The sequence below is a fragment of the Pseudomonas sp. AM4(2022) genome (assembly GCF_036346515.1).
Taxonomy (GTDB): Bacteria; Pseudomonadota; Gammaproteobacteria; order Pseudomonadales; family Pseudomonadaceae; genus Aquipseudomonas; species Aquipseudomonas paracarnis.
The window spans coordinates 1-55,544 of record NZ_JAOTNW010000021.1; the positions used below are offsets into that span (position 1 = coordinate 1).

At 60.7% G+C, this 55,544-nt stretch carries 58 protein-coding genes; 34 read left to right on the forward strand and 24 right to left on the reverse strand.

Annotated features, from left to right (window positions below):
• The 3 genes from ODQ19_RS22780 to ODQ19_RS22790 form a co-directional block, all read right to left on the reverse strand.
• Positions 1-1,815, reverse strand: a 1,815-nt coding sequence (locus ODQ19_RS22780; RefSeq protein ID WP_330211286.1) for a DUF6531 domain-containing protein, incomplete at its 3' end; no start/stop codon positions are given.
• A gap of 135 nt (positions 1,816-1,950) precedes the next feature.
• Positions 1,951-2,331 (reverse strand): MerR family transcriptional regulator, encoded by a 381-nt coding sequence (locus ODQ19_RS22785; RefSeq protein WP_330211287.1) that lies wholly within the window; start codon positions 2,329-2,331, stop codon positions 1,951-1,953.
• Entirely contained in the window at positions 2,270-2,914 is a 645-nt protein-coding gene (locus ODQ19_RS22790; protein ID WP_330211288.1) for an NAD(P)H-dependent oxidoreductase, read from the reverse strand. Before ODQ19_RS22790 ends, ODQ19_RS22785 begins: the two co-directional genes overlap by 62 nt.
• Positions 2,915-3,087: 173 nt before the next feature.
• Between ODQ19_RS22790 and ODQ19_RS22795 the strand changes: the two genes are divergently transcribed.
• From ODQ19_RS22795 to ODQ19_RS22835, 9 genes are all read left to right on the forward strand, one after another.
• On the forward strand, positions 3,088-4,119 hold the full coding sequence (locus tag ODQ19_RS22795) for a PDDEXK nuclease domain-containing protein (RefSeq protein WP_330211289.1): 1,032 nt from the start codon (positions 3,088-3,090) through the stop codon (positions 4,117-4,119).
• A 228-nt stretch (positions 4,120-4,347) separates the two neighbouring features.
• Entirely contained in the window at positions 4,348-4,929 is a 582-nt protein-coding gene (locus ODQ19_RS22800; RefSeq protein ID WP_116665030.1) for a YjfI family protein, read from the forward strand.
• A gap of 17 nt (positions 4,930-4,946) precedes the next feature.
• Complete coding sequence (locus ODQ19_RS22805; RefSeq protein ID WP_014720114.1) at positions 4,947-5,645, forward strand: PspA/IM30 family protein; 699 nt, start codon at positions 4,947-4,949, stop codon at positions 5,643-5,645.
• A gap of 156 nt (positions 5,646-5,801) precedes the next feature.
• Positions 5,802-6,362: a rhomboid family intramembrane serine protease gene (locus ODQ19_RS22810; RefSeq protein ID WP_330211290.1), complete on the forward strand. Its 561-nt coding sequence runs from the start codon at positions 5,802-5,804 to the stop codon at positions 6,360-6,362.
• Positions 6,363-6,434: 72 nt separating this feature from the next.
• Entirely contained in the window at positions 6,435-7,469 is a 1,035-nt protein-coding gene (locus ODQ19_RS22815; protein ID WP_330211291.1) for an ion channel, read from the forward strand.
• Positions 7,456-8,130, forward strand: coding sequence for a DUF2491 family protein (locus ODQ19_RS22820; RefSeq protein WP_330211292.1), 675 nt, complete (start codon positions 7,456-7,458; stop codon positions 8,128-8,130). Before ODQ19_RS22815 ends, ODQ19_RS22820 begins: the two co-directional genes overlap by 14 nt.
• Before the next feature lie 15 nt (positions 8,131-8,145).
• Positions 8,146-8,574: a DUF350 domain-containing protein gene (locus ODQ19_RS22825; RefSeq protein ID WP_116665026.1), complete on the forward strand. Its 429-nt coding sequence runs from the start codon at positions 8,146-8,148 to the stop codon at positions 8,572-8,574.
• Between the two features lie 18 nt (positions 8,575-8,592).
• Positions 8,593-9,303 (forward strand): DUF1190 domain-containing protein, encoded by a 711-nt coding sequence (locus tag ODQ19_RS22830; protein WP_034126869.1) that lies wholly within the window; start codon positions 8,593-8,595, stop codon positions 9,301-9,303.
• A gap of 11 nt (positions 9,304-9,314) precedes the next feature.
• Positions 9,315-10,472 carry a glutathionylspermidine synthase family protein gene (locus ODQ19_RS22835; protein WP_330211293.1) on the forward strand — a complete coding sequence of 386 codons (1,158 nt, stop codon included), beginning with the start codon at positions 9,315-9,317 and terminating at the stop codon, positions 10,470-10,472.
• A 97-nt stretch (positions 10,473-10,569) separates the two neighbouring features.
• Here ODQ19_RS22835 and ycaC read toward each other — a convergent pair whose 3' ends face one another.
• Complete coding sequence (gene ycaC, locus ODQ19_RS22840; RefSeq protein WP_034100941.1) at positions 10,570-11,202, reverse strand: isochorismate family cysteine hydrolase YcaC; 633 nt, start codon at positions 11,200-11,202, stop codon at positions 10,570-10,572.
• A gap of 505 nt (positions 11,203-11,707) precedes the next feature.
• On the opposite strand from ycaC, the gene ODQ19_RS22845 reads away from it, so the two are divergent.
• Positions 11,708-11,944 (forward strand): hypothetical protein, encoded by a 237-nt coding sequence (locus tag ODQ19_RS22845; RefSeq protein WP_330211294.1) that lies wholly within the window; start codon positions 11,708-11,710, stop codon positions 11,942-11,944.
• Positions 11,945-12,241: 297 nt separating this feature from the next.
• Here ODQ19_RS22845 and ODQ19_RS22850 read toward each other — a convergent pair whose 3' ends face one another.
• From ODQ19_RS22850 to exaC, 9 genes are all read right to left on the reverse strand, one after another.
• Positions 12,242-13,012: a LexA family transcriptional regulator gene (locus tag ODQ19_RS22850; protein ID WP_116665023.1), complete on the reverse strand. Its 771-nt coding sequence runs from the start codon at positions 13,010-13,012 to the stop codon at positions 12,242-12,244.
• A gap of 211 nt (positions 13,013-13,223) precedes the next feature.
• Positions 13,224-13,751: an inorganic diphosphatase gene (gene ppa, locus ODQ19_RS22855; RefSeq protein ID WP_003176323.1), complete on the reverse strand. Its 528-nt coding sequence runs from the start codon at positions 13,749-13,751 to the stop codon at positions 13,224-13,226.
• A 109-nt stretch (positions 13,752-13,860) separates the two neighbouring features.
• Positions 13,861-14,676, reverse strand: a complete 816-nt coding sequence (locus ODQ19_RS22860; protein WP_330211295.1) for a zinc-dependent peptidase — start codon at positions 14,674-14,676, stop codon at positions 13,861-13,863.
• 6 nt (positions 14,677-14,682) lie between these two features.
• Positions 14,683-15,339 carry a DedA family protein gene (locus ODQ19_RS22865; protein ID WP_116665021.1) on the reverse strand — a complete coding sequence of 219 codons (657 nt, stop codon included), beginning with the start codon at positions 15,337-15,339 and terminating at the stop codon, positions 14,683-14,685.
• A 321-nt stretch (positions 15,340-15,660) separates the two neighbouring features.
• A complete protein-coding gene (locus tag ODQ19_RS22870; RefSeq protein WP_014720105.1) occupies positions 15,661-16,119 on the reverse strand; it encodes a GNAT family N-acetyltransferase in 459 nt (152 codons plus the stop codon).
• A gap of 89 nt (positions 16,120-16,208) precedes the next feature.
• On the reverse strand, positions 16,209-17,045 hold the full coding sequence (gene eutC, locus ODQ19_RS22875; protein ID WP_034126894.1) for an ethanolamine ammonia-lyase subunit EutC: 837 nt from the start codon (positions 17,043-17,045) through the stop codon (positions 16,209-16,211).
• Complete coding sequence (locus ODQ19_RS22880) at positions 17,042-18,436, reverse strand: ethanolamine ammonia-lyase subunit EutB (RefSeq protein ID WP_330211296.1); 1,395 nt, start codon at positions 18,434-18,436, stop codon at positions 17,042-17,044. The genes eutC and ODQ19_RS22880 overlap by 4 nt, the downstream gene beginning before the upstream one ends.
• Positions 18,437-18,499: 63 nt before the next feature.
• Complete coding sequence (gene eat / locus ODQ19_RS22885) at positions 18,500-19,933, reverse strand: ethanolamine permease (protein ID WP_054896913.1); 1,434 nt, start codon at positions 19,931-19,933, stop codon at positions 18,500-18,502.
• A gap of 216 nt (positions 19,934-20,149) precedes the next feature.
• Positions 20,150-21,670, reverse strand: coding sequence for an acetaldehyde dehydrogenase ExaC (gene exaC / locus ODQ19_RS22890; protein ID WP_116665019.1), 1,521 nt, complete (start codon positions 21,668-21,670; stop codon positions 20,150-20,152).
• A gap of 272 nt (positions 21,671-21,942) precedes the next feature.
• On the opposite strand from exaC, the gene ODQ19_RS22895 reads away from it, so the two are divergent.
• Entirely contained in the window at positions 21,943-23,853 is a 1,911-nt protein-coding gene (locus ODQ19_RS22895) for a sigma-54-dependent Fis family transcriptional regulator (protein ID WP_330211297.1), read from the forward strand.
• Between the two features lie 357 nt (positions 23,854-24,210).
• Here ODQ19_RS22895 and ODQ19_RS22900 read toward each other — a convergent pair whose 3' ends face one another.
• On the reverse strand, positions 24,211-24,450 hold the full coding sequence (locus ODQ19_RS22900; RefSeq protein ID WP_330211298.1) for a hypothetical protein: 240 nt from the start codon (positions 24,448-24,450) through the stop codon (positions 24,211-24,213).
• A gap of 53 nt (positions 24,451-24,503) precedes the next feature.
• Between ODQ19_RS22900 and ODQ19_RS22905 the strand changes: the two genes are divergently transcribed.
• The 4 genes from ODQ19_RS22905 (at position 24,504) to ODQ19_RS22920 (ending at position 27,561) form a co-directional block, all read left to right on the forward strand.
• Entirely contained in the window at positions 24,504-25,199 is a 696-nt protein-coding gene (locus tag ODQ19_RS22905) for a hypothetical protein (protein WP_330211299.1), read from the forward strand.
• Between the two features lie 109 nt (positions 25,200-25,308).
• A complete protein-coding gene (gene mpl, locus ODQ19_RS22910) occupies positions 25,309-26,658 on the forward strand; it encodes a UDP-N-acetylmuramate:L-alanyl-gamma-D-glutamyl-meso-diaminopimelate ligase (protein WP_330211300.1) in 1,350 nt (449 codons plus the stop codon).
• Positions 26,655-27,284: a flavin prenyltransferase UbiX gene (gene ubiX, locus ODQ19_RS22915; RefSeq protein WP_003194503.1), complete on the forward strand. Its 630-nt coding sequence runs from the start codon at positions 26,655-26,657 to the stop codon at positions 27,282-27,284. Before mpl ends, ubiX begins: the two co-directional genes overlap by 4 nt.
• Positions 27,277-27,561 carry a YceK/YidQ family lipoprotein gene (locus tag ODQ19_RS22920; protein WP_116665160.1) on the forward strand — a complete coding sequence of 95 codons (285 nt, stop codon included), beginning with the start codon at positions 27,277-27,279 and terminating at the stop codon, positions 27,559-27,561. The genes ubiX and ODQ19_RS22920 overlap by 8 nt, the downstream gene beginning before the upstream one ends.
• A gap of 247 nt (positions 27,562-27,808) precedes the next feature.
• On the opposite strand, the gene ODQ19_RS22925 is transcribed toward ODQ19_RS22920, so the two are convergent.
• The 3 genes from ODQ19_RS22925 to ODQ19_RS22935 form a co-directional block, all read right to left on the reverse strand.
• Positions 27,809-28,450, reverse strand: coding sequence for an oxidoreductase (locus ODQ19_RS22925; protein WP_116665014.1), 642 nt, complete (start codon positions 28,448-28,450; stop codon positions 27,809-27,811).
• A gap of 29 nt (positions 28,451-28,479) precedes the next feature.
• Positions 28,480-30,198 carry a C13 family peptidase gene (locus tag ODQ19_RS22930; protein ID WP_330211301.1) on the reverse strand — a complete coding sequence of 573 codons (1,719 nt, stop codon included), beginning with the start codon at positions 30,196-30,198 and terminating at the stop codon, positions 28,480-28,482.
• Between the two features lie 196 nt (positions 30,199-30,394).
• Positions 30,395-30,850 carry a MaoC family dehydratase gene (locus tag ODQ19_RS22935; RefSeq protein WP_003194496.1) on the reverse strand — a complete coding sequence of 152 codons (456 nt, stop codon included), beginning with the start codon at positions 30,848-30,850 and terminating at the stop codon, positions 30,395-30,397.
• A 183-nt stretch (positions 30,851-31,033) separates the two neighbouring features.
• Here ODQ19_RS22935 and ODQ19_RS22940 point away from each other — a divergent pair, with 183 nt between their 5' ends.
• From ODQ19_RS22940 to ODQ19_RS22955, 4 genes are all read left to right on the forward strand, one after another.
• Positions 31,034-31,387: a CidA/LrgA family protein gene (locus ODQ19_RS22940; protein WP_003194494.1), complete on the forward strand. Its 354-nt coding sequence runs from the start codon at positions 31,034-31,036 to the stop codon at positions 31,385-31,387.
• The gene (locus ODQ19_RS22945; RefSeq protein ID WP_116665012.1) at positions 31,384-32,100 is read left to right on the forward strand and encodes an LrgB family protein; all 717 of its coding nucleotides are present in this window, start codon (positions 31,384-31,386) and stop codon (positions 32,098-32,100) included. The genes ODQ19_RS22940 and ODQ19_RS22945 overlap by 4 nt, the downstream gene beginning before the upstream one ends.
• Positions 32,101-32,121: 21 nt before the next feature.
• A complete protein-coding gene (locus ODQ19_RS22950; RefSeq protein WP_116665011.1) occupies positions 32,122-32,712 on the forward strand; it encodes an LON peptidase substrate-binding domain-containing protein in 591 nt (196 codons plus the stop codon).
• Positions 32,713-32,812: 100 nt separating this feature from the next.
• Complete coding sequence (locus ODQ19_RS22955) at positions 32,813-33,028, forward strand: hypothetical protein (RefSeq protein ID WP_019818751.1); 216 nt, start codon at positions 32,813-32,815, stop codon at positions 33,026-33,028.
• Here ODQ19_RS22955 and ODQ19_RS22960 read toward each other — a convergent pair.
• Complete coding sequence (locus ODQ19_RS22960) at positions 33,022-34,338, reverse strand: bifunctional DedA family/phosphatase PAP2 family protein (protein WP_330211302.1); 1,317 nt, start codon at positions 34,336-34,338, stop codon at positions 33,022-33,024. The two genes, ODQ19_RS22955 and ODQ19_RS22960, sit on opposite strands and share 7 nt — an antisense overlap.
• 162 nt (positions 34,339-34,500) lie before the next feature.
• Positions 34,501-35,184, reverse strand: a complete 684-nt coding sequence (locus ODQ19_RS22965) for a DNA-3-methyladenine glycosylase (protein WP_330211303.1) — start codon at positions 35,182-35,184, stop codon at positions 34,501-34,503.
• Positions 35,185-35,359: 175 nt separating this feature from the next.
• Here ODQ19_RS22965 and ODQ19_RS22970 point away from each other — a divergent pair, with 175 nt between their 5' ends.
• The 13 genes from ODQ19_RS22970 (at position 35,360) to ODQ19_RS23030 (ending at position 47,841) form a co-directional block, all read left to right on the forward strand.
• Entirely contained in the window at positions 35,360-36,625 is a 1,266-nt protein-coding gene (locus ODQ19_RS22970) for a glutamate-5-semialdehyde dehydrogenase (RefSeq protein ID WP_330211304.1), read from the forward strand.
• Entirely contained in the window at positions 36,625-37,269 is a 645-nt protein-coding gene (gene nadD, locus ODQ19_RS22975; protein ID WP_003194480.1) for a nicotinate-nucleotide adenylyltransferase, read from the forward strand. Before ODQ19_RS22970 ends, nadD begins: the two co-directional genes overlap by 1 nt.
• A 66-nt stretch (positions 37,270-37,335) precedes the next feature.
• A complete protein-coding gene (rsfS, locus tag ODQ19_RS22980; RefSeq protein WP_003176298.1) occupies positions 37,336-37,830 on the forward strand; it encodes a ribosome silencing factor in 495 nt (164 codons plus the stop codon).
• Between the two features lie 9 nt (positions 37,831-37,839).
• Positions 37,840-38,307 (forward strand): 23S rRNA (pseudouridine(1915)-N(3))-methyltransferase RlmH, encoded by a 468-nt coding sequence (rlmH, locus tag ODQ19_RS22985; RefSeq protein ID WP_003176297.1) that lies wholly within the window; start codon positions 37,840-37,842, stop codon positions 38,305-38,307.
• Between the two features lie 15 nt (positions 38,308-38,322).
• Positions 38,323-40,221, forward strand: coding sequence for a penicillin-binding protein 2 (mrdA, locus tag ODQ19_RS22990; RefSeq protein WP_330211305.1), 1,899 nt, complete (start codon positions 38,323-38,325; stop codon positions 40,219-40,221).
• Positions 40,222-40,252: 31 nt separating this feature from the next.
• A complete protein-coding gene (rodA, locus tag ODQ19_RS22995; protein WP_044268991.1) occupies positions 40,253-41,356 on the forward strand; it encodes a rod shape-determining protein RodA in 1,104 nt (367 codons plus the stop codon).
• Positions 41,357-41,373: 17 nt separating this feature from the next.
• Positions 41,374-42,384, forward strand: coding sequence for a lytic murein transglycosylase B (gene mltB / locus ODQ19_RS23000; protein WP_014720085.1), 1,011 nt, complete (start codon positions 41,374-41,376; stop codon positions 42,382-42,384).
• Positions 42,384-43,388: a septal ring lytic transglycosylase RlpA family protein gene (locus tag ODQ19_RS23005; RefSeq protein ID WP_032895156.1), complete on the forward strand. Its 1,005-nt coding sequence runs from the start codon at positions 42,384-42,386 to the stop codon at positions 43,386-43,388. Before mltB ends, ODQ19_RS23005 begins: the two co-directional genes overlap by 1 nt.
• A gap of 183 nt (positions 43,389-43,571) precedes the next feature.
• On the forward strand, positions 43,572-44,729 hold the full coding sequence (locus ODQ19_RS23010; RefSeq protein WP_014720083.1) for a D-alanyl-D-alanine carboxypeptidase family protein: 1,158 nt from the start codon (positions 43,572-43,574) through the stop codon (positions 44,727-44,729).
• 85 nt (positions 44,730-44,814) lie between these two features.
• Positions 44,815-45,096 (forward strand): DUF493 domain-containing protein, encoded by a 282-nt coding sequence (locus tag ODQ19_RS23015; protein WP_005791752.1) that lies wholly within the window; start codon positions 44,815-44,817, stop codon positions 45,094-45,096.
• A complete protein-coding gene (lipB, locus tag ODQ19_RS23020) occupies positions 45,096-45,743 on the forward strand; it encodes a lipoyl(octanoyl) transferase LipB (RefSeq protein ID WP_330211306.1) in 648 nt (215 codons plus the stop codon). The genes ODQ19_RS23015 and lipB overlap by 1 nt, the downstream gene beginning before the upstream one ends.
• A gap of 25 nt (positions 45,744-45,768) precedes the next feature.
• Positions 45,769-46,770 carry a lipoyl synthase gene (lipA, locus tag ODQ19_RS23025; RefSeq protein WP_161794304.1) on the forward strand — a complete coding sequence of 334 codons (1,002 nt, stop codon included), beginning with the start codon at positions 45,769-45,771 and terminating at the stop codon, positions 46,768-46,770.
• 153 nt (positions 46,771-46,923) lie between these two features.
• A complete protein-coding gene (locus ODQ19_RS23030) occupies positions 46,924-47,841 on the forward strand; it encodes a S66 peptidase family protein (protein ID WP_330211307.1) in 918 nt (305 codons plus the stop codon).
• Positions 47,842-47,951: 110 nt separating this feature from the next.
• On the opposite strand, the gene ODQ19_RS23035 is transcribed toward ODQ19_RS23030, so the two are convergent.
• The 5 genes from ODQ19_RS23035 to leuS all read right to left on the reverse strand — a co-directional run bounded on the left by ODQ19_RS23035 (position 47,952) and on the right by leuS (position 54,082).
• Positions 47,952-49,277: a lytic murein transglycosylase gene (locus ODQ19_RS23035; RefSeq protein ID WP_330211308.1), complete on the reverse strand. Its 1,326-nt coding sequence runs from the start codon at positions 49,275-49,277 to the stop codon at positions 47,952-47,954.
• A 61-nt stretch (positions 49,278-49,338) separates the two neighbouring features.
• Positions 49,339-49,503 (reverse strand): alternative ribosome rescue factor ArfA, encoded by a 165-nt coding sequence (gene arfA, locus ODQ19_RS23040; RefSeq protein WP_003176285.1) that lies wholly within the window; start codon positions 49,501-49,503, stop codon positions 49,339-49,341.
• A gap of 201 nt (positions 49,504-49,704) precedes the next feature.
• Positions 49,705-50,742 (reverse strand): DNA polymerase III subunit delta, encoded by a 1,038-nt coding sequence (gene holA, locus ODQ19_RS23045; protein WP_330211309.1) that lies wholly within the window; start codon positions 50,740-50,742, stop codon positions 49,705-49,707.
• 39 nt (positions 50,743-50,781) lie between these two features.
• Positions 50,782-51,387, reverse strand: coding sequence for an LPS-assembly lipoprotein LptE (locus ODQ19_RS23050; RefSeq protein WP_330211310.1), 606 nt, complete (start codon positions 51,385-51,387; stop codon positions 50,782-50,784).
• 88 nt (positions 51,388-51,475) lie between these two features.
• Positions 51,476-54,082: a leucine--tRNA ligase gene (gene leuS / locus ODQ19_RS23055; RefSeq protein ID WP_330211311.1), complete on the reverse strand. Its 2,607-nt coding sequence runs from the start codon at positions 54,080-54,082 to the stop codon at positions 51,476-51,478.
• A 261-nt stretch (positions 54,083-54,343) separates the two neighbouring features.
• On the opposite strand from leuS, the gene ODQ19_RS23060 reads away from it, so the two are divergent.
• Entirely contained in the window at positions 54,344-54,649 is a 306-nt protein-coding gene (locus ODQ19_RS23060) for a hypothetical protein (RefSeq protein WP_020301951.1), read from the forward strand.
• Between the two features lie 97 nt (positions 54,650-54,746).
• Positions 54,747-55,508 (forward strand): YdcF family protein, encoded by a 762-nt coding sequence (locus ODQ19_RS23065; RefSeq protein WP_034126912.1) that lies wholly within the window; start codon positions 54,747-54,749, stop codon positions 55,506-55,508.
• Positions 55,509-55,544 lie beyond the last annotated feature (36 nt).

The window sequence follows — 55,544 nt, forward strand, 5'->3', positions numbered from 1 at the left end:
GCGATAACGCTCGCTTTCCCCGACAGCATTGGTCGCGCAAACCAGTCGTCCGTCTTCGTCATAGGCGTAGGAAACAACGTTCTGCTCGGTCTCCCACACGTAGGGCTCACGCCCTTTGGCGCGATGCACCTGGTAGTCCACCGCGACGATTCGATCCAGCTCATAACGCAGCAGCAGCGAGCGACCAGCACCGTTATCCAACCGCTCAATTCGCCCGGAACGATCTCGGCAAATGCGTAGACGGTTGTCATACGTATCGCTGATCGCAGCCAGCACACCGTCGCGAAAGTGATAGAACCGCGACGCCTGGGCCAGCACCAGTTCATCAGGAGCCGAGCCCAAGTAGATCGCCGCTTCCGCCAGGCTGTTGGTAATCGCGGGTCGAGCAGAAGTCGGCAAGGGCAGGGTGGTCGAGCGGTTTTCATGGTCAGTCCACACCACCGAATCACCCGACACACAAACCCTGTGCGCCAGCGCATGACTCCAGCCAAACCCCAACCCGCAATCCACATCCACCGCACTGGTGCGATACAGCCGCGCCCACTCAAACGGCAAGATCCCGTCCAGCGCACCATCGGTAAGGGTCAGCAATTCTTCCCCGGTGACCATCGACACCGGGCAGCCGTTAGTGACCGTCTTGTCCGCTGGCGCCGCCGCATCTCCCTTCGGATTCGACGCCATGACCGGCACATCATCCACACGCTCTTTCTGCGTCAGCACCGCGTTCTGCCGCGCCCGCCAGCGCATCTGCATCGTGCCTTGTTTCACCCAGCCGACCACGCCGCGAACCGCCACCGCTTTATAACGGTCGACCGCCTGCATGAACTTGGTGAGAATCGCCAGCACCCCCTTCACGAAGCCCACGGCAGCCTTAAGAATTTGTGCGCCATGCTTGACCAGGCGAACGCTCAAATACGCCACGCCCGCTGCCGGCAAAGCGATGTTCAACACCGCGCCAATCACCAGGTCAATCAGCAACGACACCATAAAACCTGCGGCCGCTTGCGCGACTTCACTGGGCGGTAACGCGTCCAGCCAGATCATGGCGGCGCGCAGTAACAGGTACAGCGCCGCTTCATCACTGGCGAGCAACATCGCCTGTTCCATGACCTTGGGCGCATCGGTGGCGATCTGCGCCAACTTGGCCGCTTCGTTACCCAGTTGCTCAACGTACTTCAGCGGGTCTTCAAGAATCGCCTGCACCAGCTTGATGCTGTCCCACACATCTGTGATCGCCGCCCAGCTGCCCGCCAGCACGCCGCTGCCAATCGCGCTGGCAGTAGAGCGTTCCCAGTGGGGTTTGAAGTCTTTCCACTGTGACCGAAGCCACTGTTCCAAGTCCGCCGTCAGCCCTGCATAGGAGGCAAACAAGGCCTCCACGTGCTGCGCCGAAACACCGCCCTGAACCCGCACCTCATAGCGCCCGCCAGCGGCGCAGTAGTGCGAGCCCTTGCCGTGCTCATCGAGCATCACCACCGTGGAGCTGCCGTCATCCAGGCCGATCACCTCAACCGGGATATCGCCAATTGGTACGTCATGCGCTGATTCGAATTTGCTCTCGATCTCCAGCACGCCACCCACCGGGCAACGGGCCACGGTGGAAAAATCCGCGTCAGAAAGACTTACCAAACGCTGCGAATCCCCTGCCCGCAACACCCGGTCCATGCCCAGCAACGACGGTAAATCCGCTGCATGGCTGACCGAATCCAGTGCACGGGAATACCAGGTGCCCATCTGCTGGCGGTACTCCACCAGGCTCTGATGGAAGCCATCCAGCTCATGTTCGATAGAGGCGATGTGGGAGGCGTGGGTCATCCATGACGTCTCGGCAGAAGGCAAGGCGTCGGAGTCTGCCGCAGCGAAAAGCGGCTGGATGAACGGTTTGGAAAATCAGATTGCCCTTACGAGGGGCCCGTAAAAATCAGCGCCAACTCATGCGTAAGGGCTACTTCAAATGGCGACACTACTGATTGACGAGCAGTGCCCTTGGGCGTCTTTCAGTTGGGTTTCAAACTCAATCAAGCCATCCTGCATCCGTTGCAACATGGCGATCTGCGCGGCCAGCGTATGCTTCTTGTCGGCGATGGCTTGTTCAGCCCGGTCCCAAGGAAGCGCATCACCCTCGTACCCCAGCAAAATCTCCTGCAACTCCTTGAGCTTGAACCCCAGCTGTTGCGCGCACTTTATAAACATCAGCCGCTCGACACTCTGCGCGGTATAAACGCGATAACCGCCCTGACGCGCAGGTGCGGGCATCAACCCGATCGCCTCATAGTGACGAATCGCCTTGATGGTCGTGCCGGACAACTGCGCGGCTTTGCCGATGTACATGAAAACTCCCTTTCTCAAATAGTGCGCCGGCTTGTTTCAGCCATCGGGCCCGCTGCGTCAGCGTAGAGCCCAGCACCGGCCCCAACAGCAGCGTCTTGCTCGTCGCGATGCCGCACAGCGTCAGCGTGGTGCGCCGCATTTGGTGGATGGCCGGCATGCGATAAACCCAGCGGTAATACCACGGCGGCGTGTCGAGGGTCACTAACAAGTGCGCGGTTCGGCCCTTTAGCAGCTTGTCTGGGAATGCCTTGCCTGCACGATATTTGAAGGCAAAGCCGGGTAGGAAAACGCGGTCGATAAAGCCCTTCATCAATGCTGGGACACCTCCCCACCAAACAGGGAAAACCCACGCCAGGTGCTCGGCCCAAAGAATCTCGGACTGGGCGCTGAGCAAGTCGGGCTCTAGCGTCTGTGCCTGGGTATAGCCGTGATTAAGGATGGGGTCGAACCTGAGATCACCCAGGCGCAGGACGCGGACTTCGTGACCGGCCGTTTTAGCGGCATGGATATAAGTGTGCGCGAGAGCGGAACAAAAACTATCGGCGGACGGGTGGCCGAGAATGACCAGAATGCGCTGACTCATGGTGATAAGTTCTGAGAAAAGGGCATTCAGGGTAGGGGCTGCCGTATAGGGGAGAGTCAAGTGCCAGCAGGACCTTTCTGTGAGGTACGCAGGACCCCTCCTGAACTGTTCACGAACGCTTGTGACGGTACTGTGGGCTGGCTAGCCTGCCGAAAACACCAGAGTAAAAAGGCATGAGTGAAACTTCTATCGGGTTGATCGCGCCTCCTGAGGGCTACGGCGATTGGCTGACAGACCTCAAGGGCCGCATCCATCAGGCGCAACAACGCGCATCAATCGCCGTTAATCGTGAACTGGTGCTGCTCTACTGGCAGCTCGGTCACGATATTTTGATGCGTCAGCACGCTCAAGGTTGGGGTAGCAAAGTGATCGACCGCCTTGCGCAAGATCTGCGGGCGGCCTTTCCTGACATCAAGGGCTTTTCGCCGCGAAATCTGAAGTACATGCGTGCTTTTGCCGAGGCGTGGCCGGATTCGGAATTTGTGCAAGAGGTGCTTGCACAATTGCCTTGGTACCATCAAATCGCGCTTCTGGACAAACTTCCCGGCCCTGAAACGCGACGTTGGTACGCCATCCAGACGATCAAACATAGTTGGTCGCGCAACACCTTGGTGATGCACATTGAAAACCGCCTGTTGGAACGCAGTGGCAAGGCAGTGAGCAACTTCGAAAGCCATCTGCCCAAAGCGCAATCCGACCTGGCGCGCGAATCCCTCAAAGACCCGTACCGCTTTGATTTCCTCAGCCTGGGCCAGAATGCACAAGAGCGCGAAATCGAAAATGCCCTGATCAAGCATGTCACGGACTTTTTGTTGGAGTTGGGCGCAGGTTTTGCTTTCGTTGGCCGGCAAGTGCTGCTGAATGTAGGTGGCGATGAGTTCTTCATCGACCTGTTGTTCTATCACCTGAAGCTACGTTGCTATGTGGTGATCGAGCTCAAGGCAGGTAAGTTCAAACCCGAGCACCTGGGCAAATTGGGCTTCTATCTCGCGGCGGTGAATGCCGAGATAAAGCACCCACAGGATGGCCCGACTATCGGCCTCTTGTTATGCAAGGGCAAAAATAAAGTGGTGGCTGAATATGCACTGCGCGATAACAACCGACCTATTGGTGTGGCGGAATATCAACTGATGGAGTCTTTGCCAGCTGAACTGCAATCGAGCTTGCCTAGCATCGAGCAAATCGAGCGAGAGTTGGCGGGGTAGGCTGGGCCTTTTCGGTGGCTGAAAAATGTAAGGAAAAATCTCACGCGTGAGCTATTGAGTACATTGAAGATTGCCTGTAGATTTTCTCACGCGTGAGTTTTTCACAGCGAGGTCAGTACCATGAACAGCAGCTCTCCATCGAGCCCATCAACTGGGCCTGATACCGATTCAGCAAGCCTCAAGGGAGAGCGCTTGAAGCCGTCCGCAAAAAAGCCGTCGAGCTTTTACATGAAGCAGATGCGTGCGGGGCTGGCGGCGGCCGGTTATGTGAAACACGAGACTTGGGTGCTTCCCGAAAACCGAAGCCTGCTCAAGCAAATGGAGAAACAGCTACGCCAACCGATCCTGGCTGGCTCATTCATGTCGGAGAATTTCATGAGCGCAGGTACTAACTGGAATATCGATCGCCTCTACAGTGCCCTTCAGGCGCTGGATGACGTGACGTCCAATGACATTACGCTTTCTCTCGTCCAAGGCTCTGAGTCCAGCATCAAGCTGGAGATGAACGACTTTGGTGGCTTGCCGATTTACATCGCGGTGGTGGGCGAGCAAATCATCGTGGATACCGTCCTGGTCGACGCCGAGTCCATCAACGATGTCGCGAAATTCAACGACGCCGTGCTGCGCAGTCGGGAGATGTTCCCGTTGTCGTCCATCGGTATCGAATCCATGCCGAACGGGCAGGTGGTTTACAACATGTTCGGTGCGCTCAGCTCCGACTCCAGCCTGACCAACATCGTGACCGAGGTGAAAACCCTGGTTGATAACGTGCAGCGCGCCAGCGAAGCCTTCGAACGTTTCTTCATTTAATTATTCGGGAAAAACCAATGACTCAGTCCATCTGGAGCAAATTGTTCACCGCGTTGCGTGGCGGTGCCAGCGAAGTCGGCGAATCGATCGTCGACCAACAGGCCCTGCGCATCCTTGATCAGGAAATTCGCGATGCAGACAGCGCCTTGGCCAACGCCAAGCGTGAACTGGTAAGCATCATGGCCAAGCACAAACTGGCGGCTGATCGTGTTGGCGAGTACGACGCCAAGATCAAAGACCTGGAATCCAAGGCGATGGCCGCAATCCAGGCCAACCGTGAAGACCTCGCCCTGGAAGTGGCCGAAGCCATTTCGACCCTGACCAACGAGCGGGACGTGGAGCAAAAGCAGACCACCGAGTTCGGTGGGTACGCTGAAAGCATGCGCAAAGACATCACCAAAGCCGAAAGCCGCATCAAAAGCCTGCGCCAGCAAGTGGACATGGCCAAGGCTCGCGACAGCGTGCAAAAGGCTCAGGTCAGTGCCTCCATTGCCAGCGGCGGTGCCAACGGCAAGCTGGAAACTGCCGTCGGTACGCTCAATCGCTTGCAGGCCAAACAGCAGCAACGCGCCGCTGAGCTGCAAGCCCAGGATGAACTGGCTGAAGCGTCGACGGGGACAGACCTGGAACGCAAGCTGCGCGATGCCGGTATCACGCCGAACGAAGGCAGTGCCAATGCGATTCTGGAACGCCTGAAGCAAAAATCGGCTGAGTAATCAACGCAGGTCAGTTAAGCCTGCAACTCTGTGGCGAGGGAGCTTGCTCCCGCTGGGCTGCGCAGCAGTCCTGTTTTTGGGGCCGCTTCGCGCCCCAGCGGGAGCAAGCTCCCTCGCCACAGTGGCAGTGCCCTTCTTTTGTATGTTGAGGTCAGGATGAACGCCTTGAAGGGTTTCAAGACAATCGCAGGCCTGGCCCTCTTCATGGTCGCGCTGCAACTGCTCAACGTAGCGACCGGTTACAGCCTCATGGCGTTCGGGCTAGTCCCGAGAACGATGCATGGCCTGTTCGGCATCCTCTCATCGCCGTTTTTGCACGCCTCCTTCGCCCACCTGAGCGCCAACCTGATTGCCTTTGTGATCTTGGGCGCTCTGGTCATCATCGACGGGGTCAACCGGTTCATTGCCGTCAGTGCCATCGTCATTCTGCTGGGCGGCTTGTTGGTCTGGCTGTTTGGTTTTTCAGGCGTACACGTCGGCGCCAGCGGCTGGGTGTTCGGGCTATGGGCCTACCTGCTGTCTCGCGCCTGGTTCCACAGAAGCTGGGGCAACCTGCTAACAGCCGCTGTCGTGGCTTTGCTGTATGGCGGGCTGATCGTGGGCTTCCTTCCGCGGCAGGGCGTTTCCTTCGAAGGGCATCTGTTTGGTGCGCTCGCCGGATTTATTGCAGCCAAGGTACTTCTATCCACGCCGCGCAGCGGGTTTAATGCCGGGTGAACGCACTTGAGCATCCAGACGCCGAGGCGATGCTGTCGTCAGGATTCAAGTACCCAGGGAGCCAGGGGCTAAATGTCGATTTTCCTTTTGTTACGCATGTACGCCTCGTCGCTCTTTCATCGCTTCGGTTGGGCAGGCCTGATCGTTGCCTTGGGTGTCCACCTGAGCACCGCTTACCTGGGCCTGGTGTTGCTGGGCGAACAACACCTCACCGCCCTCGCCACGTTTATCTACTTCTATCTCACTACCACACTCACCGTGGGCTACGGCGACCTCGCACCGCAGACCTCGGCAGGGCGAATTTTCGTGGCGGCCTGGGTCATGCTCGGGGGCATTGCGCTGCTCACGGCAGCCATCGGCAAAACCACCAGCAGTGTTATCGATGCATGGAGAAAAGGCATGAAGGGCAAAGGTGATTTCACCGGCAAGGTCGGCCATACCGTGCTGATCGGCTGGGAGGGCGCGTCCAGCGAGCGGGTGATTGAGCTGTTGCTGCAAGACGAAACCTCGAACGACAACCTGATCGTGATCTGCGATTGCAGCCTGGAAGAAAACCCGATGCCGGGTAAAGCAGCGTTCATCCGCGGCGAAAGCCTGTCTTCCACCGCACTGTTGCTGCGTGCCGGTGTGCCCGGTGCCGAGCGTGTGCTGGTGCGAACCCCGTCTGATGACCTGACGCTGGCCACCGTGCTGGCGGTGAACCAACTGAGCCCCGTCGGGCATGTGGTCGCCCACTTCAACGAAAGTGAAATCGCCGCACTCGCCAGTTCCTACGCCCCGCGCCTGGAGTGCACGTCCAGCATGGCGATCGAAATGCTGGTTCGCGCCTCCCAGGATCCGGGCTCGTCCGTGGTCATCAATGAGTTGCTGTGCGTGGGGCAGGGCGCCACCCAGTACCTGATGAAATTGCCCGATGCCTTTGAGGCAACGTTCGGCGAGCTGTACACGCAGATGAAGGCGCGCCACAACGCCACCCTCATCGGCTATCGCGCCAAAGGCGTTCAGCAGCCGTCGATCAATCCGCCCAGTGCCACACAGGTCAAAGGCGGCGAACTCTTCTACATCGCTTCCACTCGACTTAAGGAAATCTCCCATGGGATGGCTTAAACAGTTGATGGGGCTTGAGGCCCCAAAAACCACTACCGACTCGAGCCGAACCGCCAGCCCAAGCCTGCCTGCTACCGGCCCTTTGGGCCTGGCGCCGGGCAAGGGCGTGATGTTCGACACGACCCTGAAATTGCTGCTCGATGAAAAAACCAACGTGGTGATCCCTGGCTCCCAGGAAATCTGGAGCAACGGCACCATCGACCTCGGCCAGTCCACCTGGCTGTCGCGCTATTACATGAACGACGAAGATTATTGGTTGCAGGTGCACACCACCGGCCAGATAGCGGGCCAGGTCGAGTCAGTGATTCTGTTCAACTACCTCAGTTACGTCACCATCAGCAGCGAAGCGGAACTGCGCAGGCTGGCGGGCCCACAGAGTCTGATCGGTCTGCCGACCTACACCCACGACGGCGTCGAGTTCTTCCGGGAGTGGGGCAGCGAGGACGGCCAGACCGAATTGGTGGCGATGAGCGAGCAGGTCACCAGCCCAGAGACCACCTACAGCGTCGAGCACCGTTCGATGCTATACGCCCGCGACACCGGCCTGACCGACCGTCGAGAGTTCCTGCTGTTCTCCGTCGAAGAGGATGCCGAAGGCACCATCAGCCTGAGCACATCGCTGGGCATTTCGCTGTACACCACCGACCTGACTACGCTCTAAAAAAGGAAGCCGTCCATGCTAGAAGCACTCTCCATCTCCCTCAACAAAGCTGCCGTGCTCGGCTTTGTCCTCTACATCCTGGGGGCTGCGGTACTGTTTGTGCTGTTCCAGTTCATTTACACCCGCATCACCCCGCACAAGGAGTTCGAACTGATCCGTGCGGGCAACACTTCCGCAGCGGTCGCCCTGGGCGGTGCCATCGTCGGTTTCGCCATTCCGGCCAGTAACGTGATTGCCTACTCGATCAACGTTCTTGACTTCGTCGTCTGGGCGGTGATCGCCGCCGTCGTCCAGCTGCTGGCGTTCTTGCTGACCAGCCTGGTGCTCAAAGGCACGTCCGAGCGCATCAAGAAGGGCGAACTGGCAGCCGGTATCTACGTGGCCGCGGTGGCCATCAGCGTCGGCATGCTGAATGCCGCGTGCATGACGCCCACCTCGAACTGATTGCCCACGGAGCTCCCGATGAAACGAAGCAAGTACGTCCAGCTTTCGCTGGCAGCGTCGGTCGCCATGGCGATATCCGGCTGTGGCCCAACGGAAAAAACCTACGACCTGCAAAAGAAGTACAACTTTCAGTCGGTACAGCAATGCGCCGATGAAAAGCTTCCGGTGGACGTCTGCTCGGACGCCTACATGACAGCCATGGCCGAGCATCGCCGCATTGCGCCGGTGTACGACAGCCAGGCCGATTGCGACGCCGACTTTGTCGCTGACTGGTGCCAGCAAGACTCCACCGGCAAATTCATCCCGCGCTTGGGCGGTTTCGAACTGACCGCCGAAGGCCAGGTGACCCAATCCCAGGTCGACGCTGCCAATGCGCAAGCGGCCAACGCTCAGGCCAGCGGCGGCGGCTCAGGCTTCTCCACCAGCAGCCTGCTGACTGGCCTGCTGATCGGCAACATGCTGAGCAACAACCGCAACAGCTACCGCTCGGAACCGGTGTACCGCTATCGCGATGATCGCGGCAACTACGGCAATTCGACGCTCAACCAACGCGTGTCCAATGGGGCGACCTTTGGCCGCTCTAACCAGGCACGGTACGGCAGCAGCAATTACACCAACACGCTGCGCTCTTCACCTAAGTCGAGCTCGGTTTCATCGGCCACCTCCCGGGGCGGCTTTGGCAGCAAAGCCAGCGCACGCAGCGGCTGGGGCGGCGGGTCGAGCAGCTAAGGAAACCGGCCATGAAGAAGATTCAATGCGCAGAGCGTCATGACTGGAAACACACCGCCGAGAGTCTTGGCTTCCTGTTCCATACCATCGACGACGAACCCTACTGGGACGAAAGCGCGTACTACCAGTTCACGCTCAAGCAAATTGAGCGCGACCTCGAAGACCCGACCACCGAGCTCCATGACATGTGCATGGACCTCGTCGCCCGCGTGGTCCACAGCGAAGAACTGCTTGAGCGGCTGAGCATCCCCGCGCCTTTCTACGACATGATCCGCACCTCATGGCTCGAAGGTCACCCGCACCTGTACGGGCGCATGGACTTCTCCTACAACGGTAGCGGGCCCGCCAAGTTGCTGGAACTCAACTACGACACCCCCACCAGCCTCTACGAGGCCGCGGCGTTTCAATGGGGCTGGCTGGAACAATGCATCGAACGCGGCCTGCTGCCCAAGCACGCCGACCAGTTCAACAGCATCGACACCAAACTGCACCAGGCCTTTGCCCAACTGCAGGTCAACCAGCCGTTCTACTTCGCTTCGATGAAAGACTCGATCGAAGACAAAGGCACCACCGACTACCTGCGTTTGGTCGCCGAAAAGGTCGGCATCGAATCGCGCCATATCGACATCGAAGACATCGGCCTGACCAGCGAGGGCCGCTTCGTCGACCTTGAAGATCGCTGGATCCCTCACCTGTTCAAACTGCACGCCTGGGAGTTCATCTTCCACGAGCCCTTTGGTGCCGCGATTGCCCAGAGCGACACGCAGTTCTTCGAGCCTGCGTGGAAATCCATCCTCTCCAACAAAGGCATCCTGCCGCTGCTGTGGGAATTCAACCAAGGCCACCCCAACCTGCTTGCGTCCCACCTGGACACCGACCCAGGCAAAGCCGTGCCAAAAGGTTGGGTGCGCAAACCGTTCTTCTCCCGGGAAGGCGCCAACATCGAACTGCAAACCGCCGACGGCCTGATCCTAAAAGAAGACGGGCCCTACACGGACGCACCGTTCATCCTTCAAGAGTTCGCACCGCTGCCAAAATTTGGTGACAGCTACACGCTGATCGGCTCTTGGGTAATTGGCGACCAGGCCGCCGGCATCGGTGTGCGCGAGGACAATAGCTTGATCACCAAGGACTCAAGCCGGTTTTTGCCGCACTTGATCCTGGATTAAGGACGTCTGACGGGGTCCCCTGATTCAGGCTGAACAGAACCATTCGCCCATAAAAAAGCCTGCGCTTAAAGGCAGGCTTTTGTGATGCTCGGCTGGTTTACTTCTGATGAGCAGTCAGCGCCGCATACCCATTCATCAAATTGCGATAGTTAGGAATGCGCTGGGACAACAGATTCCCCAGCCCTTCGATGTCGTTGCGCCAGTCGCGGTGCAACTCACACGCCACCGAGAACCAGTTCATCAACTGCGCACCGGCCTGCGTCATCCGGCTCCACGCCGCCTGCTGCACAGTGGTATTGAACGTGCCCGACGCATCCGTCACCACAAACACCTCAAAGCCTTCTGCCAGCGCCGACAAGGTCGGGAACGCCACACACACATCCGTCACCACGCCGGCAATGATGATCTGCTTACGCCCGGTGGCTTTGATCGCCTTGACGAAATCCTCGTTGTCCCAGGCGTTGATCTGACCAGGGCGAGCGATATACGGCGCGTCCGGGAACATCTCCTTCAGCTCCGGCACCAGCGGGCCGTTAGGGCCTTGCTCGAAACTGGTAGTGAGGATGGTCGGCAAGTTGAAGAACTTGGCCAGGTCAGCCAGGGCCAGCACATTGTTCTTGAACTCGTTGGGGGAGAAGTCCTGCACCAGGGAGATCAGGCCGGTCTGGTGGTCGACCAGCAGAACAATGGCGTCGTCTTTGTTCAAGCGGTTGTAGGTTGCAGTGCTCATGGTTGAATCCTTTTTTGTTTAGGTTGGTTGGGCGTTGCGTTCAACATGGGCACAGATTAATGGGTGGGTAATGTGGGATAAATCGGGTGGGAGGAGTCTTACTGTCAACTTAAAGTGGACAATGGTTTGCGCCCGATTTCAGGCCTCCGGGTTGCTGTGCAGAACAGGAATGAATTGCCTGATTTTGAGTAGCCAGCAGGTCCGATCCCTTTCCTTTGCAGGACGTTTCCGAGAGAATCCCAACCGCTTGCGCCAGTGGAATTGGGTGACTAGGCTGCTGACCGTCACTGCTAATTCAGTGATCGGGTTTAGTCGCCCGGCTTCGATTGGCGCATAAGCAACTCATGAGTCAGGCACCCCATCGCCTGCATCTTATGGTGGCTGTGCGCAGGGCACCTTCGGGTGCGCCGGGTTCCAATCGTCCGGTCGACTAACCTGCGTACAGCTGCCACCTTTCGTTTAGTCGCGTAAATGGCAGCTTCAAATTATCGATTGGAGTTTTGCTATGGATAACGTTGTTTCGGATTTGCCGTCGTCAGGCGCGACCACCCCATTCACGGTCAATGAAGAACTGAGCTTCGAGGATGCCTGGGTGCAGGTGGCTGAGCTGCTGCATTGTGCGCTGGCTACGTCGCAAGTGATCGGCGAGTCAGTGGCTGCACCACAGAGGGCGGTAATGCACTTGGTGGAGATGGCGAAGAGGGTGGCGGATAGGGCTGTGGAGTGTTTGCAGCCTAAATGACGCGTATTGAAGAGTGGGTAGGATACCTGCCCGCCTTTGTTGACGATTCAATTGTCCAGCAGCTGTTGGGCAATTGAACTGCATTCTTACAGGCATTAAAAAGCCGGCTTGTGGCCGGCTTCTCGGGGACTGCCTCAGCTTGTTTTTGACAAACCTCACCAGCCTTCAAATCGCTCAGCCCACATGGCGTCGGGCTGAATAGTAGGGGCATCCGCGGGAACTCCTCCGCTTCGCCGGCAGGGCGCCAGCTAAAAGCGACCCCTGCCAAATGTGCGGCGCATGATACCCACATTCACTTCAGTTGCCCACCTCCGGTTCCGATTTAGAGCCTTCCCAGCCCAGCAGGTGTTCATCCAGGGGCACCGGAGGGCGGCGGTTGTTGAGGGTGGACCACCAGAATACCCAGCCGACAATCTTGAAGCTTTGCTCGAAGCGTTCCTCGTGGTTGAGGTATTCGTCCGGGTGTTCGCTGGCGTTGTGGCTGCGCATGCGCAGACCGCCGCCAGGACGGTTGTAGAGGTATTTGATGCGCAGCATGCCGTCGTGTTCGACGGCGTAGATTTCGCCGTCGATGATTTGGGTGCGGCCTCGGTCGATGGCGAGGGTAGCGCCTTGTTGGATGATGTCGATCATGCTGTTGTCGACCATGTAGGCGCCTATCGCGCGGTCGTGGTTTACGTTGAGCGTTTGGAGGCAGTGCAGGGAGACGCGGATGCGTTCGGTTGAGGTGAAGGTGGGGTGGAGAGGGATCTCCACGTCGGTTTTTTCCGGGCGGCAGGCGGGGCCTGTGAGGTATTTGCCTATGTCTTCGCGGGTGGTTGCAATCCTTGCGGTAGGGCCTTCCAACAGGTAGTTGGCGGGCGGGTGTTTGGGGCCTTTGCCGTCGCTTAACCAGCGACTTGAGACGCACAGCAATTCTGCGATCTCATTGAGTCGGCCCATGGGGACGCCGCGTTTGAACCAGTTGTTCACGTGCTGAGGCGTGACGCCGCGGTTCTTGGCGAAGTCAGAGGCGGAAAGATGAACTTCCCGTAGTAGCGCTTTTAAACGATCACCTGATGTATTCATAAACGCAGAGTTTACTGTCCGGAAAGTCTAATCAAATAAACCATGCGTTGATTTGCGGTTGTAGGATTTGGCTTAGTTGTGGCTGGATCTTTCAGGTGTGCAACTTAGTTAAACGCTGCAAATAAATATTGAACTTGATGTTTAATCAGGCCCATAAAAAAGCCCCGAATTAACGGGGCTTTTTATTTGCCGTGGCAATGAGGCGCGGGTCTCAGCCTTTGTAGGCGGCAACCGACTTCATGATCTCGGCGCGGGCGGCGTCTGCGTTGCCCCAACCGTCGATCTTCACCCATTTGCCTTTTTCGAGGTCTTTGTAGTTCTCGAAGAAGTGCTTGATCTGTTCCAGCAGCAGTGGCGGCAGGTCGGTGTATTCCTTCACGTCCACGTACAGCTGGGACAGCTTGTCGTGTGGCACGGCGATGACTTTGGCATCGCCGCCGCCGTCGTCGGTCATGTTCAGGATGCCGACTGGGCGCGCGCGGATGACCGAGCCTGGGGTGACCGGGTAAGGGGTCACGACCAGCACGTCGAGGGGGTCACCGTCGTCAGCCAGGGTGTTGGGGATGAAACCGTAGTTGGCCGGGTAGAACATCGGGGTGGCCATGAAACGGTCAACGAACAGGCAGTCGCTGTCTTTGTCGATTTCGTATTTGATCGGCGCGTGGTTGGCCGGAATTTCGATGGCGACGTAGATGTCGTTCGGCAGGTCTTTGCCAGCCGGAATCTTGCTGTAGCTCATTGGGCGTTGCCCCCGTTAGTTGGCCATATGACATGGCCGGATTGGCCTAAAAGTGGCGGCGATTATAGGCATATTCTGACGCCGATGCCATGCGCCAAGCGTCGTACGGTCATTCGCCCTGTGGCGAGTAGCGCGGGTCGCTGGCTTGCAGTTGAGTCAGGCGGGCCAGGGGATCCTGGCGATAAAAGCGGCTGAGTTGGGCGTACACCTCTGGATAACTATTGACCAGTAAATCCGGGGCGCTGAAGAAATATTCACTAGTAACGGCAAAGAATTCCGCCGGGTTTTCCGCAGCGTAATGGTCTATCTCGGTCTCGGCGTCCGGGTTGGCGTCCAACTGGCGGTTGAGGTCATCGAAGGCGCCTTGCATGACGCTGGCCCAGTCCTGCACGCGCATGTCGTGGTGCAGCGGTGGCAGGCCATTGGCGTCGCCGTTGAGCATGTCCAGCTTGTGCGCCAGTTCGTGGATGACCAGGTTGTAGCCTTCCCATTGGCCGCTGGCGAGCACGCCGGGCCAGGCGAGGATCACCGGGCCTTGTTGCCAGGCTTCGCCGCTGTGTTCGCCGTCCCACTCATGCTCCACGCCGCTGGCATCGCGATGGCGTTGCGGGCTGAGGAAGTCGTCGGGGTACAGCACGATCTCATGGAAGCCTTGGTACCAGTCGAGGTCGCCCAGGTTCATCAGCGGCAATTGCGCCTGGGCGGCGAGCAGCAGGCGTTGTTCCTGGTGCAGTTCGACGCCGGGCAGGGCGGTGAGGTGTTTTTCGCTGAGGAACACCACGCAGGCTTCGCGCAGCCACTGGTCTTGCTCTGGCGTGAGGCCGTCGAGGAAGGTCAGGTGGTGGCGCACCCGTTGCCAGGTGTCATCGGCAATCGGGTGCTTGGCCAGCAGGCGCCGGCGACGCCAGGCGTTGAGGGACCACATGGGCGGTCAGTGCGGGTTGGCTTCGGAGGACGTGCGGCCAAAGCGGCTGCGCACCACGCCAATAATCATCGGCACCAGGGACAGCAGGATGATGAACACCACCAGCAGCGACAGGTTCTTCTTGATAAAAGGCACGTTGCCGAAGAAGTAACCCAAGGTCACCAGGCCGCCGACCCACAGGATGGTGCCCAGTACGCTGAAGCCGAAGAAGCGCGGATACGGCATCTTGGCCACGCCCGCGACGAACGGCGCGAAGGTGCGCAGGATCGGCAGGAAGCGCGCCAGGGTCACGGTCTTGCCGCCGTGCTTGTCGTAGAAGTCGTGGGTTTTTTGCAGGTAGTCGCGGCGGAAGATCTTGGAGTTCGGGTTGCTGAACAAGCGCTCGCCCGCCGTTCGTCCGATCACGTAGTTGGTGCTGTCGCCGAGGATCGCCGCCAGCATCAATAGGCCGCCCAGCAATACCGGGTCCATACCGCCACCGGCCGCGACGGCGCCGGCGATGAACAGCAAGGAGTCGCCCGGCAGGAAGGGCATGACCACCAGGCCGGTTTCGCAAAAAATCACCAGGAACAGAATGGCGTAGATCCACGGACCGTAATTGGTTACCAGCATGTCGAGGTAGACGTCGAGATGCAGGATAAGGTCGAGCGGGTTGAAATCCATGGATGGCACCTGTGTGAATAGCCCGGCTCAGCGGGCTTGTGCGGAAGCTCAGGCAATAAGGCTACAAGTAATTGTCGCGGTTCTTACAACCCTGAAAGGTCGGCATTATACGGATTGAGAGGTGAAAAGCGTGTGGCTTTTGTAGCGGGGAGTGTCGCGAAATTGTGAAGGGGTTGGGCTTCAAGCCAGTCGCCGGACCCAATGTGGGAGCTGGCTTGCCTGCGATAGCGGTGGGTCAGTATGAGAAATGCTCGCTGACACTCCGTCATCGTAGGCAAGCCAGCTCCCACAAGAGTATTGCGGTGTTTGGCTGACTGGTTTTCAGTCTTCGTTGATCGGCAACACGTAGTTTTTGAATTCGGTGTCTTCGCGAAACCCAATCGACTCGTAGGTCTTCTGCGCCACGTCGTTATCGCTGCTTGTCGATACCCGCAGGCGCACCGCGTGGGTGTCCTTGGCCATTTTCTTGGCCGTGCGCATCAGGTTGTCGGCCACCAGTTGCCGACGCGCATCCTCGGCCACATAGATGTCGTTGAGGATCCACACCCGCTTGAGCGACAGCGAAGAAAAGCTCGGGTACAGCTGGCAAAACCCCAGCAGCCGCTTGTCGTCATCGTCGGCCAGGGCCAGGTAGATCACCGACTCCTTGCGCCGCAGGCGCTTTTCCAAAAAGGCCCGTGACGAATCCGGGAACGGCAGGGCCCCATAGAACTCGCGGTATTTGACGAACAACGGGGTCAACAGGTCCAGGTGTTCCAGGGTCGCTTGAGTAATCCGCATGCCAGGCCTCAACTTCCAAATGGGGTATGACCACACGAGCGGCCGTGACTCGATGCTGCCTAATGACGCCAAAAAGCGCAATCGTGCCGCTATCGGTCATCTGCCGGGCTGAGCAGGAAATTGCCTTTCATCAGGTCCGGGTCGTCGGATTCGAGGGTCTGAACCTGCGCCTCATCCTTGAGATTGACCCCCGACAACTGCCGGCGACACGCCTCGCGCATCAAGTACAGCAGGCGATGGGCCGCCATGCCATAACTCAAGCCCTCCAGCCGCACATTGGAGATGCAGTTGCGATAGGCATCGGTGAGGCCGACCTTGGGGTTGTAGGTGAAATACAGGCCCAGGCTGTCCGGCGAGCTGAGCCCCGGCCGTTCGCCGATCAGGATCACCACCATCTTGGCGCCCAGTAGCTGCCCGATTTCATCGGCCACCGCCACGCGGCCTTGCTCCACCAGGATCACCGGTGACAAGGACCAGCCTTCGGCGTGGGTCTGTTCTTCCAGGCGCGCCAGAAACGGCGCCGTGTGTTTATGCACGGCCAGTGCCGACAGGCCATCGGCCACCACGATGGCCAAGTCCACACCACCGGGCTGAGCCAAGGCGTAGTCGCGCAGCGTTTGCGCCGACTCATCGCTCAGGCGTCGCCCCAGGTCCGGGCGTTGCAGGTAGATGTGCCGGTCCGTGGCGGCGCTGTGCAACAACAGGCTGTCTCGGCCACGTTCGGCCAATTGGTGGCTGAGCCCGGCGTGATCGAAGGGCAGGTGCACCGCGTCCCGCGCCTGGGCGTGGGCAAACTGGAAGTCCAGTTGGGCGCTGGTGGGAAGGCTGGTGCCGGTGCGGCCCAGGGCAATACGCGCCGGGGTCAGGCGGCGCAGTTCCAGCCATGGGTTGTCAGGCAATTCTGGTTGCACAGTCGGCTCCTTCATCCCAATTGCGCCAAGGCGTGACGAAAGGCCGGCGGCAAGCTATTGCCAAAATGCACCTTGCCATCAGCCTGCGTGAAGATGCCCATTTTCGCCAGCCACTGCTCGAACTCCGGCGCCGGTTTTAAACCCAATGTTTGCCGGGCGTACAGGGCGTCGTGGAACGAGGTGGTCTGGTAGTTGAGCATGATGTCGTCGGAGCCGGGGATGCCCATGATGAAGTTGATGCCGGCCACGCCGAGGAGGGTCAGCAGGGTGTCCATGTCGTCCTGGTCGGCTTCGGCGTGGTTGGTGTAGCAGATGTCGCAACCCATGGGTACGCCGAGCAGTTTGCCGCAGAAGTGGTCTTCAAGGCCGGCGCGGATAATCTGCTTGCCGTTGTACAGGTACTCCGGGCCGATAAAGCCGACCACGGTGTTCACCAGAAACGGCTTGAAGTGCCGGGCCACGGCGTAGGCTCGGGTTTCACAGGTTTGCTGGTCGACGCCAAAGTGCGCATTGGCCGACAAGGCGCTGCCCTGGCCGGTTTCGAAGTACATCAGGTTCTGGCCCAGGGTGCCGCGCTTGAGGCTTAAGCCCGCCTCGTAACCTTCCTGCAGCACGTTCAGGTTGATCCCGAAACTGGCATTGGCCGCTTCGGTACCGGCAATCGACTGAAACACCAGGTCCAGCGGTACGCCGCGGTTGATCGCTTCGATGGAGGTGGTGACGTGGGTGAGCACGCAGGCTTGGGTGGGGATCTCGTAGCGCTGGATGATCGCGTCGAGCATCTCCAACATGGCGCAGATCGAGGCGATGCTGTCGGTGGCCGGGTTGATGCCGATCATGGCGTCGCCGTTGCCGTACAGCAGGCCGTCGAGAATGCTCGCAGCGATGCCGGCCGGTTCGTCGGTGGGGTGGTTGGGCTGCAAGCGCGTGGACAAGCGCCCGCGCAGGCCCAGGGTGCCGCGAAACTGAGTGACCACGCGGATCTTCTGCGCCACCAGCACCAGGTCTTGCACGCGCATGATCTTGGACACGGCCGCGGCCATTTCCGGTGTCAGCCCTGGCGCCAATGCACGTAGGGCCTGTTCATCGGCCGCATCGCTGAGCAGCCAGTCGCGCAGGCCGCCGACCGTGAGGTGGCTGACCGCTGCAAACGCCTGTTTATCGTGGGTGTCGATGATCAGCCGGGTGACTTCATCGCTTTCATAAGGAATCAGTGCTTCCTGCAGGAAGTGCTTGAGCGGGATATTCGCCAGCGCCATCTGCGCCGCCACACGTTCGCCGTCATTCTGCGCGGCGACACCGGCGAGGAAGTCCCCGGAGCGTGCCGGGCTGGCTTTGGCCATCACGTCCTTGAGGCTGTCGAAGCGGTAGGTTTGAGCGCCCACCGCGTGGGAAAAGCTTGCCATACAGTGTCTCCTTGATGGCGCGGGCCTGCTGTGGGCAAGGCGCCGCGTCGAGGTTTTCGGCAGTTAGTGCAGGGCGGCCTCTGCGGCCTGGATCGCCGCGAATTCCTCTTCCGGCGTGCCTGCTACCAAGTGATGCCGGCTGTAGAAAGCAAAGTAAGCAATTAATACTCCATAGATGATCGCCGCGCCAATCACCACGCGCGGGTCCACCAGAAAGCCCGCCACCACGGCCACGCAAGCCAGCACCAGCGCCACGCCTGAGGTGAAGATGCCACCCGGCGTGCGGTATGGCCGCTCCATTTTAGGGCGACGGATGCGCAGGGTGATGTGGGCGGCCATCATCAACACGTAGGAAATCGTGGCGCCAAACACCGCCACCAGGATCAGCAAGTCACCCTGGCCGGTCAGCGACAGGCCAAACCCGATAATCCCGGGGATCACCAGCGCCAATACCGGCGCTTTGCTCTTGTTGGTCTCGGACAATTTACGTGGCAGGTAACCGGCACGGGACAAGGCAAAGATCTGCCGCGAATAGGCGTAGATAATCGAGAAAAAGCTCGCGATCAAACCCGCCAGCCCGACCAGGTTGACGAAGCTGCCCATCCAAGTGGAACCGCCGTAGGACAACGCCAGCGCTTCAACCAGCGGGTTGCCGGATTTGATCAGCGCGTAAGTCCCTGCACCGCCCGGCGCGATCACCAGGATCAACAGGGCAAAACTGGTCAGCACCACAATGGCGCCAATCAGCCCGCGCGGCAGGTCGCGCTTGGGATTCTTGGTTTCTTCAGCGGCCAGCGGCACGCCTTCCACCGCCAGGAAAAACCAGATGGCATAAGGGATCGCGGCCCACACGCCGACGTAGCCGAACGGCAGGAAGCTGCTGGCGCCCTTGGCCTCGGTCACGGGTATATCCAGCAGGTTGGCGACGTTGAAGTGCGGCACCATCGACACCAGGAACACGCCCAGGGCAATCGCGGCGATGGCGGTGATCACGAACATCAGCTTCAAGGCTTCACCCACACCAAAAATGTGGATGCCGATAAAGATAATGTAGAACGCCAGGTAGATCATCCAGCCGCCAATGCCGAACAACGACTCGCAATAGGCGCCGATAAACACCGCGATGGCGGCGGGTGCGATGGCGTATTCGATAAGGATGGCAGTGCCGGTGAGGAACCCGCCCCAGGGGCCGAAGGCGCTGCGGGCAAAACCGTAGCCACCGCCAGCAGTGGGGATCATGGAGGACAGCTCAGCCAGGGAAAAGCACATGCACAGGTACATGGTGGCCATCAGCAAAGTGGCGAGGAACATGCCGCCCCAGCCGCCCTGGGCCAGGCCGAAGTTCCAGCCGGCGTAATCGCCGGAAATAACATAGGCGACGCCAAGGCCAACCAGTAGTACCCAGCCGGCGGCGCCTTTTTTCAGTTCGCGTTGTTGAAAATAATCGGTGCCGACTTTTTCGAAGTCGACAGAAGAACCAGTGGGTTCGCTAGGCATGGGAAGTACCTTCCATTTTTATTGTTTTTGACTCGGCGTCTTTGTGCCGAACGAGGTAGCAATTGCTTGTGATATCAAATGTGGGAGCTGGCTTGCCTGCGATAGCGGCCTGTCAGCTACCCCTTATTTGGCTGATACACCGTTATCGCAGGCAAGCCAGCTCCCACACTTGATCGCATTTCAAGTTGGGAGCGGGTTGCTTGCTACAGGGCTAAGTTAGAAAAAGCCCAACGGATTAATGTCGTAGCTCACCAGCAAGTTCTTGGTCTGCTGGTAGTGATCCAACATCATCTTGTGGGTTTCACGGCCCACGCCAGACTTCTTGTAACCGCCAAACGCGGCATGCGCCGGGTACAGGTGGTAGCAGTTGGTCCACACGCGGCCAGCCTTGATCGCCCGGCCCATGCGGTAGGCGCGGTTGATGTCGCGGGTCCACAGGCCAGCGCCCAGGCCGAACTCGGTGTCGTTGGCAATCGCCAGGGCTTCGGCTTCGTCCTTGAAGGTGGTGATGCTCACCACCGGGCCGAAGATTTCTTCCTGGAACACACGCATGTCGTTGGTGCCCTTGAGCAGGGTCGGCTGGATGTAATAACCGGTGGCCAGGTCGCCCGTGAGCTTCTCGACCTTGCCGCCCGTGAGCAGTTGTGCGCCTTCACCCTTGGCGATTTCCAGGTAGGACAGGATCTTGTCGAACTGCTGCTCGGACGCTTGGGCGCCAACCATGGTGTCGGTGTCCAGCGGGTCGCCACGCTTGATCGACTCGACCTTCTTCATCACCACTTTCATGAAGTCGTCGTAGATCGACTCTTCCACCAGAGCGCGGGAAGGGCAGGTGCACACTTCGCCCTGGTTGAAGAACGCCAGCACCAGGCCTTCGGCGGCTTTTTCGATAAATGCAGGTTCCGCTTTCATGATGTCGGCGAAGAAGATGTTCGGCGACTTGCCGCCCAGCTCGACCGTGGACGGAATGATGTTCTCCGCCGCGGCATGCATGATGTGCGAGCCCACAGGCGTTGAGCCGGTGAAGGCGATCTTGGCGATGCGCTTGCTGGTGGCAAGGGCTTCGCCGGCTTCCTTACCGAAACCGTGCACCACGTTCAGCACGCCTGGAGGCAGCAGGTCGCCGATCAGCTCCATCAGCACGCTGATGCCCAGCGGCGTTTGCTCGGCGGGCTTGAGCACTACGCAGTTACCGGCGGCCAGGGCTGGCGCGAGTTTCCACGCGGCCATCAGCAGCGGGAAGTTCCACGGGATGATCTGGCCGACCACGCCCAGCGGTTCGTGGAAGTGGTAGGCGGCGGTGAGTTCGTTGATTTCGGCGCTACTGCCTTCTTGGGCGCGGATGCAGCCGGCGAAGTAGCGGAAGTGGTCGGCGGCCAGGGGGATGTCGGCGTTGAGGGTTTCGCGCACGGCCTTGCCGTTGTCCCAGGTTTCGGTGATGGCCAGCAGTTCGAGGTTTTGCTCGATGCGGTCGGCGATTTTCAGCAGCACCAGCGAACGGTCCTGGGCCGAGGTTTTGCCCCAGGCATCCGCGGCGGCGTGGGCGGCGTCCAACGCCTTGTCGATGTCTTTGGCAGTGGAGCGCGGGAAGTCGGCAATCGGCTTGCCGTTGACCGGCGAGGTGTTGGCGAAATAGTTGCCATCGACTGGCGCCACGAATTCGCCGCCGATGTAGTTGCCGTATTTGGCCTTGAACGAAACGATGGCGCCTTCAGTACCGGGGTGTGCATAACGCATGGTGGGCATCTCCTGCTTTTATGTTTATTGGAGTACAGCGCGGCAAGCGCGTTATAAAGCGTAGAGCAAAGGTTGGGCCACTGCTGTGCGGGCCAGCAAAATCAATGAGTTGGGCTTTATCGCAAGGCGTTGCCGTGACAGGTGCGGTACAGGCGAGGTGACAGTTTGTGCCACAAACGGTACAGCCTGTGACCGGTGGGTCGGGCCGGGATTGCAATGGCCGAATGGCTGGGGGATGCTGGGCGTTCTCACGCAGGGAGAATAATAAGAACATGCATAACGATCATTTCAGTCGCCATGCCCAGCAAGTCTTGACCGTCACCCGTGGCCAAGAGCTTTCCCAGGGGCCGGGCAGCGATCCGTCCATCGCCCGCTCCTGGCTGCGCTGCGTGGAGGACTACCACCTCGACCCGGCGCTGACCATCGCGCCTACCGTGCTTGAACACGGGCGCCTGCTGGAAAGTCGCGAACGCCTGCGCCAAGTGCTGCACATCGCCGGCAGCGAAATGAACAGCCTGCACCAGCAACTCTCCGGCGCCGGTCATGCGGTGCTGCTCACCGATGCGCGCGGGGTGATCCTCAACTGTGTCACTGCGCCGTCGGAGCGCAAGATTTTCGAGCGCGCCGGCTTATGGCTGGGCGCTGACTGGAGCGAAGCCTGCGAAGGCACTAACGGCATCGGCACCTGCCTGGTGGAGCGGCAGTCGTTGACGATCCACCGTGACGAGCATTTTCGCGGCCGTCATACCGGGCTGACCTGTTCGGCCAGCCCGGTGTTCGACCCTCATGGTGAATTGCTGGCGGTGCTGGATGTGTCCTCGGCCCGCGAAGCCGTGTCGCGCCAAAGTCAGTTCCACACCATGGCGCTGGTGAACCTGTCGGCCAAGATGATCGAAAGTTGCTACTTCCTGCGCCACTTCGAACACCACTGGCTGTTGCGTTTTCACCTGCAGGCCGAGTCGGTTGGGTTATTCAGCGAAGGCTTGCTTGCGTTTGATGGCGAAGGGCGCATTTGTGCGGTCAACCAGAGCGCCCTGAACCTGTTGGGGCAGTTGCGCGGCGGCTTGGTGGGCCAGCCGGTGGAAGCGTTTTTCGACTGTTCCCTGGACCAGTTGCTGGGGCGAGCCAGCGCAAATGCCACGGCCAGTTGGCCACTGCGTACCCGCGATGGTCGGCCTTTATTTGCAGCGCTGCGAGGCCAGCCCCGCAGTGCGCCTGCGCCTATCATCAAGCCGCAGGCGTCACGCCCATTGGGTATCTGCCTGGGTGACCCGGCGTTGCAAAATGAGCTGCGCAAGGCCTCGCGAGTGTTCGAGCGCGATGTGCCCTTGCTGATCAACGGCGAAACCGGCTGCGGTAAAGAAGCCTTCGCCAAGGCCGTGCATCAGGGCAGCCAGCGGGGCGACAAGGCCTTTGTTGCGCTGAACTGTGCGGCGATTCCAGAAAACCTGATCGAGAGCGAATTGTTTGGCTATCGCGCCGGCAGTTTCACCGGTGCCCTTAAAGAAGGCATGCGCGGCAAGCTGCAACAGGCCGATGGTGGCACGCTGTTTCTCGACGAAATCGGCGACATGCCCCTGGCGTTGCAAACCCGCCTGTTAAGGGTGCTGGAGGACCGTCTGGTGGTGCCTATCGGCGGCGAACCCCAAGCCGTGAACGTGCGCATCATCAGCGCCACGCACCGCAATTTGCTGGAACGGGTGGCCGATGGCAGCTTTCGTGAAGACCTGTACTACCGCTTGAACGGCTTGGAAGTGGCCCTGCCGCCGTTGCGCGAGCGCAGTGACAAGTCGCAACTGTTGGATTTCCTCCTGGCCCAGGAAGCAGGCAGCGAACAGGTGATGCTCGACGAGTCGACGCGCCAGGCCTTGTTGGCATTCCACTGGCCCGGCAACCTGCGGCAGATGCGTACCGTGTTGCGCACGGTGGTGGCGCTCTGTGAGGGAGGGAGAGTCGGTCTTGAAGACTTGCCGGCGCTGATTCGCCAGGCTCGGCCGCAAGGGGCGAGAGCGGATGCGCCGTACGCTTTGCCACTGGAAAGCGCCGAGCGCCAGGCATTACTCGATGCGTTGGCGCAGCAGCGCTGGCATATGAGCCATGTGGCGGAACAGTTGGGCGTCAGTCGCAATACGCTGTACCGCAAGTTACGCAAACATGGTATTTCACGGGGCGCCATGCATTAGGGGGCGCGACAGTTGTCGGAATAACTCCGTTATTGCGGACTACTTGTTTTTGTCCCACGTTATTTAAGGTTTTTTATCGCTCTACGCGCTCACGTCGTCCCGGAACGTGGCGCGTTGTTTTAAGCACTGATGGAATAAGGGCAGAGCATTAATTGCCCTTAAACACCGTTGTTTGAAACTTCTAGGGTGACAACACATGAATATTACAAGTCCAATAACGACTCCTGTGCCACAACTCCCTGTTCAACTTGATGTTACGCCTGCGTCCCCACCGCCCCCTTTAAAGGCGGGCTGGGGCGAACCGATGCACCCCATTGAGCCTGAGCCTGAAACGCAGTCGCCTGAGCAGGAGGCTGATCAAACGTCGAAGGTGCGCGTCAAGCGTGGAATCTTCGGGCGTCGGTTCGGGGGTGGATCCCGGCCCGCACCTCCCGTATCGCCTACGCCATCGCCCAGGGTGCCGCCTGCCCCGGTCAGTCCCACGCCCACCCGGCCCCCAACCACGGCGGGTGGGAAAAAGCCGACGACAAACCACGAGACCCCTGGCACCAGTGTGACCGCAGGCAGTTCAGGCCAGTCGACTGCCAGTAGGCTCAAGGACGCGCTGACCAAGGGGCCGCAGACGCCCCCCCCGCGGTGGCACCGCCCCTGTGAAACCGGAGGAATCACCCAAGGTCAGCGTGGCTGATGTCACCCAGCGGTTGTTGGATGCCGACAGGCTGGTCAAGGCGGGTGTTATTTCTACATCGCCCTCTACCGGCAAGATGGTCAAGGATGCGTTCATCAACGCAGGCGTCAATGGTATGGTCAGTGCGCCGATCAATGTGGGGGCGTATGCCGGGTCCGTGGCTGCGGGGGAAGCGATCAAGGGCCAATACGTACCGTCGCCAGTGGTGCCACCGCCACCGCATTTACCCGGCGTTGCACAGCCCGATCAGAAGGCAGCGCCGCCAGTCGTGACGCCATACGCACCCGACGAGCCTGCGCCTGTGGCCACGCGCCATCTGGATCGGGTAGAGAAAGTGCTGCTGGAGTTTGCCAATCTCATCATCACGCTGGCGGGAAACACCGGAGACCGGCTTGCCATGGGCGATGCCTGGCCCAAGGAGCGTGAGGCACGCATGAGGAACCTTGAGCAGTTACTGGACGTTTCAGAAACCCATATGAAACAACTGGCGGAGGACCACGACCTGATTTTCAAGCCTCACATCGAGTCGCAAACGTCCCCTGGTACCGGTGGCCGCCTAGGCGTGATCGAGCGTCGTTATCATGCCTTGAAAAAAACCGTCGACCGAATCATGACCTTGAAAGACGCTGAGCTTAAAAAAGCTGGCATCCCGGTTTAAGTCATCCCTTTTGCCCGCCGGATCCTACCGGCGGGCGTTTCGCGCTCAGCTAAAGCGTGCGAACTTTCCCACCCTACGCTAACCTGCCTCGATGTTTACGAGGTCGACTATGCACATTCATATTCTGGGTATCTGCGGTACGTTCATGGGTTCGATGGCGGTTCTGGCCAAGGAGCTGGGCCATCACGTAACAGGCTCCGATGCCAATGTTTATCCCCCCATGAGCACGCAGCTACAGGCGCAAGGGATTGAGCTGACCCAAGGTTACGACCCCGCGCAATTCGACCCGGTGCCGGACCTGGTCGTGATCGGCAACGCCATGTCGCGCGGCAACCCGGCAGTGGAATACGTACTGAACAAAGGCTTGCCTTACGTCTCCGGCCCGCAGTGGCTGGCCGACCATGTGCTGCAAGGCCGTTGGGTCCTGGCAGTGGCGGGCACTCACGGTAAGACCACCACCAGCAGCATGCTCGCCTGGGTGCTAGAGCATGCGGGCATGAGCCCGGGGTTCCTGATTGGCGGTGTGCCGCAGAACTTCTCGGTATCGGCGCGGCTGGGAGAGACCCCGTTTTTTGTGATCGAGGCCGATGAGTACGACAGCGCCTTTTTCGACAAGCGCTCCAAGTTCGTCCACTACCGCCCGCGCACGGCGATCCTGAATAACCTTGAGTTTGATCACGCGGATATCTTCCCCGATCTGCCGGCGATTGAACGGCAGTTCCACCACTTGGTGCGCACCATTCCCAGCGAAGGCCTGGTCATTCATCCCACCACCGAGCCTGCGTTGCAGCGTGTGATCGACATGGGCTGCTGGACCCCGGTGCAAACCACCGGCGCGGGTGGGCAGTGGCAGGCCAGGTTGCTCAGCGAAGATGGTTCACGGTTTGAAGTGCTGTTCGAAGGCCAGGCCCAAGGCATCGTCGATTGGGGCATGACTGGCCAGCACAACGTGGCCAACGCCTTGGTGAGCCTGGCCGCCGCACGGCATGTCGGCGTGGTGCCGGCCATGGGCATCGCCGCCTTGAGCGCATTCAAGAGTGTTAAGCGGCGCATGGAGAAAGTCGCCGACGTGAATGGGATTACCATTTACGACGACTTTGCCCACCACCCAACTGCGATTGCCACCACCCTGGATGGCCTGCGCAAGCGCGTCGGCGATGCGCAGATTATTGCCATCGTCGAGCCGCGCTCCAACTCCATGAAGCTGGGCGCGCACCGTGATGGCCTGCCCGAAAGCGTCAACGATGCCGACCAGGTGGTGTGGTATGCACCGGCCAACCTTGGCTGGGATTTGCCCGCGATTGCTGCGCTGTGCACCGTACCCTCGACAGTCTGCGATTCGCTCGAAGGCATCATTGAGCAGGTGAAGTCCTTGGCCCAGCCCGGCACGCACGTGGTGGTCATGAGCAACGGCGGCTTCGGCGGCCTGCACGGCAAGCTGGCCGAGGCACTGAAATGAGCGGGCCGGAACGCATTACCCTGGCGATGACCGGCGCATCCGGTGCGCCCTATGGCCTGCGCCTGCTCGATTGCCTGGTGCGTGAAGACCGTGAGGTGCATTTTCTGATCTCCAAGGCGGCGCAGTTGGTGCTGGCGACCGAGACCGATGTCGCGCTGCCGTCCAAGGTGCAGACGATGCAGGCGTTCCTTACCGAGTACACCGGTGCGGCGGCGGGGCAGATCAAGGTCTACGGCAAAGAGGACTGGATGTCGCCGGTGGCTTCAGGCTCCGGTGCGCCAGCAGCGATGGTGGTGGTGCCTTGTTCCACCGGCACCTTGTCGGCGATTGCCACGGGCGCCTGCAACAACCTGATCGAACGGGCGGCGGACGTGACCTTGAAGGAGCGCCGCCAATTGATCCTGGTGCCACGCGAAGCGCCGTATTCGAGCATTCACCTGGAGCACATGCTCAAGTTGTCGAACATGGGCGTGACCATCCTGCCCGCGTCGCCAGGCTTCTATCACCAGCCGCAGACCATCGATGACTTGGTGGACTTTGTGGTGGCGCGCATTCTCAACCTGTTGAACATTCCCCAGGACATGCTGCCGCGTTGGGGCGAGCACCATCTGGGCGGCGATGAATAAGGCGCTGCTGCTGTTGATGGCTTTGCAACTCACCGGCTGCGCCACGGCGCGCACGCTGGATGCGGCGCAACCGGGCGCGCCCGTGGTGTATGCCGGCACGCGCCTGGATCTGTACGCGATCAATGGCGGCTGTTGCGCCAGGGACCGCTTTGGTGCGCAGGCTCCCAGCTATCCCCATCTCGACCTGCCGGCCAGTGCGTTGCTCGATACCTTGTTGTTGCCACTGTCGGTATTGACGGTGCTGGGGGTTGGCTTCAACGCCACGGGCGGGCTGTAAGATAATGGCTGCCTGGGCCGGCCCCATCGCGGGCAAGCCCGGCTCCCACAGGGGGGGCGCATTCCAAGTATGAGGACTGCAGTCCATTCCCACAGGGGGATTGCATTCCAAATATGAGGACTGCAGTCCATTCCCACAGGGGGATTGCATTCCAAATATGAGGGCTGCTGTCCATTCCTACAGGGGAATGCATTCTAAATGTGGGAGCTGGCTTGCCTGCGATGAGGCCAGTACCAGCCCTGCATTATTACTTGCCGAGCTTGCGCAATTCGTCCGACTCCACCACCCGCACGCCATCCTGTTCTTCCAGCGCCAGGCGCCACATGGCGCGGGCCAGTTCGCAGACTTCAATACCGTGGTACTTGCCCGGGATAAGCCGTGACAGCGGGCCGGCCAACTGTTCGGCCAGGCGCGGTTCAAGCCGCTCTCCCAGCAGCAGCGAGGGACGTACGATGGTCAACTGCGGCCAGTCTTGAGCCCTCAGCGCCAGTTCCATTTCCCCCTTAACCCGGTTGTAGAACACCGAGGATTTCGGGTCGGCGCCAATCGCACTGATCACGATCAGGTGCCGTGCGCCCAGTTCTCGTGCGCGTTTGGCGAAGGCCACCACCATGTCCAGGTCGACCGCACGGAATGCAGCTTCCGAGCCGGCCTTTTTGATCGTGGTGCCCAGGCAGCAGAAGGCAATATCCACGCGGCCGCTCAGTTGCGGCAGGAACGCCGCCGGGTCGCCCACCGGGTTTTCCAGGCGTGGATGTTCAGCCAATGGTTTGCGGCTGGGTGCCAGCACGCGGGTCACGGTGGGTTCGTTGAGCAGGCGGTCGAGCAGGTGTTCGCCAGTGAGGCCGGAGGCCCCGGCCAGCAAGATATGCTGCGGTGTCAGGTACATGGTGTTTCCCCCTTGTTACACGTTACAGCTTAGTTGCCTTTGGCTTCCTTGCTATTCATTGAGACGCTTTCGAGCGCCTTTCGTGCCTGCTGTTTACGTAATAATTGCCAATGGGCGATCACGCCTTTAGGTGCCCAGATCTGCGGTTCGGAGGCTTCGAAATTGTCCGCCTGTTCGCGTTCGGCCACGTGCAGTTGTGCCAGTTTGAAGGCGTGTTGCAAATCATCCGTTTGGTTGAAAGCTTGTGCGAAAAGGGCATCACCGAAGTAGGTGAAGTCTGCTTCTTCCGAGCAGCCGAACGACACTCGGTCCGCACGGGAGGCGGTCATGATCAGGGTGCGCTCATCTTTGAGCGCCGGTATGAAACCGCCGGAGTAACACGCGGAGATCACGATGACCTTGTCGCGGTTTTTCAGCGGTGCGAGCACGGCGGCCAGTTCATCGGCGGGCAGGTCGGCCAGTTCCATGCGCGGTTGGTCGAGCACCAGTTCATGCTCATGGGTGCCATGGCTAGTCATGTAAATGAATACCAGGTCTTCGGGCCCGGTCCGTTCGGCCAGGGTTTGCACGGAACGGCGCAGGCTTTCGCGGGTGGCCAGGGGGCGGTCGGCAATATGGTCGCGGTGGTTGACCAGGCGCACCTGCCCGCGCGCGCCGAAGCGAGTGGCAAGCAGGTTGCTGACGTAATCGGCCTCGCGCAGGAACACGCTTTGCTTGCCGTCGCCCGCCAGCACCAGGGTGTACAGCTCCACCGCCGGGGTGGACGCAGGCACTGTCGCCAGGGCGTCATCGAGCAAGCGGCCTTGGGCCAGTATGCCGGTTTCCAGTGGGTCGGGCAGCAGCTTGCCCTCGGCGTCGCGCACGCGCAGGCCGTTGACCCAGGTGCCGGACTGCACGGTGCCGTCGGTGAGTACCAGGGTGCCACGGCCTTGATAGTTGTCGCTGTCGAAGCCACCGATATAGAAACTGCCATCGGTGAGGTTCAGTCGCCCTTCGCCGGTAAAGCGCCAGTCACTAAACTGGCCGACATAGTGGCTGCCATCGACCCCGATCAATTCGCCTTTGCCGGTCAGCGCGCCTTCCTTGAACTGGCCGATCCACACATCACCGTCGGCGTTCTCGTAGCGGCCTTTGCCGTTGAGCTGATTCTGCTTGAATTGGCCGACATAGATATCGCCCTCGGCGCTGTTGAAAGTGCCATTGCCTTCCAGTTGACCATCGACAAAGCGGCCGCTGAACTGGTTGCCACTGTCGTCATTGCGCTGGCCTTCGCCATTGGGCTTGCCGTGGGCGAACTGGCCCTGGTACTGGCTGCCGTCGGCCAACTCCAGGCGGCCTAGGCCTGAGTACTGGTCGTCCTGGAATTCGCCGCGATAGGTCATCTGCCCCTCTTTGAGGGTGCCTTCACCGTTGCGTCGACCGTTCTTGAAGCCGCCCACGTAGCTGCTGCCCGAAGTGGTCAGGCTGCCCTGGCCATCAAACAGGCCCTGCTTGAATTCGCCTTTATAGACTTCGCCATTGCTGCCATGCCATTCGCCCTGGCCGTGCCACTGGCCTTTGTCGAACTGGCCGGCGTACCAACTGCCATTGGGGTAGTCCACACGGCCTTGGCCTTGCAGCAAACCGTTGATCACATCGCCACGGTAGCGGCCGCCATCGGGCAGGCGCGCATCGGGCGGCAACAGCGATTCGCCGTCTCCGCAAGCGGTGAGCAACAGGGCAAGGGCAAGGGGAGCGAGTGGGCGCATAGCGGGATCCGGATAATTGAGCGCCGAGTATGCCGTAGCCGGGGTGCCGAACCTAGTGGTCTATGCGCAGGACCTACCACCTGTAGGAGCAGGCTTGCCCGCGAAAAACTCACAGGCGCCACATTTATTCAGCAAGCACGCGTTATCGTTGACGACCTTCGCGAGCAAGCTCGCTCCTACAGTGGGGGTGTGGTGATTATACGAAGCAGAGTGACAGCGACTCGGCAATGTAGGCCGGCTTCTCCTGGCCTTCGATTTCCAGGGTGGCCGTAGCCTTGAACAGCCATTGGCCCGGCTTTTTCTCGGTGACGTCAGTGAGGGTGACGTTCAGGCGCACCTTGGAGTTCACTTTCACCGGCTGGATAAAGCGCACGCTGTCCAGGCCGTAGTTGACGGCCATCTTCAAGCCTTCGGGCATGATCAGGATGTCCTCCATCAGCTTGGGCATCAGCGACAGCGACAGGAACCCGTGGGCGATGGTGCTGCCGAACGGGGTTTGCGCCGCCTTGACCGGGTCGACGTGGATGAACTGATGATCGCCCGTGGCCTCTGCGAACAGGTTGATACGCGCCTGGTCGATGGTGAGCCATTCGGAACGTCCCAGTTCCTTGCCGACGTAATCTTTGAGCTGCGCTACGGGTACATAGGGCATTGCGTCTCTCCTTGGTTCATCACATATGTGCCCGTTGATAAGGGGCGTTTTTAGGGTTACAGAGAACCAATGTAGATCATCACGGGCAATCAGCCCGGTCAACCCAACATGCTTTTGGCGAATGCCGGAGCATAGGGCGGGCATGCTTATAATGCGCGCGGGATTTGAGGGGGAGAGAGCGGGATGCTGTTACGTGGCCTGACCTGGCTGGTGCTGTTTCAACTGATCGGCACCGCGATCAATCATTTGCTGGTGCCCGTGCTGCCGGGGCCGATCATCGGCTTGTTGCTGATGCTCGGCTTTCTGGTCTGGCGCGGTGAAGTCGGCGAGCCCCTGAGCCTGGCGGCCGGCAGCCTGTTGCGTTATCTGCCGCTGCTGCTGGTACCGCCGGCCGTGGGAGTGATGGTGTACGCCAAGGACATCGTGGCGGATTTCTGGGCCATCGTCGGGGCGTTGGTGTTGTCGCTGGTGATCGCTATGGGCTTTGTCGGTGTGCTGATGCAGCAGATGGTCAAGCGCAAGGAGAAGGACCAATGATCCTCGACTGGCAGGGCGCCTGGACGGCGGTCATTCATCACCCGCTGTTCGGTATCGGTATCACTCTGGGCGCCTATCAACTGGTGCTGGCGGGGTTCGAGAAAACCCGCTGGATCTTCCTGCAGCCGGTGCTGGTGTCGATGTTGCTGGTGATCGGTGTGCTGCTCACCTGCGGGCTGAGCTACGCCGAATACCGCCAGAGCACCGAGATCATGGGCATCCTGCTGGGGCCTGCGACCGTGGCCCTGGCGGTGCCGCTTTATCTGAACCTGCGACGGATTCGACAATTGTTCTGGCCGATATTTACTACGCTGGTGGTAGGCGGGGTATTGGCCACCGGCCTGTGTGTGGCGTTGGGGTGGTGGTTCGGGGCCGAGCACCGGGTGCTGATGACCATGGCGCCCAAGTCGGTGACCTCGCCGATTGCCATGCTGGTGGCCGAGCAGATCGGCGGCGTGGCGGCCTTGGCGGCGGTGTTTGTGTTGATCACTGGGGTGGTCGGCGCGATGATCGGCCCAGCGCTCTTGTCGCGCCTGGGTGTACGCAGCCCCGAAGCGCGCGGCATGGCCCTGGGCATGACCGCTCATGCCGTCGGCACCTCGGTGGCCCTGCAGGAAAGCGAAGAATGCGGCGCCTTCGCGGCGCTGGCCATGAGTTTGATGGGCGTGGCCACGGCGGTGTTCCTACCGTTGGCGGTGTCGGTGATTGTTTAACCCAGGTTTAAGGAAACCGTTATGAGTCTGGCGCTATTCCCCCTCAACACTGTGCTGTTCCCGGGCTGCACCCTCGACTTGCAGATATTTGAGGCGCGCTACCTGGATATGATCGGCCGATGCATGAAAAAGGGCGAAGGCTTTGGTGTGGTGTGCATCCTGGATGGCTCAGAGGTGGGCACGGCCCCTGACGGCTATGCGCTTGTCGGTTGTGAAGCGCTGATTCGTGACTTCAAGCAGCAGGACAACGGCCTGCTGGGCATTCGCGTCGAAGGTGGCCGTCGTTTCCGCGTGCGTGAGGCCGGGGTGCAGAAAGACCAGTTACTGGTGGCTGATGTGCAATGGCTGCAAGAATTGCCGGACCCGCCGCTGGGCGAAGAGGACGCCGACTTGCTGGCGTTGCTTGAGGCCCTGGCCGAGCACCCGATGGTGGCCTCGCTGGATATGGGCGGCCAGGCCGAAGGCCAGCAAGCCCTGGGCAACCGGTTGGCCTATCTGCTGCCGTTTACCGAGGCCGACAAGATCGACTTGCTGCAACTGGACGACCCACAGCAACGGCTGGATGCGATCCAGATGTTGCTCGATGAACTGCAGGGGGAGCTGTTCACCTGAGGTTCGGATTTGCCTGACAGAGCTTTCAGACTTTGCTCGGTCGTCTCCACGGTGTCGCCTGCACTATTTTCCGATCACACAACAATGATCGGAGAGAACCATGATTCGGCTGACACCCTCGGAACAAGTGGCGTGGGACGCTTATTTTGTCAGCGTGACCACGCAATTACTCCAGCAGCAAGCCACGCGGGGCGCGGAATACATCGCCGAGCGCGCCGCCGAAGTGGCCGATGAGATGCTACTGGAGCGCCGCGAACGTTGCGTTGAACGGCGCAGCGCCTCCGTGGACTGGATCGGCCCGGCCAAGGGTCAATAGGCGTACCTGAGCAGGGCATGGGGCGTGCCGGTAAAGGCGATGAAACCGAGCACGGCCACCACGGCGGGCAGCACCAGCCACCAGGCTTTTTGCGACATGGCTGGCAATGGGCTGCGGTACTCGATTGCCGTCAGGCTGAACGCACACACCGTCATTGCCAGCAAGGTGCCGGCCAGAATGTCCGTAGGCCAATGGGCGCCCAGATAAACCCGCGACAAGGCAATGAACGCTGCGGGAATGCAGCCCAGCAGCATCCAGGTCAGGCGCAGCCTTGTGGGTTGGCCGCGACCGGCCAATACCGCGAGTGCCAGGAAGAAGGCAAAGGCCCCGGAGGCATGGCCACTGGGCATGCTGAAGCTGGTCAGCGGGTCTGTGAGGATTTCCGGGCGGCCACGGGCGAAAAACAGCTTGGTGCCAGTGTTGATCACTGCCGCGCCAGCGAGAGTGGCGCCGACAAACACCGCGTGGCGCCACTGCCGTGCCAACAGCAACAGGCCAGTGAACACCGCGCTGGCGAAGAACATCTTCTTGAACTCACCCAGTTGGGTGACCCGTACCATCACTTCATCCAGCCACGGGCTGCGATGCTCCTGCACCAGGGCGCTCAGGCCTTGGTCGAAGTCATTGAGGTGGGGATAGCCGATAAACAACGCGATCAACAACACCAGGCTGGCACAACCGATCCACAAGGTGGCGCGCCGATGTTCGCGCCAACTGCTGTTCAAACTCAGCCCCAGCAGCACCGCCAGGCACGCCGCGATAATCGCCGCTTCCGGCCAGAAGCCTTCCGGCAACGGCAGGCGGAACGCGGCGCCGGCAGCCCAGCCCGGCAGCAGATAGGCCACGGTCCAACCCGCTGCGGCAATGATGCTCACAGCGGCAAAGCGCGGGAAGGGCATGTCGCACATGCCGGCGACCATGGGCAGCATGGGACGCAATGGGCCGATGAAACGCCCGACCAACAGGCTGGCGATTCCGTACTTGTGGAAGTAGGTTTCTGCGCCGTTCATCCATTCAGGATGCTGGCGCAGGCCGGGCAGGCGTCGGATGTTCTGATGGAAATGGCGGCCCAGGTAATAGGAAACGCCGTCGCCCAATAAGCCGCCGAGGAAGCCCAGCAGCAGGGTTTCACTCAGCGACAGCGCACCGCTGCCAGCCAGCGCGGCGATTGCAAACAGCAATACCGTGCCTGGCACGATCAACCCGGCAATCGCCAGGCACTCCACGCACGCGACGATAAACACCGCCGCTGCCAGCCATTGTGGGTTGAGGGTCAACCAGCCGGTGATGCTATCGAGCCATTGGCCCATACAATCCACTCCATGCATACATATTCAAAAACACTGAAGGTTCAATTGTGGGAGCGGGCTTGCTCGCGAATGCGGTGTGTCAGACACAGATTCCTACACTGACACGCCGCATTCGCGAGCAAGCCCGCTCCCACATTGGAGCTGCTGTGTTGCGGATATCATTCAAATCAAAAAATAATCCCGGCCTTCGACCTGGCCCCGACGCAGCGGGTTCCGCGTGCAGTAAGGCGCATAACCAGCATCGACGAAGCGGTACATCAAGTGCTCATCGCGCCCAGTGGGAATGCCCAGGCGCGAGGTTTGGATAATCTGCGTGGGCACCTGGCCCACGTCTTCGACATACAGCAGTTCCTGATCGAAGCGCTTGGCGTCCCACATCGGCACTTTCAGGCCCAGGGCCTTGCACAGCAGCGTCTGCCCTGCACACAGCTTCTGCGAGGGGCGTGGGCTGCCGTCGGGGTTGGGGTTGTTCAACAGCATCTGCGCCAGGCTCGCCGCCCCGGAAATTTCGTCGACCCAGGGATAGGCCGATTTGATCAGCACGGCATTGCCCGGGCCATGGGCGCTGAAGTTCAACGAATCACCGCCACGGGCGTAGTACATGTAGATATGGCCACCATCCAGAAACAAAGCCTTACGCTTTTCTGTGTAGCCGAGTGAGGCGTGGCTGCCTTTTTCGGCCACGTAATAGGCTTCGGTTTCAATAATTCGCGCCGAAAGCCAGAGATCGCCCACACGATGACGAATGACTTTTCCGAGTAATTCGCGCGCAAGCACTTGGGCATCGCGGTCGAAGAAGCTATCGGGCAGGGGGCTGGCGGGGAGTTGGGGCGAAAAGTCGGGCATGGCGGTCAAGGGTTGATACGGCTAAATGTGACCGAATCATAACAACTCTCACCTTAATTACGGCTGAACCCCGAGTTTTTACAGTTCATTTCGACCATCCGCCCCTCACCGCTGTCAGTCGGGCGGCGTCACAGCTATAATCTGCCGCTTTCCTCTTTGCCAAGACTCCCTGACCATGACTGAGTCCGTTCTTGACTACATGACCCGCCTGGGTCGCGCTGCCCGGCAGGCCTCGCGGTTGATCGCCCGTGCGAGCACCGCGCAGAAGAACCGTGCGCTGCTGGCGGCTGCCGATGCTCTGGATGCTTCGCGCTCCGAGCTGAGCGCCGCCAACGAACTGGACCTGGCCAATGGGCGCGCCAATGGCCTGGAGCCAGCCTTGCTGGACCGCCTGGCGCTGACCCCGGACCGTATCGACGACATGATCGAAGGCTTGCGTCAGGTGGCCAAGCTGCCTGACCCCATCGGTGAAATTCGCGACATGCGCTACCTGCCGTCGGGCATCCAGGTGGGCAAGATGCGCGTGCCCCTGGGCGTGATCGGCATCATCTATGAGTCGCGCCCGAACGTGACCATCGACGCCGCGAGCCTGTGCCTCAAGTCAGGCAACGCCACCATCCTGCGTGGCGGTTCCGAGGCGATCCACTCCAACCGCGCCATCGCTGCCTGCATCCAGCAGGGCCTGGCCGTGGCCGAGTTGCCAGCCGAAGTGGTGCAAGTGGTGGAAACCACCGACCGTGCCGCCGTGGGCGCGCTGATCACCATGCCGGAATTCGTCGACGTGATCGTGCCGCGGGGTGGCAAGAGCTTGATCGAGCGCGTCAGCCGTGATGCCAAGGTGCCAGTTATCAAGCATCTGGACGGCGTCTGCCATGTGTTCATCGACATCGCCGCCGACCTCGACAAGGCGATCCGCATTGCCGACAACGCCAAGACCCACCGCTACGCGCCGTGCAACACCATGGAAACCCTGCTGGTGCACGTTGGCATTGCCGAACGCGTGCTGCCGCCGCTGGCTGCCATCTACCGTGACAAGTCGGTAGAGCTGCGCGGTTGCGAGCGCACCCGTGCGTTGCTGGGCGCGGACGTCATCGAGGCGACCGAGCAGGACTGGTACACCGAGTACACGGCCCCGATCCTGGCGATCCGCATTGTCGACGACCTGGACCAGGCCATCGAACACATCAATACCTATGGCTCCAAGCACACCGACGCCATCGTTTCCGAGCATTTCAGCGATGCCCGGCGTTTCCTCAACGAAGTGGATTCCGCTTCGGTGATGGTCAACGCCTCGACGCGTTTTGCCGACGGCTTCGAGTACGGCCTGGGGGCGGAGATCGGTATTTCCACCGACAAGCTCCACGCACGCGGCCCGGTGGGCCTGGAAGGGCTGACCAGTGAGAAGTACGTGGTGTTTGGCGACGGTCATGTGCGCACTTGATGACTAAACGCATCGGGCTGCTCGGCGGTACTTTCGACCCCGTGCACATCGGCCATTTGCGCAGTGCCCTGGAAGTTGCGGATGCCCTTGCGCTGGATGAACTGCGCCTGCTGCCCAATTTCCGGCCGCCCCATCGCGATACGCCGCAGGTGGCCGCAGAGCAGCGCCTGGAAATGGTGCGTGTTGCCGTAGAAGGTATATCGCCGCTGGTGGTGGACGATCGCGAACTCAAGCGCGATAAACCGTCCTACACTATCGACACCCTGGAGCTGATGCGCGCCGAATTGGCTGCAGATGACCCATTGTTTCTGCTTTTGGGCTGGGACGCATTTTGCGGCCTGCCCTCTTGGCACCGCTGGGAGGAACTCCTCCAGCATTGCCACATCCTGGTTTTGCAACGCCCGGATGCCGACAGCGAACCGCCGGATGCCTTGCGCAACCTGCTGGCCGCGCGGTCGGTAAGTGACCCCTTGGCCCTGACCGGGCCGAACGGGAATATTGCATTCGTCTGGCAGACCCCGCTTGCGGTGTCCGCCACCCAGATCCGTCAACTGCTGGCCAGCGGGAAGTCGGTACGTTTCCTGGTGCCTGACGCGGTCCTGGCCTACATCGATGCGCACGGGCTTTACCGTGCGTCGAACTGAAAAGGCGCGCTTGAACGCACGAACCGTGCAGCAAGCGCCCGAACATACGAGCAAAACGAGTTTTATATGACGAACAAAGACGTAAGCAAAGTTAAGCGCAAAGGCACCTTCAAAAGCGCGCCGCTGCCGGTTGAAGCCCATGTTGGCCCGGAATTGGCTGGCGAAGAGCTGGTGAAAGTCGCCGTGGCTGCCCTGGAAGACGTTAAAGCCCAGGACATCCAGGTGCTGGACGTGCGCGACAAGCAGAGCATCACCGACTTCATGATCATCGCCACCGGTACCTCCAACCGCCAGATCGGCGCGATGCTGGACAAGGTTCGCGAAGCCGTCAAAGCCCAGGGCGTCAAGCCACTGGGTGAAGAAGGCAAGGGCGACAGCGACTGGGTGCTGCTGGACATGGACGATGTGATCGTTCACATGATGACCTCCAACGCTCGCCAGTTCTACGACCTGGAGCGTCTGTGGAAAGGCGCCGAGCAGAGCCGTGCCGCCGATGGCAAGCACCACAGCCCGGAAGTGGGCCACGCGCACTTCGACAAGCTCAACAAAGACCAGGAATAAGGAACGGCTGTGCGCCTGCGTCTGATCGCTGTCGGTTCACGCATGCCCAAGTGGGTGGAAGAAGGCTGGCACGAATATGCCAAGCGTCTGCCCGCTGAGCTGTCGCTTGAGCTGGTGGAAATACCGCTCAATACCCGGGGCAAGAACGCCGACGTGGCGCGCTTTATCCGTCAGGAAGGCGAAGCCATGCTGGCCAAGGTCGGCCCCAATGAGCGCATCGTCACCCTTGAAGTGCACGGCAAGCCCTGGAGCACCGAGCAACTGGCGGTGGAACTGGATCGCTGGCGCCTGGATTCGCGCACGGTCAATTTCATGGTCGGCGGCCCGGAAGGGCTGGCGCCGGAAGTCTGTGCGCGGGCCGATCAGCGCTGGTCGCTGTCGGCGCTGACGCTGCCGCACCCGTTGGTAAGGATTCTGATCGGTGAACAGCTGTATCGCGCCTGGACAGTTCTGTCCGGGCACCCTTACCACAAATAGTCTGCGCCGCCCCCGATGACCCAACCGATCCGCATCAAGGACCACGAGAAAGACGCACGTCTGGTACGCGCGCGGGTGGTGTTCGGTGCTGTTTTGGTGGTGGTGCTGATGTGCGTGCTGATTGCGCGGCTGTATTTCCTCCAGGTGATCCAGTACGACTATCACTCCACGCTGTCGGAAAACAACCGGGTGCATGTGCAGCCGATTCCACCGACCCGTGGGCTGATTTTCGACCGCAATGGCGTAGTGGTTGCCGATAACCGGCCCAGCTTCAGCCTGAGCATGACCCGTGAACGCTCCGGCGACTGGAAGCAGGTCCTCGATGTCATCGTCGAGGTGCTGCAACTGACGCCGGAAGACCGGGCCGTCTTCGAGAAGCGCATGCGCCAGGGGCGCCGGCCGTTCGAGCCGGTGCCGATCCTGTTCGAGCTGACCGAAGAGCAGATCGCCCGGATTGCGGTGAACCAGTTCCGCCTGCCGGGGGTGGAAGTGGTGGCGCAGTTGGTGCGGCATTACCCGCAAGGGGCGCACTTTGCCCACTCCGTTGGCTACATGGGGCGGATCAACGAGAAAGAGCTGAAAACCCTCGACCCGATCAACTACAGTGGCACCCACCATATCGGCAAAACCGGTATCGAGCGCTTCTACGAGGCCGAGTTGCATGGCCAGGTGGGTAACGAGGAAGTCGAGACCAATGCGCGTGGCCGCGTATTGCGCGTGCTCAAGCGCACCGATCCGGTGCCGGGCAAGGACATTGTCCTGAGCCTGGACATCAAGTTGCAGGAAGCTGCCGAGATGGCCCTGGGCGGTCGGCGGGGTGCCGTAGTGGCGCTGGACCCGAAGACTGGCGAAGTGCTGGCGATGGTCAGCCAGCCCAGCTTCGACCCCAACCCGTTTGTGACTGGCATCAGCTTCAAGGCCTACGCCGAGCTGCGTGATTCCATCGACCGGCCACTGTTCAACCGTGTGTTGCGCGGCCTGTACCCACCGGGCTCGACCATCAAGCCGGCGGTGGCGATTGCCGGCCTGGATGCTGGCGTGGTTACGGCCTCAAGCCGGGTGTACGACCCTGGCTATTACATGCTGCCCAACTACGACCACAAGTACCGTAACTGGAACCGCTCCGGTGACGGCTATGTCGATCTGGACACCGCGATCATGCGCTCCAACGACACCTATTTTTACGACTTGGCCCACAAGCTGGGGATTGATCGGCTGTCTGCCTACATGGGCAAGTTCGGCCTCGGTCAGAAAGTCTCCCTGGACATGTTCGAAGAGTCCCCCGGCCTGATGCCGTCGCGGGAGTGGAAGCGTGCGACTCGCCGCCAGGCGTGGTTCCCTGGCGAAACCCTGATCCTGGGTATCGGCCAGGGCTATATGCAGGCCACTCCGCTGCAACTGGCCCAGGCCACAGCGCTGGTGGCGAACAAAGGCGTGTGGAACCGACCGCACCTGGCCAGGACCATCGAAGGCGAAAAACCGGTGGACGACAACCCGATTCCGGACATCGTGCTGCGTGACCCGTCCGACTGGGCCAAGGTCAACCACGGCATGCAGCAGGTGATGCACGGCGCTCGCGGCACCGCGCGCAAGGCGGCGGTCGGCGCGCAGTACCGCATCGCCGGCAAGAGTGGTACGGCCCAGGTGGTCGCGATCAAGCAGGGCGAAAAGTATGACCGCTCCAAGGTGCAGGAACGCCACCGCGACCACGCCTTGTTTGTCGGCTTTGCGCCGGCGGAAGACCCGAAAATCGTGGTGGCAGTGATGGTCGAGAACGGCGAGTCCGGCTCCGGCGTCGCGGCCCCAGTGGTACGCCAGGTGATGGACGCCTGGCTGCTGGCCGACGATGGCCGGCTCAAGCCCGAGTATGGCGGCCCCCCTTCAAGCCCCGAGGTTACGGCCCGTGAAGAGTAATTTTGACCGCATCCTCTCCAGTGAAGATGTGATGCGTCGCCGTGCGACGTTGCTGCAACGCATGCACATTGATGGCCCCTTGCTGATCCTGCTGCTGACCCTGGCGGCCGGCAGCCTGTTCGTGCTGTATTCGGCCAGCGGCAAGAACTGGGACTTGCTGATCAAGCAGGCGTCCTCGTTTGGCCTGGGCCTGCTGTCGATGGTGGTGATCGCCCAACTGGAGCCGCGCTTCATGGCGCGCTGGGTGCCCTTGGGGTATGTCGCCGGCGTGTTGTTGCTGGTGGTGGTGGACGTCATGGGCCACAACGCCATGGGCGCCACACGCTGGATCAACATCCCCGGGGTGATTCGCTTCCAGCCGTCGGAATTCATGAAGATCTTGATGCCGGCCACCATTGCCTGGTACCTGTCCAAGCGCACCTTGCCGCCGCAGCTCAAGCACGTGGCGATCAGCCTGATCCTGATCGGCGTGCCCTTTGTACTCATCGTGCGCCAACCGGACCTTGGCACCTCGTTGCTGATCCTCGCCGGTGGCGCGTTCGTATTGTTCATGGGCGGCCTGCGCTGGCGCTGGATCCTCAGCGTGCTGGCCGCCGCCGTGCCCGTGGCCGTGGCCATGTGGTTCTTCTTTATGCACGACTACCAGAAGCAACGGATCCTGACGTTCCTCGACCCGGAGAGCGACCCGCTGGGCACCGGCTGGAACATCATCCAATCCAAGGCGGCCATCGGTTCCGGCGGGGTATTCGGCAAAGGCTGGTTGCTGGGCACCCAGTCCCACCTGGACTTCTTGCCCGAAAGTCATACCGACTTCATCATCGCGGTGATGGGCGAAGAGTTCGGCCTGGTGGGCATTTGCGCGTTGTTGCTGATCTATCTGCTGTTGATTGGTCGCGGCCTGGTGATCACCGCCCAGGCGCAGACGCTGTTCGGCAAATTGCTCGCCGGCAGCCTGACCATGACTTTTTTTGTTTACGTTTTCGTCAACATCGGTATGGTCAGTGGCCTGCTGCCGGTGGTTGGGGTGCCGTTGCCATTCATTAGCTACGGCGGAACTTCGCTGGTGACATTGCTGTCAGCGTTTGGGGTTTTGATGTCGATTCATACGCATCGCAAGTGGATCGCACAGGTTTGAATAAGGTGAAGATGTCAATGCAAGTAATGCGCGGCTGGGCGACTCGGCATGCGACCTGGATGGGCCTGATCGGGCTGCTGGGGGCAACGCAAGAGGCGCAGGCCGGTGACTACGATGGCTCTCCCCAGGTTGCCGAATTTGTCGGTGAGCTGACCCGCGACTATGGTTTTGCCGGCGAGCAACTGATGGGCGTGTTCCGCGAAGCCCAGAAAAAGCAGGCGATCCTCGACGCCATCTCCCGGCCCGCCGAACGCGTGAAGCAGTGGAAGGACTATCGCCCGATGTTCCTCACTGATGCGCGCATCGCCCGCGGCGTGGATTTCTGGCGCCAGCACGAGGCGGTACTGGCCCGCGCCGAGCAAGAGTACGGCGTGCCGGCGCAGGTGATCGTCTCGATCATCGGTATCGAAACCTTTTACGGGCGCAACACCGGCAGCTACCGGGTGATCGACGCCTTGTCGACCCTGGGCTTCGATTACCCGCCCCGTGCCGAGTTCTTCCGCAAGGAACTGCGCGAATTCCTGTTGCTGGCCCGCGAAGAGCAGGTCGACCCGCTGAGCCTCAAGGGCTCCTACGCCGGGGCGATGGGCTTGCCGCAGTTCATGCCGAGCAGCTTTCGTGCCTACGCGGTGGATTTCGACGGTGACGGGCACATCAATATCTGGAGCAACCCCGACGATGCCATCGGCAGCGTGGCCAGCTACTTCAAGCGCCACGGCTGGGTTGGCGGCGAGCCGGTGGTTATCCGCGCCGATGTCGCGGGCGAGCGCGCCGACGAGGGCCTGACCCAAGGTATCGAACCGGTCAAGACCGTCGGGGAGTTGCGAGCGCTGGGCTGGTCGAGTCAGAATGCGCCACGCGACGACATGCCGGTGACGGCTTTCCGCCTGGAAGGCGCAAATGGCCCTGAATACTGGATGGGCCTGAAGAATTTCTACGCAATTACGCGTTATAACCGCAGTGTGATGTACGCCATGGCCGTGCATCAGCTGTCAGATGAGCTGGTTCAAGCACGGGGCAACAAGTAATGCGGGTATCGCCGTTCAAAAAACCGCTCAAGCTGGTGGCGTTCGCCGCGTTGTCCTTGTTGGTTGCCAGTTGCTCCACCACCCCTAACCGGGCGCCGGCCAAGAAGGCCGGCGGCGCAGTGGTCCGCGCCCAGCCGGGCCTGGATATCAACCGTGCGCACAAAGACGGCGCGCCGTGGTGGGATGTGGATGTATCGAAAATCCCGGACGCCACGCCGACCCTGCACACCGGCCCCTACAAGGCCAACCCCTACACCGTGCTGGGCAAGAATTACTTCCCGCTGCAGGAGTCCAAGACCTACGTGCAGTCGGGCACTGCGTCCTGGTACGGCACCAAGTTCCATGGCCAGAACACCGCCAACGGCGAAGTGTATGACCTGTATGGCATGAGCGCGGCCCACAAGACCCTGCCGCTGCCCAGCTATGTGCGCGTGACCAACCTGGACAACAACCGCACCGTGATCCTGCGGGTCAATGACCGTGGGCCGTTCTATTCGGACCGGATCATCGACTTGTCCTACGCGGCCGCCAAGAAACTCGGTTATGCCGAAACCGGCACCGCACGGGTCAAAGTCGAAGGCATCGACCCGGCGCAGTATTGGGCCCAGCGTGGCAAACCCGCGCCGTTGATGCTCAACGAACCGCCAACCCCGCAACCGCAAGTGACGGCCTCGACCGGCAAGATCGAGCAATGGACGCCGCCACCGGCGCAGCATGCGCCTGATACCGTGGTAGTACCTCATGCGGCAGCGGGCGCCTCCATGGCCGGTGGGCAATACCTGCAGGTCGGCGCTTTCGCCAACCCGGATGCAGCAGAACTGTTAAGGTCCAAGCTCAGCGGCATGGTCAGCGCGCCAGTCTTCATCAGCTCCATCGTGCGTAACCAGCAAACCTTGCACCGTGTGCGCATGGGCCCGATCGGCTCGCCGAGCGAAGTGGCGCAAGTGCAGAACAGCGTGCGCCTGGCCAACCTGGGGCAACCCAGCGTGGTCACCGCAGAATAAGCAGTAACGGTTTGATGGCTCAGGCGCGCCTGCGCGCTTGAACCCTGGTTGTTGGCTCGTTGAACAATAAAAACCCAGGGGCAAGGGGTGAGCGGGCAACCGAACACGTGACAGTCTGGAAGCGGGCTGTCTGAATAGTTTTGCCCGCGAGGGCAAGTTTCCATAAGCAATTTCGAGAGACGGATGAACATCACCACCTTAGCCAAACGTACGTGCCTGCTTATCTCGCTGATCATCACCCCAGCCGCCTGGGCGGTTGAAATGGTGCCGGCCTCCCCGCAACTGGCCGCCAAGTCCTGGGTACTCATGGATGCCGCCAGTGGCAACGTGCTGGTCGAAAACGGCGGTGACGTGCGCCTGCCGCCTGCCAGCCTGACCAAGCTGATGACCGCCTACATCGCGACCCTGGAAATCCGTCGCGGCCAGATCGGCGAAAACGACCCGGTTACCGTCAGCGAAAACGCCTGGCGTACCGGTGGTTCGCGGATGTTCATCAAGGTGGGTTCGCAAGTCACCGTGAGCGACCTGCTGCACGGCATCATCATCCAGTCCGGTAACGACGCCAGCGTCGCCCTGGCCGAGCACATCGCCGGCAGCGAAGACGCCTTCGCCGACATGATGAACAAGACGGCCGGCGAGCTGGGCATGACCAACAGCCACTTCATGAACCCGACCGGCCTGCCGAACCCGGAGCACTATTCGTCGGCTCACGACATGGCGATCCTGGCGCGCGCGATCATCCGCGTTGACCCGGTGCACTACGCGATCTACTCCCAGAAGGAATTCTTCTGGAACAACATCAAGCAGCCTAACCGCAACCTGCTGCTGTGGCGCGACAAGACCGTCGATGGCCTGAAGACCGGCCACACCGACGAAGCCGGCTACTGCATGGTGTCGTCCGCCGTACGTGATGGCCAGCGCCTGATCGCCGTGGTATTCGGCACTAACAGCGAGCAGGCCCGTGCGGCCGAGACGCAAAAACTGCTGACTTACGGCTTCCGCTTCTTCGAAACCCAGACCTTCTACCAGAAGGGTGCTGAGCTGGCGACCGCGCCGGTGTGGAAGGGCTCGACTTCGCAAGTCAAGGCCGGCCTGGCCGACGACCTGACCCTGACCATGCCTAAAGGCCAGCTCAAAAAGCTCGCCGCCAGCATGACCCTGAACCCGCAATTGGTTGCGCCAATCGCCAAGGGTGATGTGATCGGCAAGGTCGAAGTGAAGCTGGACGACAAGGTGGTGCACAGCGCCGACCTGATCGCGCTGGACGCTGTCGAGGAAGGTGGTATCTTCCGCCGCGTATGGGATAGCATCCGTCTATTCTTCTACGGCTTGTTCAACTGATTGTGTGCACCTGCAAAGCCCCGCGTTGATCCAACGCGGGGCTTTGCCCGTCGCCACGGCTTAGCGCTTACGAGGCTGTTCTGCCATGACCGATAAAGACGTAGAAGTAAAGGCGCCAAAGATCGAATTTCCTGTGACGGATTATCCCGTCAAGGTGATCAGCGATACCGGTGTCGGCCGCAAGGACAAGATTCTCGAAATCGTGCGCAAGCACGCGACGATCAACGACAACCGCGTGGACGAGCGCCAAAGCTCCACCGGCAAGTACACCACGATCCAGTTGCACATCGTTGCGACCGATCAAGACCAGCTCTACAACATCAACAGCGAACTGCGAGCCACCGGCTTCGTGCATATGGTGCTGTGATGTCGCAAGTCCTGGGCTTTCGCGAGCTCGGCCGGATGGCATACGAGCCGGTCTGGCATGCCATGCAGCGCTTTACCAATGAGCGCGGCACCTCGGCCCCGGATGAAATCTGGCTGGTGGAACACCCGCCGGTATTCACCCAGGGCCAGGCCGGCAAGGCCGAGCACTTGCTGCTGCCGGGTGATATTCCGGTGGTGCAGGTCGACCGAGGGGGTCAAGTGACTTACCATGGGCCCGGTCAACTGGTGGCTTACCTGCTGTTGGACGTGCGCAAGCTGGGGTTTGGCGTGCGCGACCTGGTCAGCCGCATGGAGACGTGCCTGATCGAGCTATTGGCCAGTTACGGTGTGACCGCCGTGGCCAAGGCCGATGCACCGGGTGTGTACGTGGATGGCGCGAAAATCGCCTCCCTGGGGCTACGCATTCGCCACGGTTGTTCGTTTCATGGCCTGGCCTTGAATGTGGACATGGACCTGGCGCCGTTCCGGCGCATCAACCCGTGCGGTTACGCCGGGCTTGCGATGACCCAGTTGAGTGACCATGCAACATCCATAGAATTTGCCGAGGTAAGTGCCCGGCTGCGCGCGCAGCTCGTCAAACACCTCGACTATGCAGAGCAGACGACCCTGACGGGCGGAATCGATTGATATGACTACTGATGTTGTGCAAACCATGATCCCGACGCTGGACATCACTGAGCGTCCAGCCCCGGCCCCGCGTGCCAAGGTGGAAGCCGGCGTCAAGCTGCGCGGCGCCGAGAAGGTTGCACGCATCCCGGTCAAGATCATCCCGACCACCGAACTGCCGAAGAAGCCTGACTGGATTCGTGTGCGCATCCCGGTTTCGCCAGAAGTCGACCGTATCAAGTCGCTGCTGCGCAAACACAAGCTGCACAGCGTATGCGAAGAAGCCTCTTGCCCGAACCTGGGCGAGTGCTTCTCCGGCGGTACTGCCACCTTCATGATCATGGGTGACATTTGCACTCGTCGCTGCCCGTTCTGCGACGTCGGCCACGGCCGTCCGAAGCCGTTGGACGTCAACGAGCCAGAAAGCCTGGCCATCGCCATCGCCGACCTGAAGCTCAAGTATGTGGTGATCACCTCGGTAGACCGCGACGACCTGCGTGACGGTGGTGCCCAGCACTTTGCCGACTGCATCCGTGAGATCCGCAAACTGTCGCCGAACGTTATGCTCGAAACCCTGGTGCCGGACTACCGTGGCCGTATGGACGTCGCCCTGGAAATCACCGCTGCCGAGCCGCCGGATGTGTTCAACCACAACCTGGAAACCGTGCCGCGCCTGTACAAGGCTGCGCGTCCGGGTTCGGACTACCAGTGGTCGCTGACCCTGCTGCAGAAATTCAAGCAGATGATGCCGCACATCCCGACCAAGTCCGGCTTGATGCTGGGCCTGGGTGAAACCGACGAAGAAGTCATCGAAGTCATGAAGCGCATGCGCGAACACGACATCGACATGCTGACGCTGGGCCAGTACCTGCAACCGTCCCGCAGCCACTTGCCGGTGCAGCGCTTCGTGCACCCGGACACCTTCGCCTGGTTCGCCGAGGAAGGCTACAAGATGGGCTTCAAGAACGTGGCCTCGGGCCCGTTGGTGCGGTCTTCGTACCACGCCGATGAGCAGGCCAAGCTGGTCAAGGCGAGCCTGGTTTCGTAAGCCGCCCCCAGAATCAATGTGAAATGCTGGCTTGTGTGGGAGCTGGCTTGCCTGCGATGCAAGCGCCTCGGTGTATCAGTGACACCGAGGTGATGCTATCGCAGGCAAGCCAGCTCCCACATTTCGTTCTGCGTCATATAGGGAGAACCATGGATGACCGCCGCCGTACCTGCACTGCGCGCCGAAGGCACCTTCGGCCTGATCGCCCCCGCCGGCCCCGCCGCGCTGGATGTTGAAAAAGCCGGGCAATGGATGCGTGCCCGTGGCTACCAATTGCACATTTTCCCCGGGGTGTACGAGCACGACGGCTACCTGGCCGGCAGCGATGAAGTGCGCCTGCGTGATTTGCATGCCGCCTTCGCCAACCCCGATATCGATGCCATCCTCTGTCTGCGTGGCGGCTATGGCACGCCCCGTTTGCTCGACGCGCTGGACTTCGACCTGCTGCGCGCCAACCCTAAGCCGTTCGTGGGCTACAGCGATATCACCGCCTTACACCTGGCCATCAACCGCTATGCGGGTTTTGTGACGTTCCATGGCCCGATGCTCAATGCCGACCTGCTCGGCGGCAAACAGCCGCCCACCGAATCTTCCTTGTTCAGCCTGCTGCGTGGCCAACGGGGCGCCGGCAGTGTGCTGCCTCACCCAATGGCCTACCCGCTGACCACAATCGAGCCAGGAGTGGCCTGTGGGCGCTTGCTGGGCGGTAACTTGTCGATGATCGCCGCGGTCATGGGCACGCCGTACGAAATAGACGCGGACGGCATCATCCTGTTTATCGAAGACGTCAACGAACCGCTCTATCGCATCGACCGATTGCTGACTCACCTGCGCTTGGCTGGCAAGCTGGCTCAGGTCGCCGGTGTGCTGGTAGGCGATGTGGCCGGTGTGGATAACGGGGCGTTGGCGCGTCTGCTGAAGCAGACCTTTGAGCCGCTGTGTATTCCGGTGCTGGCAGGCTGGCGCAGTGGGCATTGCGACCCGAACCTGACATTGCCGATGGGCGCGTTGGTGCGCCTGGATGCGGGGGAGCAGCGGGTGGTGTTGGAGCAGGATGTAGTCTTTAAATAATAGGCGCCTGTGGGGGCCCTTTCGCGAGCAAGCCCGCTCCCACATTCTGAAATGCATTCAGCATGTGGGAGCGGGCTTGCTCGCGAAAGCGGTAGCCGCCATACAACGATCTATTGGCTCTGCAGCGATTCCAGCAACTTCACCGTCGGATACCCATCCGCCGGCCAGCCCAGCGCCTGCTGCGCAGCCCGAATCGCCTTGCGCGTGTTGGCGCCAATAATCCCGTCGGCATTACCCGCGTCATACCCTTTGGCGCTGAGCGCGGTTTGCAGGTCAATGCGTTGCGAACGGCTCAGCGGCAGCTCATCCTTTGGCCAACTGCCGCGAATCACACCGCCGCCGCCAAATCGCTCCGACAGCAAGCCAACCGCCAGTGCATAGGACGACGAATTGTTGTACTTGAGGATCGCGCGGAAGTTATCCAGCACCAGGAATGCCGGGCCACGGTAGCCTGCCGGTAACAGCAGGGCGGCGGACAACTGGTCGACATTGGCCGGCAGGCTCACGCCAGGGGGGAGTTGGATGCCCAGTTGCAGCCATTGCGCCACGGTCTTGCGCACGCCGCCATCGGCCAGGCTGTAGTCGAAGCCCGACGGCAGCGGCTGCACTTCAACGCCCCATGGCTGGCCTTTCTGCCAGCCGGAGCTTTGCAGGTAATGCGCCGTGGAGGCGAGGGCGTCGGACGGGCTGTTCCAGATATCGCGGCGACCGTCACCGTCGAAGTCCACGGCGTGGGTGTTGTAGGTGGTCGGGATGAACTGGGTCTGGCCCATCGCCCCGGCCCAGGAGCCTTTCATCTGGTCAGCCTGAATATCGCCATGCTGGATGATCTGCAGCGCTGCCAGCAGCTGCGCTTGCGCAAAGGCAGGGCGACGGCCTTCATAGGCCAGGGTAGCCAGGGAGCGGATCACCGAGTTATTGCCCTGGAAAGCGCCGAAGTTGCTCTCCATACCCCACACCGAGACCAGCGCCTGGCGGTCGACACCATAGCGCTGCTCGATGCTTTGCAGAATATCGGCGTACTTGACCAGCAGTGCCTGGCCATTGCGCACGCGCACCGGCGACAGTGCTCCGTCGAGGTATTCCCACACCGGGCGGGAGAATTCCGGTTGGCTGCGGTCGGCGCGAATCACCGCCATATCAGGGGTGACGCCGGCAAAAGCGTTATCGAACACGACCGCAGTGATCCCGGCCTGCAGCGCTTGAGCGCGGAAGCCAGCCTGCCATTCGGCAAAGGTCTGGGTCGGTTGGATGTCGAGATTGTCCACCGCCAATGGGGCAACCACGGCGGGCGCGATAGCCGGGGCCGTCTGGAGCTTGGGCAGGGGTTGAGCGTCCGCAGCGGTAGGTTTTTCCGCGCAGGCGACAAGCAGAATGAGGCTGGAGGCAGCGATCAATTGGCGCAGGTGCCAATGACGAGAAAGACGAGAGGGCATGCACAGGTCCAGGGGTTACAAATCAGGTACAGACCTTATCATGCCAGAGGGGCGCTTGCCTTCAGGCAGCCAGAAAGTAAGAAGCCTCCCAGCTATTAGACTGGAAGGCTTCGCGGCGGTAGCTGCCTTTGCCCTTGCCGGCGCGTTCCTGACGGCTGCGGAACAGTGGCTGGGCGATGATGGATTTGGCCTTGTTGGGGCCATGCTTGGATGGCTTTTTGCTCATGGTGGATTCTCTCGCTTGGGGGTGGAATGCAGCGGTGCAAATCATCTGCCGAAGTGGGCCGGCTGTAAAGCCCGGCGATAAGCCCCTGTAGGAGCGAGCTTGCTCGCGAAAAACTCACAGGCGCCGCGTTCATTCAGGAAATACGCGTTATCGTTGACGTTTCTCGCGAGCAAGCTCGCTCCTACATTGGATTTAGCTGGGTTATTCGGCAGGCAACGCCAGGCGCTGGCCGGCCATCAACAGCGACAGACGGCTCAGGCTCATCCACGGCGAGCCGGCCGCCTGGCCTTTGATCTGTGCGTCGATGCGCTGCGCTTCCAGCAACAGTTGCGCCCAGCGTTGCGCCGAGTGCCGTTGCAGGGCTTTGCTCATCAGGGGTTTGCGTTTGTCCCACACCGGCGGCCTGGCCTGGCTGAAGCATTTGTCCAGCGGTGTGCCCTGGCTGTATTGCAGGGCAATGTTCGCCAACACCCGCAGCTCACGGGCCAGGGCCCAGAGAATCACCGGTGGTTCCACCCCTTCGCCACGCAGGCCTTCGAGCATGCGCATGGCGTGGGCGGGCTCACCGTTGAGGATGGCGTCCACCAGGCCGAACACATCAAAGCGCGCGCTATCGGCCACTGCGCCTTGCACGGTTTCGACGGTGATCTGCCCGTCTTCAGCCATCAACTTGAGCTTTTCGATCTCCTGGGCGGCGGCAAGCAGGTTGCCCTCGACCCGAGCGGCGATCAGCTCCACGGCATCCTGTGTCGCCGCCAGGCCTGATTGCGACAGGCGCTGGCGAATCCACTGCGGCAACTGGTTGCTGTCCACTGGCCAGATCTGGATGAACTGAGTCTGTGGGCCTTCTACCAGGGCCTTGCCCCACTTGGTTTTCTGCGCGCTGCCGTCAAGCTTGGGCAGGCTGACCAGCAACACGGTGTCTTCGGCGGGGCGTGAGCAGTATTCCATCAAGGCTGCCGCGCCTTTATCGCCCGGCTTGCCCGAGGGCAGGCGCAGTTCCAGCAGGCGTTTCTCGGCAAACAGCGACATGCTCGCGCCAGCTTGCAGCAGCGTGCCCCAGTCGAAACTGGCGTCGGCGCTGAACACTTGGCGTTCATCGAAGCCTTGCTGGCGTGCGGCGGTGCGGATAGCGTCGGCCGCTTCCTGGCACAGCAACGGGTCATCGCCGCTGACGATGTACACAGGCGCAAGGCCGCCTTGCAGGTGTTTGGCGAGTTGGGCGGGGGCAAGTTTCATAGGCGGGTCGAACGGGGCGCCAGGGGCGCCCCGTCTGGCTTACTCGACAGGGACTTCAACAGGCGACTGTTTCGGCGTGTTGTCTTCATATTCCTGCGCGGCTTTCAGGGCGTCGGCATCAGCCTTTGCCTTGTTGTCGGCCACTTGCTGCAGCTCAGCCAGTTTTTCCGGGGTGAGCATTTGCAGGCGAGTCATCATGCGCTGGATCAGCTCACGACGCATTTCCTTGCGCACCTGAATGGTCTCGGAGTCCGAACCCACCAGGTTGTTGCCATCGTGGCTCACCACTTTCTGCACCTGGATCTTGTCACCCATCAACGGCAACTGATCACGGCCTTGTATTTCGAACATCAGCGCCGTGTTCAACTCGACGTCGGACGCACGGCCAGCACTGGCGTAGCTGATATTGCGCTGGGTTTCTCGCTCATCCGTCAGGATCAGTTTGTAGGTCGCGCCGTTGTACACGTGCACACCGCTGTTTTCCAGGGTCTGGCGCAGTTGGGTGACGGTTTCACCGTAGGCGTTGCGGGCGCTGACGTCGAGTTCCTTGATCGACAGCTCATTGGTGCCGGTGCCGCGCAGCTGGAAGCCGCAAGCGCTCAACAGCACGGCAAGGCCCATAACCAGCAGATTGCGTTTGATCATTTTGTTGCTCCCCTTGAAACCAGGTGGGCCTTCTCGGGCCCTAAAGGTTTAGTTCGGCGTGGGGCCCAAGCCCCGCGCCGGATCCGATTTAGCTGGCGACGATATTGACCAGTTTGCCGGGCACCACGATCACCTTGCGGATGGTCAGGCCTTCGGTAAAGCGCAGCACGTTCTCATTGATACGTGCAGCTGCTTCAACCTCTTCACGGCTGGCGCTGGCCGGCATGTCGATCTGGCCACGCAGTTTACCGTTAACCTGGATGACCAGTTGCAGCGTGTCCTGTACCAGGGCGCTGTCATCCTGCACCGGCCAGGCGGCATCGATGACGGCACCGCTGTGGCCCAGGCGGCTCCACAGTTCATGGCTGATGTGCGGCGTGATCGGCGCGAGCAACAGGGTAACTGTTTCCAGGCCTTCCTGGATCAACGCACGGTCTTGTTCGGTCGCCTGCGAGGCTTTTTCCAGCACGTTCATCAACGTCATCACCTGGGCGATGGCGGTGTTGAATTTGTGGTTCTGCCCGACGTCCTGGCTGGCCTGGCGAATAGCCAGGTGGATGCTGCGGCGAACGGCTTTCTGCTCGTCGTTCAAGGCGTCGATGTCCAGCTTGCCCGGCAGGCCCTGGCTGACATGGGCGTGGGCCAGGCGCCAGACGCGCTTGAGGAAGCGGTGCGAACCTTCAACGCCAGAGTCGGACCATTCGGCGCTCATGTCAGGCGCAGAGGCGAACATCATGAACAGGCGGCAGGTGTCGGCGCCGAACTGATCGATCATCGACTGTGGGTCGACGCCGTTGTTCTTCGACTTGGCCATCTTCTCGGTGCCGCCGATTTCCACCGGCAGGCCGTCGGCTTTCAACTTGGCGCTGATAACCTTGGCCTTACTGTCACGCTCAAGCTCGACATCCGCCGGGTTGAACCAGGTGTAGGCGCCATTGGCTTCGCGACGATAGTAAGTGTCGGCGATCACCATGCCCTGGGTCAGCAGGTTCTTGAACGGCTCATCGGAGCTCACCAGGCCTTCGTCACGCATCAGCTTGTGGAAGAAGCGCGCGTACAGCAGGTGGAGGATGGCGTGTTCGATGCCACCGATGTACTGATCCACTGGCAACCAATGGTCGGCTGCGGATTTCTCCACCAGGCCACCTTCATAGTGCGGCGAGGCGTAGCGGGCGTAGTACCACGAGGACTCGACGAAGGTGTCCATGGTGTCGGTTTCACGCTTGGCCGGCGCGCCGCATTTGGGGCAGCTGCACTCGTAGAACTCAGGCATGCGCGCCAATGGCGAGCCAGCGCCGTCTGGTACCACGTCTTCTGGTAACACGACCGGCAGTTGGTCTTCCGGTACCGGCACGTCGCCACAGGTTTGGCAGTGGATGATCGGGATCGGGCAGCCCCAGTAGCGCTGGCGGCTGATGCCCCAGTCGCGCAGGCGGAACTGGGTGCGCGAGGCACCGAGGTTTTTCTTGATCAGGGCCACTTCCATGGCGTCGAACGCGCCCTGGAAGTCCAGGCCGTCGAATTCGCCAGAGTTGATCAGCGTACCGTGCTCGCCGTAGGCGTCTTGCCACGGAGCGGGGTTGGTGTCACCCGAGCTGGTGCGCACGACCGACTTGATCGGCAGGTTGTACTTGGTGGCAAATTCGAAATCGCGCTCGTCGTGGGCCGGCACGGCCATGACGGCGCCATCGCCGTAGTGCATCAATACGTAGTTGGCGACCCATACCGGCAGTTTTTCGCCGGTCAACGGGTGCTCGACGAACAGGCCGGTTGGCAGGCCCTTTTTCTCCTGGGTGGCGACATCGGCTTCGGCCACGCTGCCGCCTTTGCATTCAGCGATGAACGCCTGCAGCTCAGGGTTGTTCTGTGCGGCCTGGGTGGCCAGCGGGTGTTCGGCGGCCACGGCGACGTAGGTCGCGCCCATCAGGGTGTCGGGGCGGGTGGTGAAGACCTTGAGTGCGCCCGCTTCGCCGATGGAGTCGACGTTGTACGGGAACTGCACTTCCATGCCCTTGGATTTGCCGATCCAGTTGCGCTGCATGGTCTTGACCTGTTCAGGCCAGCCCGGCAGATCGTCGAGGCTCGACAATAGTTCATCCGCGTAGGCGGTGATCTTGAAGTAGTACATCGGGATTTCGCGCTTTTCGATCAGCGCGCCGGAACGCCAGCCGCGACCGTCGATGACCTGTTCGTTGGCCAGTACGGTCTGGTCGATCGGGTCCCAGTTCACGGTGCCGCTTTTTTTGTAGATCACACCTTTTTCGAACAGGCGCGTGAACAGCCATTGTTCCCAACGGTAGTAATCGGGCTTGCAGGTGGTGACCTCGCGGGACCAGTCCACCGCCAGGCCCAGGCTGCGCAGCTGGGTCTTCATGTAGGCGATGTTTTCGTAGGTCCACTTGGCGGGCGCCACGTTGTTTTTCATCGCGGCGTTTTCTGCCGGCATGCCGAAGGCGTCCCAACCCATGGGTTGCAACACGTTCTTGCCGAGCATGCGCTGGTAGCGCGAAATCACGTCGCCGATGGTGTAGTTGCGCACGTGCCCCATGTGTAGCTTGCCGCTGGGGTAAGGGAACATCGATAGGCAGTAGTAAGTCTCCTTGCCTGGCTGTTCACTGACTTCAAAGGACTTTTGCTCGTCCCAGAAGGTTTGGGCGGCATTTTCTATTTCACGGGGCTGATATTGTTCGTGCATGGCTACTTTTGAACTGGATAGGGGTGGCCTAATCCTCTTCGGTGCACTGTCCGGGTTGTTCGACACCAAGAAGCGGCGCGTCCGTGCCCAAACCCTGCGGGAAGTGGAGTTACAGGAAGCGCCGTAGCATACATGACCCCACTCTATCGAGGGAAACCCTGATTGCGCGGCAAGGGCCGTCTGTCGCGGCACCGGGCAGGCGCAGCAACGGGGGCTACGCTGTTTAGTGGGGAGCAAGTATTTCTTCAATGAGGTGAGGGGATGGTTGAATCGCAGCGAACTTTAACGAAACCGCAGTTGTACGAAGGATTGATCGACCGTTTGGGTCGGGCATTGGATGCCGCAAGAACTGCAGGCCGATTGCGTGATGAACGGCCTCTGGAGCTGGAGTTGCGGGGCTTGAGCCAAGCGGAACTTGAATTGATCAAGAACTACCTGGCGTTGAATCACGACCGCGCCTCCCATGGGCAGGCTTCCCCGCCCGCTCATTCGGCCAAGGTAATTTGGCTCAAAGACCTGGCGACCGGCCGCGGGCCAGAGAACTTCCGGTCCGTGCGGTGCAAGTGAGCCCTGCGTTATCCATTAACGTTATCAAAATGTTGTCGGTAAGGATTGTTGCAAAACCCCGTTGCATCTAGGCTTCGGGCATCTTTGGAGATGCCCGATGCCTTTTCGTTATTTCATTAAACAACTGTTGTTGCCGCCCGGTATTTTTCTGCTGTTGTTGGCGTGTGCCTGGTGGTTTCGCCGCAGCCGTCCGCGCCTGGCGGGCTTGTGCTTTGCCCTCGGGCTGGGCGGGATGTGGTTGATCAGCCTGCCAGTGATGGTCCAGTGGGGCGCCCGTGCCCTGGAGACAGAGCCGCCTTTGGCCCGGGAAGACTGGGCCACCTTGGCCCAGCGCGCCGACGCGATTGTGGTGCTGGGCTCGGGGCGCGAGCGCGGGGACATTGCGTGGGGCAGCGACCAGCCCACCGGTATTGGCCTGGAACGTGAGCGTTTTGCCGCGCGGCTGGCCAAGGCATCCGGTTTGCCAGTGCTGACCAGCGGCGGCTTGCACTACGGCACGCCGCCCAGTGAGGCCGAGTTGATGGCCGTGTCGATGCAGGATGACTTCGGTGTCACCGTGCGCTGGAAAGAAGAACGCAGCCGCACTACCTGGGAAAACGCCCAGATGAGCGCCGAGATTTTGTTGCCGCAAGGCATCAAGCGTGTAGTGGTAGTGACCCAGGCTTGGCACATGCCGCGTTCGGTGTGGAGTTTTGAAAAGGCCGGTTTCACCGTGGTGCCAGGGCCGGTGGGCTTTCTGGGTGTGGACCATGGCCGACCGCTGGGTGGCTGGATGCCGGAGGTCAAGGCGGTGTGGCAAAGCGGGCAGTTGATCAATGAAGCGGTGGGGCAGGTGGGGTATCGGTTGTTCTACCGATAGGTGCAACACAGGAGATCAATTGTGGGAGCTGGCTTG

Coding starts and splice junctions, on each gene's coding strand:
- ODQ19_RS23060 (WP_020301951.1), top strand. CDS start 54,344: ATGGTTGAATCGCAGCGAACTTTAACGAAACCGCAGTTGTACGAAGGA.
- ODQ19_RS22955 (WP_019818751.1), top strand. CDS start 32,813: ATGATTCGGCTGACACCCTCGGAACAAGTGGCGTGGGACGCTTATTTT.
- ODQ19_RS22795 (WP_330211289.1), top strand. CDS start 3,088: ATGAGTGAAACTTCTATCGGGTTGATCGCGCCTCCTGAGGGCTACGGC.
- ODQ19_RS22870 (WP_014720105.1), bottom strand. CDS start 16,119: ATGCGGATTACTCAAGCGACCCTGGAACACCTGGACCTGTTGACCCCG.
- ODQ19_RS23035 (WP_330211308.1), bottom strand. CDS start 49,277: ATGCCCTCTCGTCTTTCTCGTCATTGGCACCTGCGCCAATTGATCGCT.
- ODQ19_RS22835 (WP_330211293.1), top strand. CDS start 9,315: ATGAAGAAGATTCAATGCGCAGAGCGTCATGACTGGAAACACACCGCC.
- ycaC (WP_034100941.1), bottom strand. CDS start 11,202: ATGAGCACTGCAACCTACAACCGCTTGAACAAAGACGACGCCATTGTT.
- rsfS (WP_003176298.1), top strand. CDS start 37,336: ATGACGAACAAAGACGTAAGCAAAGTTAAGCGCAAAGGCACCTTCAAA.
- ODQ19_RS22940 (WP_003194494.1), top strand. CDS start 31,034: ATGCTGTTACGTGGCCTGACCTGGCTGGTGCTGTTTCAACTGATCGGC.
- mrdA (WP_330211305.1), top strand. CDS start 38,323: ATGACCCAACCGATCCGCATCAAGGACCACGAGAAAGACGCACGTCTG.
- ODQ19_RS22930 (WP_330211301.1), bottom strand. CDS start 30,198: ATGCGCCCACTCGCTCCCCTTGCCCTTGCCCTGTTGCTCACCGCTTGC.
- ODQ19_RS23050 (WP_330211310.1), bottom strand. CDS start 51,387: ATGATCAAACGCAATCTGCTGGTTATGGGCCTTGCCGTGCTGTTGAGC.
- nadD (WP_003194480.1), top strand. CDS start 36,625: ATGACTAAACGCATCGGGCTGCTCGGCGGTACTTTCGACCCCGTGCAC.
- holA (WP_330211309.1), bottom strand. CDS start 50,742: ATGAAACTTGCCCCCGCCCAACTCGCCAAACACCTGCAAGGCGGCCTT.
- ODQ19_RS22920 (WP_116665160.1), top strand. CDS start 27,277: ATGAATAAGGCGCTGCTGCTGTTGATGGCTTTGCAACTCACCGGCTGC.
- ODQ19_RS22860 (WP_330211295.1), bottom strand. CDS start 14,676: ATGTGGTCCCTCAACGCCTGGCGTCGCCGGCGCCTGCTGGCCAAGCAC.
- ODQ19_RS22880 (WP_330211296.1), bottom strand. CDS start 18,436: ATGGCAAGCTTTTCCCACGCGGTGGGCGCTCAAACCTACCGCTTCGAC.
- ODQ19_RS22935 (WP_003194496.1), bottom strand. CDS start 30,850: ATGCCCTATGTACCCGTAGCGCAGCTCAAAGATTACGTCGGCAAGGAA.
- leuS (WP_330211311.1), bottom strand. CDS start 54,082: ATGCACGAACAATATCAGCCCCGTGAAATAGAAAATGCCGCCCAAACC.
- ODQ19_RS22785 (WP_330211287.1), bottom strand. CDS start 2,331: ATGTACATCGGCAAAGCCGCGCAGTTGTCCGGCACGACCATCAAGGCG.
- ODQ19_RS23065 (WP_034126912.1), top strand. CDS start 54,747: ATGCCTTTTCGTTATTTCATTAAACAACTGTTGTTGCCGCCCGGTATT.
- ODQ19_RS22790 (WP_330211288.1), bottom strand. CDS start 2,914: ATGAGTCAGCGCATTCTGGTCATTCTCGGCCACCCGTCCGCCGATAGT.
- ODQ19_RS22815 (WP_330211291.1), top strand. CDS start 6,435: ATGTCGATTTTCCTTTTGTTACGCATGTACGCCTCGTCGCTCTTTCAT.
- rodA (WP_044268991.1), top strand. CDS start 40,253: ATGCGTCGCCGTGCGACGTTGCTGCAACGCATGCACATTGATGGCCCC.
- ODQ19_RS22805 (WP_014720114.1), top strand. CDS start 4,947: ATGACTCAGTCCATCTGGAGCAAATTGTTCACCGCGTTGCGTGGCGGT.
- ODQ19_RS22825 (WP_116665026.1), top strand. CDS start 8,146: ATGCTAGAAGCACTCTCCATCTCCCTCAACAAAGCTGCCGTGCTCGGC.
- ODQ19_RS23010 (WP_014720083.1), top strand. CDS start 43,572: ATGAACATCACCACCTTAGCCAAACGTACGTGCCTGCTTATCTCGCTG.
- ODQ19_RS23015 (WP_005791752.1), top strand. CDS start 44,815: ATGACCGATAAAGACGTAGAAGTAAAGGCGCCAAAGATCGAATTTCCT.
- ODQ19_RS22810 (WP_330211290.1), top strand. CDS start 5,802: ATGAACGCCTTGAAGGGTTTCAAGACAATCGCAGGCCTGGCCCTCTTC.
- ODQ19_RS22820 (WP_330211292.1), top strand. CDS start 7,456: ATGGGATGGCTTAAACAGTTGATGGGGCTTGAGGCCCCAAAAACCACT.
- ODQ19_RS22965 (WP_330211303.1), bottom strand. CDS start 35,184: ATGCCCGACTTTTCGCCCCAACTCCCCGCCAGCCCCCTGCCCGATAGC.
- ODQ19_RS23005 (WP_032895156.1), top strand. CDS start 42,384: ATGCGGGTATCGCCGTTCAAAAAACCGCTCAAGCTGGTGGCGTTCGCC.
- ODQ19_RS22945 (WP_116665012.1), top strand. CDS start 31,384: ATGATCCTCGACTGGCAGGGCGCCTGGACGGCGGTCATTCATCACCCG.
- exaC (WP_116665019.1), bottom strand. CDS start 21,670: ATGCGTTATGCACACCCCGGTACTGAAGGCGCCATCGTTTCGTTCAAG.
- ppa (WP_003176323.1), bottom strand. CDS start 13,751: ATGAGCTACAGCAAGATTCCGGCTGGCAAAGACCTGCCGAACGACATC.
- ubiX (WP_003194503.1), top strand. CDS start 26,655: ATGAGCGGGCCGGAACGCATTACCCTGGCGATGACCGGCGCATCCGGT.
- eat (WP_054896913.1), bottom strand. CDS start 19,933: ATGCCTAGCGAACCCACTGGTTCTTCTGTCGACTTCGAAAAAGTCGGC.
- eutC (WP_034126894.1), bottom strand. CDS start 17,045: ATGAAGGAGCCGACTGTGCAACCAGAATTGCCTGACAACCCATGGCTG.
- ODQ19_RS22895 (WP_330211297.1), top strand. CDS start 21,943: ATGCATAACGATCATTTCAGTCGCCATGCCCAGCAAGTCTTGACCGTC.
- lipB (WP_330211306.1), top strand. CDS start 45,096: ATGTCGCAAGTCCTGGGCTTTCGCGAGCTCGGCCGGATGGCATACGAG.
- ODQ19_RS22950 (WP_116665011.1), top strand. CDS start 32,122: ATGAGTCTGGCGCTATTCCCCCTCAACACTGTGCTGTTCCCGGGCTGC.
- lipA (WP_161794304.1), top strand. CDS start 45,769: ATGATCCCGACGCTGGACATCACTGAGCGTCCAGCCCCGGCCCCGCGT.
- ODQ19_RS22925 (WP_116665014.1), bottom strand. CDS start 28,450: ATGTACCTGACACCGCAGCATATCTTGCTGGCCGGGGCCTCCGGCCTC.
- ODQ19_RS23030 (WP_330211307.1), top strand. CDS start 46,924: ATGACCGCCGCCGTACCTGCACTGCGCGCCGAAGGCACCTTCGGCCTG.
- ODQ19_RS22850 (WP_116665023.1), bottom strand. CDS start 13,012: ATGAATACATCAGGTGATCGTTTAAAAGCGCTACTACGGGAAGTTCAT.
- ODQ19_RS22800 (WP_116665030.1), top strand. CDS start 4,348: ATGAAGCAGATGCGTGCGGGGCTGGCGGCGGCCGGTTATGTGAAACAC.
- arfA (WP_003176285.1), bottom strand. CDS start 49,503: ATGAGCAAAAAGCCATCCAAGCATGGCCCCAACAAGGCCAAATCCATC.
- ODQ19_RS22970 (WP_330211304.1), top strand. CDS start 35,360: ATGACTGAGTCCGTTCTTGACTACATGACCCGCCTGGGTCGCGCTGCC.
- ODQ19_RS22865 (WP_116665021.1), bottom strand. CDS start 15,339: ATGGATTTCAACCCGCTCGACCTTATCCTGCATCTCGACGTCTACCTC.
- mltB (WP_014720085.1), top strand. CDS start 41,374: ATGCAAGTAATGCGCGGCTGGGCGACTCGGCATGCGACCTGGATGGGC.
- ODQ19_RS22960 (WP_330211302.1), bottom strand. CDS start 34,338: ATGGGCCAATGGCTCGATAGCATCACCGGCTGGTTGACCCTCAACCCA.
- ODQ19_RS22830 (WP_034126869.1), top strand. CDS start 8,593: ATGAAACGAAGCAAGTACGTCCAGCTTTCGCTGGCAGCGTCGGTCGCC.
- ODQ19_RS22845 (WP_330211294.1), top strand. CDS start 11,708: ATGGATAACGTTGTTTCGGATTTGCCGTCGTCAGGCGCGACCACCCCA.
- mpl (WP_330211300.1), top strand. CDS start 25,309: ATGCACATTCATATTCTGGGTATCTGCGGTACGTTCATGGGTTCGATG.